58 protein-coding genes (2 of these 58 only partly in view) are annotated in these 55,373 nt (G+C 62.8%); 29 read left to right on the top strand and 29 right to left on the bottom strand.

The window, feature by feature from the left end; translation table 11 throughout:
- A protein-coding gene (locus tag NKH16_RS02630) for a BTAD domain-containing putative transcriptional regulator (protein ID WP_352746767.1) crosses the window boundary here: on the bottom strand, nt 1-758 show its 5' end (the start). 1,246 nt of this gene lie to the left of the window's left edge; 758 of the gene's 2,004 nt are visible here — the first part of the coding sequence; the start codon lies at nt 756-758; its stop codon lies beyond the left edge, outside the window.
- Between the two features lie 176 nt (nt 759-934).
- Here NKH16_RS02630 and NKH16_RS02635 point away from each other — a divergent pair, with 176 nt between their 5' ends.
- Entirely contained in the window at nt 935-1,177 is a 243-nt protein-coding gene (locus NKH16_RS02635; RefSeq protein ID WP_352746766.1) for a YjiS-like domain-containing protein, read from the top strand.
- Between the two features lie 26 nt (nt 1,178-1,203).
- On the opposite strand, the gene NKH16_RS02640 is transcribed toward NKH16_RS02635, so the two are convergent.
- The gene (locus NKH16_RS02640) at nt 1,204-2,097 is read right to left on the bottom strand and encodes a LysR family transcriptional regulator (protein ID WP_352746764.1); all 894 of its coding nucleotides are present in this window, start codon (nt 2,095-2,097) and stop codon (nt 1,204-1,206) included.
- A gap of 127 nt (nt 2,098-2,224) precedes the next feature.
- Here NKH16_RS02640 and NKH16_RS02645 point away from each other — a divergent pair, with 127 nt between their 5' ends.
- Both NKH16_RS02645 and NKH16_RS02650 read left to right on the top strand, forming a co-directional pair.
- The gene (locus NKH16_RS02645) at nt 2,225-3,109 is read left to right on the top strand and encodes an NmrA/HSCARG family protein (RefSeq protein WP_352746762.1); all 885 of its coding nucleotides are present in this window, start codon (nt 2,225-2,227) and stop codon (nt 3,107-3,109) included.
- Between the two features lie 48 nt (nt 3,110-3,157).
- Nucleotides 3,158-3,430, top strand: coding sequence for a DUF2798 domain-containing protein (locus NKH16_RS02650; protein ID WP_023679921.1), 273 nt, complete (start codon nt 3,158-3,160; stop codon nt 3,428-3,430).
- Between the two features lie 88 nt (nt 3,431-3,518).
- On the opposite strand, the gene NKH16_RS02655 is transcribed toward NKH16_RS02650, so the two are convergent.
- The 6 genes from NKH16_RS02655 to NKH16_RS02680 all read right to left on the bottom strand — a co-directional run bounded on the left by NKH16_RS02655 (nt 3,519) and on the right by NKH16_RS02680 (nt 10,979).
- A complete protein-coding gene (locus NKH16_RS02655) occupies nt 3,519-4,166 on the bottom strand; it encodes a YiaD family glycine zipper/OmpA-like lipoprotein (protein ID WP_023679922.1) in 648 nt (215 codons plus the stop codon).
- 174 nt (nt 4,167-4,340) lie between these two features.
- On the bottom strand, nt 4,341-4,709 hold the full coding sequence (locus tag NKH16_RS02660) for a GFA family protein (RefSeq protein ID WP_352451083.1): 369 nt from the start codon (nt 4,707-4,709) through the stop codon (nt 4,341-4,343).
- Between the two features lie 177 nt (nt 4,710-4,886).
- The gene (locus NKH16_RS02665; protein ID WP_031212810.1) at nt 4,887-5,273 is read right to left on the bottom strand and encodes a hypothetical protein; all 387 of its coding nucleotides are present in this window, start codon (nt 5,271-5,273) and stop codon (nt 4,887-4,889) included.
- Nucleotides 5,274-5,746: 473 nt separating this feature from the next.
- Nucleotides 5,747-6,878, bottom strand: a protein-coding gene (gene prfB / locus NKH16_RS02670; protein ID WP_352451084.1) for a peptide chain release factor 2 whose coding sequence is annotated in 2 segments (ribosomal slippage) — nt 5,747-6,811 and nt 6,813-6,878 — 1,131 coding nt in all. Because the reading frame shifts where the segments join, the coding sequence is not laid out codon by codon here.
- 167 nt (nt 6,879-7,045) lie between these two features.
- A complete protein-coding gene (locus NKH16_RS02675; protein WP_352746759.1) occupies nt 7,046-9,502 on the bottom strand; it encodes a penicillin-binding protein 1A in 2,457 nt (818 codons plus the stop codon).
- A 214-nt stretch (nt 9,503-9,716) separates the two neighbouring features.
- Nucleotides 9,717-10,979 (bottom strand): N-acetylmuramoyl-L-alanine amidase, encoded by a 1,263-nt coding sequence (locus tag NKH16_RS02680; protein ID WP_352746813.1) that lies wholly within the window; start codon nt 10,977-10,979, stop codon nt 9,717-9,719.
- Nucleotides 10,980-11,645: 666 nt separating this feature from the next.
- Between NKH16_RS02680 and NKH16_RS02685 the strand changes: the two genes are divergently transcribed.
- Nucleotides 11,646-14,633 carry an Rne/Rng family ribonuclease gene (locus NKH16_RS02685; protein ID WP_352898262.1) on the top strand — a complete coding sequence of 996 codons (2,988 nt, stop codon included), beginning with the start codon at nt 11,646-11,648 and terminating at the stop codon, nt 14,631-14,633.
- A 96-nt stretch (nt 14,634-14,729) separates the two neighbouring features.
- Here NKH16_RS02685 and NKH16_RS02690 read toward each other — a convergent pair whose 3' ends face one another.
- Nucleotides 14,730-15,677: a glutaminase gene (locus NKH16_RS02690; protein WP_352898265.1), complete on the bottom strand. Its 948-nt coding sequence runs from the start codon at nt 15,675-15,677 to the stop codon at nt 14,730-14,732.
- Nucleotides 15,678-15,688: 11 nt separating this feature from the next.
- The gene (locus NKH16_RS02695) at nt 15,689-16,837 is read right to left on the bottom strand and encodes a pyridoxal phosphate-dependent aminotransferase (RefSeq protein WP_352898268.1); all 1,149 of its coding nucleotides are present in this window, start codon (nt 16,835-16,837) and stop codon (nt 15,689-15,691) included.
- Nucleotides 16,838-16,984: 147 nt separating this feature from the next.
- Here NKH16_RS02695 and NKH16_RS02700 point away from each other — a divergent pair, with 147 nt between their 5' ends.
- The 6 genes from NKH16_RS02700 to aat all read left to right on the top strand — a co-directional run bounded on the left by NKH16_RS02700 (nt 16,985) and on the right by aat (nt 22,332).
- Nucleotides 16,985-18,379, top strand: coding sequence for a M48 family metalloprotease (locus NKH16_RS02700; protein WP_352746751.1), 1,395 nt, complete (start codon nt 16,985-16,987; stop codon nt 18,377-18,379).
- A 70-nt stretch (nt 18,380-18,449) separates the two neighbouring features.
- Nucleotides 18,450-19,253, top strand: coding sequence for a DsbA family protein (locus NKH16_RS02705; RefSeq protein WP_352746750.1), 804 nt, complete (start codon nt 18,450-18,452; stop codon nt 19,251-19,253).
- A 163-nt stretch (nt 19,254-19,416) separates the two neighbouring features.
- Nucleotides 19,417-19,851: a type II 3-dehydroquinate dehydratase gene (gene aroQ / locus NKH16_RS02710; protein ID WP_023717478.1), complete on the top strand. Its 435-nt coding sequence runs from the start codon at nt 19,417-19,419 to the stop codon at nt 19,849-19,851.
- Between the two features lie 26 nt (nt 19,852-19,877).
- Complete coding sequence (gene accB, locus NKH16_RS02715; RefSeq protein WP_352451093.1) at nt 19,878-20,336, top strand: acetyl-CoA carboxylase biotin carboxyl carrier protein; 459 nt, start codon at nt 19,878-19,880, stop codon at nt 20,334-20,336.
- A gap of 19 nt (nt 20,337-20,355) precedes the next feature.
- Nucleotides 20,356-21,699, top strand: a complete 1,344-nt coding sequence (accC, locus tag NKH16_RS02720) for an acetyl-CoA carboxylase biotin carboxylase subunit (protein ID WP_352451094.1) — start codon at nt 20,356-20,358, stop codon at nt 21,697-21,699.
- Between the two features lie 15 nt (nt 21,700-21,714).
- Nucleotides 21,715-22,332, top strand: a complete 618-nt coding sequence (aat, locus tag NKH16_RS02725) for a leucyl/phenylalanyl-tRNA--protein transferase (protein WP_352570907.1) — start codon at nt 21,715-21,717, stop codon at nt 22,330-22,332.
- A gap of 81 nt (nt 22,333-22,413) precedes the next feature.
- On the opposite strand, the gene NKH16_RS02730 is transcribed toward aat, so the two are convergent.
- The 3 genes from NKH16_RS02730 to NKH16_RS02740 all read right to left on the bottom strand — a co-directional run bounded on the left by NKH16_RS02730 (nt 22,414) and on the right by NKH16_RS02740 (nt 23,909).
- Nucleotides 22,414-22,782, bottom strand: a complete 369-nt coding sequence (locus NKH16_RS02730) for a hypothetical protein (protein ID WP_352593854.1) — start codon at nt 22,780-22,782, stop codon at nt 22,414-22,416.
- An 88-nt stretch (nt 22,783-22,870) separates the two neighbouring features.
- Nucleotides 22,871-23,353: a DUF2155 domain-containing protein gene (locus NKH16_RS02735; RefSeq protein ID WP_352451095.1), complete on the bottom strand. Its 483-nt coding sequence runs from the start codon at nt 23,351-23,353 to the stop codon at nt 22,871-22,873.
- A gap of 157 nt (nt 23,354-23,510) precedes the next feature.
- On the bottom strand, nt 23,511-23,909 hold the full coding sequence (locus tag NKH16_RS02740) for an NADH:ubiquinone oxidoreductase subunit NDUFA12 (protein WP_023674818.1): 399 nt from the start codon (nt 23,907-23,909) through the stop codon (nt 23,511-23,513).
- Nucleotides 23,910-24,164: 255 nt separating this feature from the next.
- Here NKH16_RS02740 and NKH16_RS02745 point away from each other — a divergent pair, with 255 nt between their 5' ends.
- From NKH16_RS02745 to NKH16_RS02765, 5 genes are all read left to right on the top strand, one after another.
- Nucleotides 24,165-25,325: a helix-turn-helix transcriptional regulator gene (locus NKH16_RS02745; protein ID WP_352746746.1), complete on the top strand. Its 1,161-nt coding sequence runs from the start codon at nt 24,165-24,167 to the stop codon at nt 25,323-25,325.
- Between the two features lie 208 nt (nt 25,326-25,533).
- The gene (locus NKH16_RS02750; RefSeq protein WP_352746743.1) at nt 25,534-26,934 is read left to right on the top strand and encodes an ArnT family glycosyltransferase; all 1,401 of its coding nucleotides are present in this window, start codon (nt 25,534-25,536) and stop codon (nt 26,932-26,934) included.
- 94 nt (nt 26,935-27,028) lie between these two features.
- Nucleotides 27,029-27,328 carry a hypothetical protein gene (locus tag NKH16_RS02755; RefSeq protein ID WP_352746741.1) on the top strand — a complete coding sequence of 100 codons (300 nt, stop codon included), beginning with the start codon at nt 27,029-27,031 and terminating at the stop codon, nt 27,326-27,328.
- Between the two features lie 146 nt (nt 27,329-27,474).
- Nucleotides 27,475-28,686 carry a hypothetical protein gene (locus tag NKH16_RS02760; RefSeq protein ID WP_352746740.1) on the top strand — a complete coding sequence of 404 codons (1,212 nt, stop codon included), beginning with the start codon at nt 27,475-27,477 and terminating at the stop codon, nt 28,684-28,686.
- Between the two features lie 151 nt (nt 28,687-28,837).
- Nucleotides 28,838-29,179 (top strand): hypothetical protein, encoded by a 342-nt coding sequence (locus NKH16_RS02765; protein ID WP_352578246.1) that lies wholly within the window; start codon nt 28,838-28,840, stop codon nt 29,177-29,179.
- Nucleotides 29,180-29,195: 16 nt separating this feature from the next.
- On the opposite strand, the gene NKH16_RS02770 is transcribed toward NKH16_RS02765, so the two are convergent.
- The 4 genes from NKH16_RS02770 to NKH16_RS02785 form a co-directional block, all read right to left on the bottom strand.
- Nucleotides 29,196-29,684, bottom strand: coding sequence for a GNAT family N-acetyltransferase (locus NKH16_RS02770; RefSeq protein ID WP_352646752.1), 489 nt, complete (start codon nt 29,682-29,684; stop codon nt 29,196-29,198).
- A gap of 1 nt (nt 29,685) precedes the next feature.
- Nucleotides 29,686-31,185 carry an Asp-tRNA(Asn)/Glu-tRNA(Gln) amidotransferase subunit GatB gene (gene gatB, locus NKH16_RS02775; RefSeq protein WP_352746739.1) on the bottom strand — a complete coding sequence of 500 codons (1,500 nt, stop codon included), beginning with the start codon at nt 31,183-31,185 and terminating at the stop codon, nt 29,686-29,688.
- Between the two features lie 189 nt (nt 31,186-31,374).
- Complete coding sequence (locus NKH16_RS02780) at nt 31,375-31,806, bottom strand: CBS domain-containing protein (RefSeq protein WP_352451102.1); 432 nt, start codon at nt 31,804-31,806, stop codon at nt 31,375-31,377.
- A gap of 100 nt (nt 31,807-31,906) precedes the next feature.
- Complete coding sequence (locus NKH16_RS02785; RefSeq protein WP_352746737.1) at nt 31,907-32,677, bottom strand: rhomboid family intramembrane serine protease; 771 nt, start codon at nt 32,675-32,677, stop codon at nt 31,907-31,909.
- A 392-nt stretch (nt 32,678-33,069) separates the two neighbouring features.
- Between NKH16_RS02785 and NKH16_RS02790 the strand changes: the two genes are divergently transcribed.
- From NKH16_RS02790 to NKH16_RS02800, 3 genes are all read left to right on the top strand, one after another.
- On the top strand, nt 33,070-33,708 hold the full coding sequence (locus tag NKH16_RS02790; protein ID WP_352451104.1) for a PAS domain-containing protein: 639 nt from the start codon (nt 33,070-33,072) through the stop codon (nt 33,706-33,708).
- A 117-nt stretch (nt 33,709-33,825) separates the two neighbouring features.
- Nucleotides 33,826-34,443, top strand: a complete 618-nt coding sequence (locus NKH16_RS02795; protein ID WP_352746735.1) for a PilZ domain-containing protein — start codon at nt 33,826-33,828, stop codon at nt 34,441-34,443.
- A 263-nt stretch (nt 34,444-34,706) separates the two neighbouring features.
- Entirely contained in the window at nt 34,707-35,306 is a 600-nt protein-coding gene (locus NKH16_RS02800) for a transglutaminase-like cysteine peptidase (RefSeq protein ID WP_198023528.1), read from the top strand.
- Between the two features lie 301 nt (nt 35,307-35,607).
- Here NKH16_RS02800 and NKH16_RS02805 read toward each other — a convergent pair whose 3' ends face one another.
- Complete coding sequence (locus NKH16_RS02805; RefSeq protein WP_352702383.1) at nt 35,608-36,504, bottom strand: LysR family transcriptional regulator; 897 nt, start codon at nt 36,502-36,504, stop codon at nt 35,608-35,610.
- A 96-nt stretch (nt 36,505-36,600) separates the two neighbouring features.
- Here NKH16_RS02805 and NKH16_RS02810 point away from each other — a divergent pair, with 96 nt between their 5' ends.
- Together NKH16_RS02810 and NKH16_RS02815 are read left to right on the top strand one after the other, a co-directional pair.
- On the top strand, nt 36,601-37,788 hold the full coding sequence (locus tag NKH16_RS02810; RefSeq protein WP_352876768.1) for an MFS transporter: 1,188 nt from the start codon (nt 36,601-36,603) through the stop codon (nt 37,786-37,788).
- A 30-nt stretch (nt 37,789-37,818) separates the two neighbouring features.
- Nucleotides 37,819-38,565, top strand: a complete 747-nt coding sequence (locus NKH16_RS02815) for an SDR family oxidoreductase (RefSeq protein ID WP_352746730.1) — start codon at nt 37,819-37,821, stop codon at nt 38,563-38,565.
- Nucleotides 38,566-38,622: 57 nt separating this feature from the next.
- On the opposite strand, the gene NKH16_RS02820 is transcribed toward NKH16_RS02815, so the two are convergent.
- On the bottom strand, nt 38,623-39,150 hold the full coding sequence (locus NKH16_RS02820; RefSeq protein ID WP_352746728.1) for a gamma carbonic anhydrase family protein: 528 nt from the start codon (nt 39,148-39,150) through the stop codon (nt 38,623-38,625).
- Nucleotides 39,151-39,168: 18 nt separating this feature from the next.
- On the bottom strand, nt 39,169-39,513 hold the full coding sequence (locus tag NKH16_RS02825; RefSeq protein ID WP_352746725.1) for a DUF6949 family protein: 345 nt from the start codon (nt 39,511-39,513) through the stop codon (nt 39,169-39,171).
- Nucleotides 39,514-39,632: 119 nt separating this feature from the next.
- Here NKH16_RS02825 and NKH16_RS02830 point away from each other — a divergent pair, with 119 nt between their 5' ends.
- A complete protein-coding gene (locus NKH16_RS02830) occupies nt 39,633-40,364 on the top strand; it encodes a hypothetical protein (RefSeq protein ID WP_352746724.1) in 732 nt (243 codons plus the stop codon).
- Nucleotides 40,365-40,628: 264 nt separating this feature from the next.
- Here the strand turns inward: NKH16_RS02830 and NKH16_RS02835 are convergent, their stop codons facing one another.
- Nucleotides 40,629-40,832 carry a DUF3126 family protein gene (locus NKH16_RS02835; protein WP_023674799.1) on the bottom strand — a complete coding sequence of 68 codons (204 nt, stop codon included), beginning with the start codon at nt 40,830-40,832 and terminating at the stop codon, nt 40,629-40,631.
- A gap of 211 nt (nt 40,833-41,043) precedes the next feature.
- Nucleotides 41,044-41,892 carry a serine O-acetyltransferase gene (gene cysE, locus NKH16_RS02840; protein ID WP_352746722.1) on the bottom strand — a complete coding sequence of 283 codons (849 nt, stop codon included), beginning with the start codon at nt 41,890-41,892 and terminating at the stop codon, nt 41,044-41,046.
- A gap of 159 nt (nt 41,893-42,051) precedes the next feature.
- Here cysE and NKH16_RS02845 point away from each other — a divergent pair, with 159 nt between their 5' ends.
- On the top strand, nt 42,052-42,666 hold the full coding sequence (locus NKH16_RS02845; protein WP_352746720.1) for an HD domain-containing protein: 615 nt from the start codon (nt 42,052-42,054) through the stop codon (nt 42,664-42,666).
- Nucleotides 42,667-42,708: 42 nt separating this feature from the next.
- Here the strand turns inward: NKH16_RS02845 and NKH16_RS02850 are convergent, their stop codons facing one another.
- The 4 genes from NKH16_RS02850 to NKH16_RS02865 all read right to left on the bottom strand — a co-directional run bounded on the left by NKH16_RS02850 (nt 42,709) and on the right by NKH16_RS02865 (nt 45,185).
- Nucleotides 42,709-43,137: a hypothetical protein gene (locus NKH16_RS02850; protein ID WP_352746718.1), complete on the bottom strand. Its 429-nt coding sequence runs from the start codon at nt 43,135-43,137 to the stop codon at nt 42,709-42,711.
- 80 nt (nt 43,138-43,217) lie between these two features.
- Nucleotides 43,218-43,985 (bottom strand): alpha/beta fold hydrolase, encoded by a 768-nt coding sequence (locus NKH16_RS02855; protein WP_352746715.1) that lies wholly within the window; start codon nt 43,983-43,985, stop codon nt 43,218-43,220.
- 20 nt (nt 43,986-44,005) lie between these two features.
- Nucleotides 44,006-44,569 (bottom strand): DUF192 domain-containing protein, encoded by a 564-nt coding sequence (locus NKH16_RS02860; protein WP_352620826.1) that lies wholly within the window; start codon nt 44,567-44,569, stop codon nt 44,006-44,008.
- 19 nt (nt 44,570-44,588) lie between these two features.
- Nucleotides 44,589-45,185, bottom strand: a complete 597-nt coding sequence (locus NKH16_RS02865; RefSeq protein ID WP_502894980.1) for a cold-shock protein — start codon at nt 45,183-45,185, stop codon at nt 44,589-44,591.
- A gap of 215 nt (nt 45,186-45,400) precedes the next feature.
- Between NKH16_RS02865 and gloA the strand changes: the two genes are divergently transcribed.
- Both gloA and NKH16_RS02875 read left to right on the top strand, forming a co-directional pair.
- A complete protein-coding gene (gloA, locus tag NKH16_RS02870; protein WP_023674793.1) occupies nt 45,401-45,841 on the top strand; it encodes a lactoylglutathione lyase in 441 nt (146 codons plus the stop codon).
- A gap of 78 nt (nt 45,842-45,919) precedes the next feature.
- Nucleotides 45,920-46,213 (top strand): DUF2218 domain-containing protein, encoded by a 294-nt coding sequence (locus NKH16_RS02875; RefSeq protein ID WP_254817703.1) that lies wholly within the window; start codon nt 45,920-45,922, stop codon nt 46,211-46,213.
- An 8-nt stretch (nt 46,214-46,221) separates the two neighbouring features.
- On the opposite strand, the gene NKH16_RS02880 is transcribed toward NKH16_RS02875, so the two are convergent.
- Nucleotides 46,222-46,794, bottom strand: a complete 573-nt coding sequence (locus tag NKH16_RS02880) for a DUF1697 domain-containing protein (protein ID WP_352898285.1) — start codon at nt 46,792-46,794, stop codon at nt 46,222-46,224.
- The gene (gene ilvA / locus NKH16_RS02885; RefSeq protein ID WP_352898287.1) at nt 46,791-48,047 is read right to left on the bottom strand and encodes a threonine ammonia-lyase IlvA; all 1,257 of its coding nucleotides are present in this window, start codon (nt 48,045-48,047) and stop codon (nt 46,791-46,793) included. Before ilvA ends, NKH16_RS02880 begins: the two co-directional genes overlap by 4 nt.
- Before the next feature lie 128 nt (nt 48,048-48,175).
- On the opposite strand from ilvA, the gene NKH16_RS02890 reads away from it, so the two are divergent.
- The 4 genes from NKH16_RS02890 to NKH16_RS02905 all read left to right on the top strand — a co-directional run bounded on the left by NKH16_RS02890 (nt 48,176) and on the right by NKH16_RS02905 (nt 52,045).
- A complete protein-coding gene (locus NKH16_RS02890) occupies nt 48,176-48,694 on the top strand; it encodes a hypothetical protein (protein ID WP_352898289.1) in 519 nt (172 codons plus the stop codon).
- The gene (locus NKH16_RS02895; RefSeq protein WP_352898292.1) at nt 48,627-49,571 is read left to right on the top strand and encodes a M24 family metallopeptidase; all 945 of its coding nucleotides are present in this window, start codon (nt 48,627-48,629) and stop codon (nt 49,569-49,571) included. Before NKH16_RS02890 ends, NKH16_RS02895 begins: the two co-directional genes overlap by 68 nt.
- A gap of 104 nt (nt 49,572-49,675) precedes the next feature.
- Entirely contained in the window at nt 49,676-50,749 is a 1,074-nt protein-coding gene (locus NKH16_RS02900) for an alpha/beta hydrolase (protein ID WP_254817699.1), read from the top strand.
- Nucleotides 50,750-50,881: 132 nt separating this feature from the next.
- Nucleotides 50,882-52,045, top strand: a complete 1,164-nt coding sequence (locus NKH16_RS02905) for an alpha/beta hydrolase (protein ID WP_352898295.1) — start codon at nt 50,882-50,884, stop codon at nt 52,043-52,045.
- Between the two features lie 247 nt (nt 52,046-52,292).
- Here the strand turns inward: NKH16_RS02905 and ade are convergent, their stop codons facing one another.
- Nucleotides 52,293-54,104, bottom strand: a complete 1,812-nt coding sequence (gene ade / locus NKH16_RS02910; RefSeq protein ID WP_352898297.1) for an adenine deaminase — start codon at nt 54,102-54,104, stop codon at nt 52,293-52,295.
- Nucleotides 54,105-54,550: 446 nt separating this feature from the next.
- On the opposite strand from ade, the gene NKH16_RS02915 reads away from it, so the two are divergent.
- Nucleotides 54,551-55,373, top strand: the 5' portion of a protein-coding gene (locus NKH16_RS02915) for an IS4 family transposase (RefSeq protein WP_352898437.1). The gene runs 395 nt beyond the window's last position; 823 of the gene's 1,218 nt are visible here — the first part of the coding sequence; the start codon lies at nt 54,551-54,553; its stop codon lies off the right edge, out of view.

Here is a 55,373-nt window from a genome sequence, read left to right on the forward strand (position 1 = left end):
GCGCCAGAGCTTGGCTCCGGCCGCTGACGTTCTCGAGACTGCAGCGAAGCCGCCAGTGAGCTTGTCTGCTCCTCAGGCTCGGCATTCAGATGTTTTTTTAAAGCTGCGCGGCACAGCTCGAACTGGCGCAAGGCGGCGTTTTCGTGACGTCGATGAGCGTGGATGCGGATCAGCGCTCGATGGGCTGCCTCCGCCGTCGGATCCGAGGCGAGCAACCTCTCTGCGAGCCCTTCGCAGGCCGTCTCTTCCGCTGAGCCGGGTGCGGGCAGCGCCAGGCTCAGCCGATCGACCAACTGCAGCGCCTTGCGCTGATACTTACTCAGATAGGGTCCAAACCACTCGTCCAGTTCGTCAGGAATGGCTTGCCCGGCAAGCAACTCACCGCGGTAGAGATCGGCGGCGAAGGCGAGATCAGTGATCCGACCCTCCTCCAGCTTCCGGTCGAAGATCGAGATGTCCGCCTCATCCGGACCGGCAATAAGCGAGATGGTTTCCTGATCCCCATCGATGTAGACGGTGGCATCCAAGCTGGCCGGGAACGAGCGCCTGATGTCGACCAGCGCTTGCCGCAGACTGTTGCGGGCTTGCCCATTGCTTCGCCCCGGCCAAAAGGCTTCGGAAAGCTGCTCGCGACGATGGCCGCGGCGGCCAGCGAGAACCAGAGCAGCAAAAAGAAGCGAAGTCTTGCGTGTGGCGAACTGGACGGGCCGGTGCTCCGGGGAAGTAACCTCCAGGCCACCAAGCAACCGGATGCGCACAAATCGTCTCCATACTTCGACCGCAGCGACAGAATAGCATCTCCGGTGGATCGATTTAACACCGATTTAACGGCGGATCGCCGGACTTCTTCCAGTTGTTCACGCACAGCCGAACAGCCCGAAAACGCCTGCGTGGCACGCTCCCATCCGCAAACTGGAAATGGGAGACCAAAACAATGGCTCACACGGAACCTCGCGCCGCCCGCAGCATGTCCAAACGCTTGCTTGCGTCTAGCCTGAAAGGAGCAGCAATGATGATCGCTGCCTTCACGGGATGGCGGCAGACCGTTGCAAGACGCAGAGCACTGGCAGATCTGACGACCGAACAGCTGAAGGACATCGGTCATTCGGAGGTCCATCAACCCGCACTCGATGCCGCCACGGCTGTTCTAATCACGAACTTAATTTCGATGAGGTAAGATCGGCGTTGAGTTTGGTCTAGGCCCTAAAGGTTCTTGAGCTCCAGGCGGGATGCCAGCAGGTCCAGAAAAGCGCGAACTTTGGCTGAGGACGACCTGCCTTCCGGCCACACGGCGTGTATCGGCACCGGCACCGGCTCGAATTCGGTTAGAACCAGTTCCAGGCGGCCATCGTCCACCAGGTGCTTTACCTGCCAAAGCGGCGAGTAGCCCAGACCCAATCCGTGAACCGCGGCCGCATAGATCGATATCATCAAATTCGACCGGAAGGTACCCGCGACCTTCACCGGCCGGGGCTTGCCTTCAATCTGAAACATCCATTCGCCTGGGCGGCCGTCGACGGTTCGTACGATGCATTGATGCTCACGCAATTCGAGCGGATGGGCCGGTCGGCCGTGTTGCTGGAAGTAGGCAGGTGCGCCGAACACCACGCGCCGCAGCGCGCCCAGGCGCTTCGCACGTAAATTGGAATCCGGCAAATTGCCGATTCGGACAGCCAAATCGAGGCGCTCGGCATCGAGATCGACAAATTCATCGGAAAGCTGGAGGTCAACCTCGACCCGGGGATATGTCCGCATATAATCGGCGATGACCGGCACGAGGAAGTCCGGGCCGAACAGAACCGGGGCACTGACACGCAGGATGCCCCATGGCTCCGACCGTCGATTGGCCGCCTGAAGCCTGGCTTCGTTAATTTCCTCGACGGCGGGTTTGATGCGCTGGAAAAAGGCCGCTCCGGCTTCGCTCGGCGTCGAGCGGCGTGTCGTCCTGTGCAGAAGCTCGACCCCGATTGATTCCTCCAATGTCGCCAGGGACCGGCTGACCGACTGCAGTGAGCGGTTCAGCCGGCGTGCGGCAGCCGTCAGACTGCCATGCTCGACAATGGCAATGAAGGCTTCGAAATCATCTATCCGGCTCATCGCTCATCGCTCCTTTCTACCGAAAATCGGGAGAACCTATCGCAAAATCGATCAATTGTAACGAAGTTCGCTAGATTTTATCTTCCCTGCACAGGCCGAAAGGCAGACTCGAAGGAAGGAGATCGTCATGCGAACACCCAGTCCAACGGTCCTGGTCGTAGGCGCCGCAGGCCGCGTTGCCGGTTTGGTGGTGCCTGAACTCGTCCGCCGCAATGCCAGGGTTCGAGCGCTTGTTCGTGACGCCGCGAGTGCCGAAAAAGCCCGGAAAGGCGGCGCATCCGAGATCGCGATCGGAGATCTGCGCAACCATCGGAGCCTTGAGCAGGCCGTGAAAGGTGTCGACGGTGTCTTTCACATCGGACCGGCCTTTGCTCCCGACGAAGCCGCCATGGGGGTTGCCATGGTTGAGGCGGCGGCGCGAGCAGGCGTTCGAAAGTTCGTCTTTTCGTCGGTGATCCAGCCGACCAATACGAGGCTGGAAAACCATGCAAGCAAGGTACCCGTTGAAGCTGCCCTCTATTCGACGAACATGGAGTACACCATTCTGCACCCGGCCAATTTCATGCAAAATATCGCGCCGGCCTGGCCGTCCGTCGTCGAGCACGGCGTTTTCGCCGAGCCGTTTCCAAGGACGGCGAAGCTCGCCCGCGTCGACTATCGCGATGTGGCTGAAGTGGCGGCAATCGCACTGACCGAAGCGCGTTTGTCCTATGCGACCCTCGAGCTGTGCGCCGACGGTATGCACAGCCGCGAAGAGGTCGTCGCCATGATGAGCGAAGCGCTTGGCCGGCCGGTGTCGGCGGGCGAGCCGACATTTCAGGACTGGGCGGCGAAGGCCCGCCTTCCCTATACCGACCGGCAGTTGCAGATGCTGGCCAAAGTACACAGCCACTACGCCAAATACGGCCTCGGCGGGAACATTCTGACGTTGCGTGCCGTGCTTGGCCGCGAGCCGCGTTCGCTGCGAAGCTTCATTCAGGAATTGGCGCTGCAGACGGCATATGCCGCCTGATCGTCCTCACAATAACGCCTACGCATATTTTTTTATTAGGAGATTTCGATGCAAGCATCACCGGACCGAGCCTTCAAGTTGAGAAAGCTGCCGCCCTCCTATGGCGCGGTGGTGATGCCGTTGGTTCTTTCGATTCTGATGTCCTCGATTGTCTCGGCGGTTTCGACGGCAATCGGCGCAGGCTGGACGAACGGGTTTATAGCGGCCTGGAGCTATGCATGGGGCGCTTCATGGCTTGTCGCGTTTCCCAGTCTGCTGATTGTGCTTCCGATCGTGCGCCGGATCGTTGCCGCGATTGTCGATCAGCCGGCCCGGTCCTGACATCACGAACGAAGGGCGCCGACGGTCGGTGGCCCGGCATAACCATTAGAGCGGCCCTTGGGGGCCGCTCTCGGTTCATGTGCTTGCCTCAGGTGAGCGGCGACAGCTGGATCTCGACGCGGCGGTTCTGAGCCCGGCCGGCAGCCGTCGCATTGGAGGCGATCGGACGCGTCTTGCCGAAGCCGGTGACGGCGAAGCGGCGGGAATCGACGCCCTGCCCGGACAGATAGTTGGCGACCGCCAGGGCGCGGCGCTGCGACAGGTCGAAATTGTGCTCGTCGCCGCCGGTCGAGTCGGTGTGGCCGAACACGTCGACCGTGGTCTGGCGGAACTTTTTCAGCACAAGGGCCACTGAATTCAGCACCGGATAGAAACCGGCCTTCACCGCGTCCTGGTCGACGTTGAAGGTGATGTCGGACGGCATATTGAGGATAATCTGGTCGCCGGTGCGGGTGACGCTGACGCCGGTGCCCTGAAGCTGCCTGCGCAGTTCGGCCTCGTTCTGGTCCATGGTGGCACCGATGGCACCGCCGGCAAGCGCGCCGATGCCCGCGCCGATCAGCGCGTTGCGGCGGTCGTTACCGCCGGCAAGCATGCCGAGCCCGGCACCCGCCAAAGCACCGAGACCGGCGCCGGCAGCGGTATTGGAAACCTTCTGTTCCCCGGTGTAGGGATCGGTGGTGCATGCGCTCACGAGCACAGCCGTCGCCACGACGGCGAGCACAATCTTTTTCATATGGTGGTCCCTCTCCATTCCACGGCCGCACAACGGCGCACCGCATCAGCCCTTCCAGCGACTTGTACCATGAAATGCGGCGAAAAACGGACCAGCAAAAGCCGTTGCCGCGGCTTTCCCCGGCTCAATTCCACACGCCTGCAGCGGCTCGCGCGACCACCGCAATTCGACCGGCTACCAGAGATTCTTGCCGTCGATGATCACCACTTCGACCTTGTCGAGATCGAAATCGTCGAACAGCCGCGAGTTCACGCTGATCTTCGGATTGTCGAAATTCGGCTCGCCTGTCGACCAGTCCGGCGTCTCGGTGAAGGTGCCACAGCCGCAGGTGGCGCAAAAACCGTGTTTTATGGTTTTCGATCCCCACTGGTAGAACGAAACATTCTCCGGCGGGCTGGTGAGTCTGAATTGCGATGGAGTGTAATAGGCCCACAACGAACCGCGTTTCGAACAAAAGGAACAGGTGCATCGCGTCACTGTCTGCGGCGCTTGCGAAACCTCGAACGTCGTCGCCTTGCAGTGGCAGCTTGCCTTGATGGTCATGAATTGGTCCCTCACAATGCCGCCGCCCCGTACGGCAAAGGCAGCATAAAGAAACGCTCCTGACAACTGCCGGTCAGCAGGCTTGTGAGCCTGCGATGCACAGATCGAAGGCCCATTGATCCAAAACCGCTGCACACGCTCGGGTCAGCCCGTGGGCAAGCTTTTGGGCGTCATGCGCTAGTAGGACGATGGGGGCACGAACAGGCAGATGGTCTTTCCGTCATTGGCACCGGCAACGGAGCACCAATGATATTCGCCGTCGGGCGAATTCTTGATCCGCTTGTCGCTATAGGCCACGACTTCCCCGGTTCCTTTGATGACATAGCCCTCGGGACGTTCGCTGATCGATGTCTGAGAGACCTCGCGGCAATCATAGCCCGAGCAGCAGGAGAACGGATAGCTCCAGCCTTGCGGCATTGCCGCGGTCGGCTTGGCATCATGCGCCAGAGCAGGCGCCGCAAATGGAATGGCGGCAGCAATCAAAACCACTGCCGCGACAAGTGAATTCAGGAGTCGGCGCGCCGTGCGGGCGACTGGGGCCGGTCTGGTTGTGAGAGCAGGCATGAGCGCAGTTCCTATCAACGGTTGTCAAGCATTTCGCTTGCCCGTTCCCGGAACGTGTCTTCCCAGTGGCCGGATCGTCAGGTCGCAGATACGCCGCGTCCGGCCATAAATGCTTTTTTCCTCCCCAGCGCATGAATGCTGGGCTGATTCCTTGGTTGGCGCAAGGAATTGCTGTCGCAATCGAACGCCGACCTCTGCAGCCGGAACCAACCTGCCGTCCTGATTGACGAAACCTGGTCAACCCCGGCAGCGGGATCGCCAATAACGGGATTTGGCTCGCGCTGGTTCCAGGCTTGGCACCGGCAGGCCCGAGGCATCCGCGTCAAAAGCCGAAATCGATTTTGAAAAACTCTACGAAAAACAAAGTTGTAGAACGACAGGTAGGTGCAAATTGAGAGCTCGTCACTCTCGCACGATGGCCGTAACTCTCGCGTGATGAACCCACATTCCTGCCGGATTGGTGCCCGGCGGCCTCAGTCGATATCGGCCACCGTTTCGCCGGCGCCACCCTCGATCCGCTGCGACAGCGAGGCTTCCATGAAATCGTCGAGGTCGCCGTCGAGCACGCTCGACGGGCTGGTGCTCTCGACACCGGTGCGCAGATCTTTCACCAACTGATAGGGCTGCAGCACGTAGGACCGTATCTGGTGGCCCCAGCCGATATCGCTCTTCGACGCTTCCGTGGCGTTCGCCACCGCTTCGCGCTTCTTCAGCTCTTCCTCGTAAAGCCGCGAGCGCAGCATTTCCCAGGCCTTGGCCTTGTTCTTGTGCTGGGAGCGCTCGGCCTGACAGGCGACCGCGATGCCGGTGGCGAGATGGGTGATGCGCACGGCCGAATCGGTGGTGTTGACGTGCTGGCCGCCCGATCCCGAGGAACGATACGTGTCGATACGGACGTCGGATTCGGAAACGTCGATGTCGATCGTATCGTCGATGACGGGATAGACCCAGACGCTGGCGAAGGAGGTGTGGCGGCGCGCATTGCTGTCATACGGCGAAATGCGCACGAGACGATGCACGCCGGATTCCGTCTTCAGCCAGCCGTAGGCGTTGTGGCCCTTGATCAGCAGCGTGGCGGACTTGATGCCGGCCTCTTCGCCGTCATGCACCTCCAGCACCTCGACCTTGAAGCGGCGGCGCTCGGCCCAGCGCGTATACATGCGCAGAAGCATCGAGGCCCAGTCCTGGCTTTCGGTGCCGCCGGCGCCGGCATGAACTTCCAGATAGCTATCGTTGGCGTCCGCCTCGCCCGACAACAGCGTTTCGATCTGGCGCGCCTTGGCCTCGCCGCGCATCGAGCGGATCGCCGCTTCGGCCTCCGCGATGACGCCCTCGTCGCCCTCTTCCTCGCCAAGCTCGATCAGGCCGATATTGTCTTCCAGGGCCTGGGTGAGGCCTTTGACCGCGGCAATGCCTTCCTCGAGGCCCTGACGCTCGCGCATCAGCTTTTGCGCTTCCAGCGGCTCGTTCCAGAGGCTCGAATCCTCGGCACGGACGTTCAGGTACTCAAGCCGCTTTATGGCTTGGTCCCAGTCAAAGATGCCTCCTCAGCAGGGTGATTGCCTGCCTGATCTCGTCGACAATGTTTTGCGTTTCCGCGCGCATGGCTGGCTGTTCTGTCCTGTTGCTGGATGGCGGTTTGGTGGCGCGATACATAGGGACGGCACGGTCTCCTGTAAAGCGCCGGCCCCTGTAATGTACCGGCCCCTGTAAAGCGGAATGGACCGGCTCGACCATGATCGTCAAGCCGGCCCGACCCGATGTAGCGATTGTCAGTAGAGCCCGCCGCCGCCGGACTGGATGGCCTGGTTGGCCTGCGGCGACAGCGCCCCGCCGGTGGCGTTGGAGCCGTCCGCACCCATGCCGATCACCCAGTAGCTGTCGGCGGGACCGGTACCCGGTTTGAAGGCTTCGATGATGGTTCCGGCGTCGCCCGCGTTGGCCCGCATGCCGGTCTTGCGATTGATCGCAATCAGCTTCATGCCTTCCGGAACCTTGAAGTCGACATTGGGCGTGCCATCCAGCGCCACGCGCATGAAATCCTTGAAGATCGGCGCGGCAAGGCCGCCGCCGGTCGCGCCCTTGCCAAGACCTTTCGGCTGATCGTAGCCCATATAGAGGCCGACAACGAGGTTCGGCGTATAGCCGATGAACCAGGCATCCTTTTCGTCGTTGGTCGTTCCGGTCTTGCCGGCGATGTGACGGCCGAGTTCGTTGATGGTGGCGCCGGTACCGCGTTGCACGACGCCCTCCATCATCGATGTGATCTGGTAGGCAGTCATCGGATCGAGCACCTGCTCGGAGTTGTCGACCAGTTCCGGCTCTGGCTGGTCCTGCCACTCGGCGGCATTGCAGTTTGAGCAGCCGCGTTCGTCCTGCCTAAAGACGGTCTTGCCGTAGCGATCCTGGATGCGGTCGATCAGCGACGGCTTGATCGACTTGCCGCCATTGGCCATGATCGAATAGGCCGACACCATGCGCATCACCGTCGTCTCGCCGGATCCCAGCGCCATCGGCAGATACGGCGCCAGGTGGTCGTAGACGCCGAAACGCTCGGCATATTCCACGACCAGCTTCATGCCCATGTCGTTGGCAAGCCGCACCGTCATCAGGTTGCGCGATTTCTCGATGCCGGAGCGCAACGTCGCCGGGCCGGCCACCGTTCCGTCGTAGTTCTTGGGCGTCCAGGTCGTGTTGCCGCTCTGGATGGTGATCGGCCCGTCCATGATCACCGAGGCGGGCGTATAGCCATTGTCGAGGGCGGCCGAATAGACGATCGGCTTGAACGACGATCCCGGCTGGCGCATGGCCTGCGTCGCCCGGTTGAACTCCGACTGCGCGTAGGAGAAACCGCCGACCATGGCCAGGACGCGTCCGGTATGCGGGTCCATGGCGATCAGGCCGCCTTCCACTTCGGGAACCTGGCGCAAGCTGTAGCTGTTGTCCGAGCCGTCGTTCTTCTGCACGAAAATCACGTCGCCCGGCTTCAGCACGTCGGCGGGCGACTTCGCCTTGACGGTCCTGCCGTCGACCACGTGGCGCATGGCGAAGCTCATGTCTTCCTTGCTGACGGTGCCTTCGACGCGGTCCTTGACGATTTCGCCGGAGATCTGGCGCGTCGGCTGCAGGCCGATGGACAGGCCGGTGGCCGAGCTGTCGAGCACGACGGCGAGCGACCATTCCGGCACGTCCTCCAATCGCTTGACGTTGCCCAGCGGCACGCCCCAGTCGCCGGAAATGTCGATGCTCGTGACCGGCCCGCGGTAGCCGCGCAGCGTGTCGAACTTCATGAGACCGTTCTGCATGGCCTTGCGGGCAATCAGCTGCATCTTCGGATCGAGCGTGGTACGGACGGAAAGGCCGCCTTCGTAGAGCGCATTCTCGCCATAGCGCGCGATGATCTGGCGACGCACTTCCTCGGTGAAATACTCCCCGGCGAAGAGATAGTTGCCGGTGCGGCGCGGCGTGACGCCGAGCGGCTCGGCCTTGGCCTTCTCGCCTTCCTCATGCGTGACGTAACCGTTCTCGACCATCTGATCGATCACCCAGTTGCGGCGCTCCAAGGCGCGATCGGCATGCTTGAAGGGATGGTAGTTGTTCGGCCCCTTCGGCAGAGAGGCGAGATAGGCGGCTTCGGCCACGGTGAGCTCGTTCACCGATTTATCGAAATAGGTTAGCGCAGCACCGGCGACGCCATAGGCGCCGAAGCCGAAGAAAATCTCGTTGAGATAGAGCTCGAGAATGCGATCCTTCGAGTAGGCCTGCTCGATGCGGAAGGCGAGGATCATCTCCTTGATCTTGCGCTCGTAGGTCTGGTCTGAAGACAACAGGAAGTTCTTCGCCACCTGCTGGGTAATCGTCGAGGCGCCGACCTGGCGCTTTCCCGAGCCAACATTCTGCAGGTTGACGACAATGGCCCGGCCAAGGCCGGTCACGTCGATGCCGGGGTGATTGTAAAAATTCTTGTCCTCGGCCGACAGGAAGGCCGCCTTGACACGGTCCGGGATCGCCTGAATCGGCAGATAAAGCCGCCGCTCACGCGCATATTCGGCCATCAGCGCGCCATCCGACGCGTGGATGCGGGTCGTCACCGGCGGCTCGTATTTGGCCAGCACCTCGTAATCGGGCAGGTCCTTCGACAAATGGCCGATATAGATCGCCATGCCCGCCGCGACCAAAAGGGCCAGCGTCGTGCCGATGCCGAAGAAATAGCCAATGAGACGAATCATACCCGCTCCAGTCCTTGGTTCGGGAATTTCCTAAACGAAGCCGCCCTTCACGCAAGCTTTCGGGACGATCCCAAACCGTAATCGCAAAATCCATGTCGCGACCATGTGGGCAAAATACGGCAGCGTGGAATTTCGGTTTCGAATGCCGGAAATAAAAGCACAGGGTGTTGTCGCCGTGCAACGCTGCTTCAGGTTGTGGGCGCCGGCGGACATTTCAGCCTCCGGCCCCCGTTCCGCTCTTGGCCGAAGCAAACAGGGCAACGGCGTTGGTTATGCTCTGGGTCGCCTTGTTGCGCCAATCGGCGCTGAGCAACTGCGCTTCGTCCTTGGCGTTCGACAGATAGCCGAGTTCGACCAGCACGGATGGAACGTCCGGCGCCTTCAGCACCTTGAAGCCGGCAGAACGCTGCGGGTTGTTGATCAGACCGACGCTGGTGGAAAGCTGGCCGACGAGAGTATGGGCGAAGCTCATCGAAAAATTATGCGTCTCGCGGCGGATCAGGTCGATCAGGATATCGGTCACTTCCTTGCTGTCGTCCTTGATCTCCATGCCGGCGAACTGGTCGGAAAGATTTTCACGGTCGGCAAGCGCCTGCGCCTGCGGGTCGGAAGCCTTGTCGGACACGGTGTAGACGGTTGCGCCGCGAATGCCCTTGAGGCTGATCGTGTCAGCATGGATCGAGATGAGCAGGTCGGCCTCATGCTGGCGGGCAATGCGCACGCGGTCGTCGAGCCGCAGGAACTCGTCCGTTTCGCGCGTCAGGAACACGTCGTATTTGCCGCTGGCGGCGAGCTTGTCGCGCAGTTCCACGGCAAAGGCGAGCGTCACGTTCTTCTCGACCGTACCGTTCAGGCCCTCGGCGCCGCCGTCGATGCCGCCATGGCCGGGATCGATGACGACGGTGAAACGATGGCCCGGATTGGAGACCGGGCCGGTACCGACCCTGCCGGCCTTGTCGGCGGAGACCGTCGAACCGGTGGTCAGCGCCTGATTGGCGAGCGCTGCGTCGAATTCCCGCTGCGATGCCGCCGACATGTCGATGGCGATGCGGTAGCCGTTGCCGTCATCGTTCTTGAGCACATCGAGATTGTCGACGGCGAACGGTCCCTTGCCGGTGAGAATCAGCCGCGATTTCCCCTCGCCGAGCTCGCCGTAACGCACCGTGCGGACAAGGCCGCGCGGCTTCACATCCTTGGCATTGAGGGCAAATCTGGTGGCCGGGAGATCGATGACCAGACGATTGGGGCCGCGCAGCAGGAACCATTTGATGTCGGGTTCGCGGTCGAAATTGATGACGATGCGCATCTTGGTGGCATCGCCGGCCATCTTGTAGCTTGTGGCGCCGAGCGGTACGTCGGCAGCACGCGAAAGCGGCGAAAAGACCAGGCAAGCCAGGATCAGCGGCAGCAGACAGGCGGTGCGGAACAACCAGCCTCCATGATGACGGCCCTTGTCTGCGAAGCCTGCCAGTCCCATCTTTCTACCAATCGCTCCCGTTGGCGTCATGCCCGATCGCTTGTCGAAGTGCCTTATTGCTTGTCAAAGTTCTGGCAGGCCGCGAACTCGATTAACGATTGGTATCCAGAGAAGGTTAACCAAGCCTTTTCATGGAAGGTTTGGGACCGGGGCTTCCGCTGCGGAACGGCTTTTTGCCGGCATCGGGAATCGGGGTTGCCTTCCAACCCGCCAAATCATAAAAGCGATGGTGGATCACTGCAATCCTGGAACCGTCCTCCTCCGCAGCTTCCTGCTACAGGTCAGACGCAAGACGGCTCCTTTCGCTTCAGGCGAAGAAGGCATCGGTGATCGCGACGATTTTCGCAGGCGTGCTCCCGTGGCGGGGGAATCGCCTGCGTGAGCAAAACGGCCGGGATTGTCCCGTGCCGGCTCTGTATGAGCAAACAAGCTGGTCCGGTTTTTTCCGGGCTTTGGTTCAAAAGGTTCTGCTGGTGACGATGGCTTCAAGCGCAATCATGGAAAGGTCCGCAACAAACCGCGCCACTACGGCTGCGGGCGGCACCGCCATGGCGCTCAGGCAGCGGCCGGCGGACGTTCAATTGTCCGGCACCCATGTTCCAGGTCCACGGCAGCGGGCAGTGTCCTGCAAGCTGCGGCCGACGGCTGCCGGGAGGAAACGAAATAATGCCAAACAAAATGCTGATAGACGCCTCCCACCCGGAGGAAACACGCGTTGTCGTCGTTCGCGGTAACCGTATTGAAGAATTCGACTTTGAATCCCAGGACAAGAAGCAGCTCAAAGGAAATATCTATCTCGCCCGCGTAACGCGCGTCGAACCTTCCCTCCAGGCAGCCTTTGTCGAATACGGCGGCAACCGTCACGGTTTCCTCGCCTTCAGTGAAATACACCCCGACTACTACCAGATTCCGGTCGCCGACCGTCAGGCGCTGCTGCGTGCGGAAGCACAGGAAGCCCAGGACGAAGAGGACGAGGAAGCCGCCGAAGGCGAGGACCGCCAGAGCCGCGACCGTGGCAAGCGCGGACGCCGGCGCGGCGGCAAGAGCCGCGACCGCGGCGAGCACAGGCGCGAGGCAGGCGCGGCCGACGGTGAGAATGGCGAGAACGGCGAAGGTGCCGTCGCAGAAAAGCTGGATGCCGTTGCCGACAACACCACGTCCGACACTGCCGGACAGAGCGAGGATGCCGCCGGGCAGAGTGAAGAAGTCGCCGATAGCGGCGAGACCGAGCCTTCCGAAGGCGGATCGAGTTCCATCGCTGCCAGCGTCGATGCCGACGTAATCTCCGAAGCCGTCCCACAAGTCGAGACAAGCGGGGCCGAGACAAGCGGCGAAGCGACGTCCGAAGACAATGATCGCGGCATGCTGGAGGAGGTGCAATCCTCGCATCCGGACGATCACGAGATCGAATCGGTCGGCGCTGAAGACGCGCTCGAAGAAGTACGCAACCGCCGCAAGCCGGTGCGCCGCCAGTACAAGATCCAGGAAGTGATCAAGCGCCGGCAGATCCTGCTGGTGCAGGTCGTCAAGGAAGAGCGCGGCAACAAGGGCGCGGCGCTGACCACCTACCTTTCACTGGCCGGCCGCTATTCGGTGCTGATGCCGAACACGGCACGCGGCGGCGGTATTTCGCGCAAGATCACCAATGCGCAGGACCGCAAGCGGCTGAAGGAAGTGGTCGCCGATCTCGAAGTGCCGCAAGGCATGGGTGTCATCCTGCGTACGGCAGGCGAAAGCCGCACCAAGGCAGAGATCAAGCGCGACTACGAATATTTGATGCGGCTTTGGGAAAACGTCCGCAATCTGACGCTGCAATCGACGGCCCCTGCCCTGGTTTACGAGGAAGGCAGCCTGATCAAGCGCTCGGTGCGCGACCTCTACAACAAGGATATCGACGAGATCCTGGTTTCCGGCGAAGAAGGCTACCGCGAGGCCAAGGACTTCATGCGCATGCTGATGCCGAGCCACGCCAAGGTGGTTCAGCCGTTCCGCGACACGACGCCGATCTTTGTGCGCAACGGCATCGAAGCGCAGCTCGACCGCATGCTGCAGCCGCAGGTGACGCTGAAGAGCGGCGGCTACATCATCATCAACCAGACGGAAGCGCTGGTCGCCATCGACGTCAATTCGGGCCGTTCCACCAAGGAGCACTCGATCGAGGACACCGCACTTCACACCAATCTGGAAGCCGCCGAGGAAGTCGCCCGGCAATTGAGGCTGCGCGATCTCGCCGGCCTCATCGTCATCGACTTCATCGATATGGAGGAGAACCGCAACAACCGCTCCGTCGAGAAGCGGCTGAAGGATCACCTCAAGAACGATCGTGCCCGCATCCAGGTCGGCCGCATCTCGCATTTCGGCCTGATGGAGATGTCGCGCCAGCGCATCCGTGCCAGCGTGCTGGAATCGACCATGAAGCCTTGCCCGCATTGCGGCGGCACAGGCCATGTGCGCTCCGATTCGTCGGTCGCGCTGATGGTGGTGCGGGCAATCGAGGAATTCCTGCTCAAGGATTCGCGCAGCCACATCACGGTGCGGACGCCGGCGGCGACCGCGCTCTATGTGCTCAATCACAAGCGCGGCACGCTGGTGGAATTCGAGCACCGCTTCGGCGTGACCATCACCATCGAAGCCGATGACGCGGTCGGTGCACAACACTACGCCATCTTCCGCGGCGCGCTGGCCGAAAAGCCGGAAGGCTTTGTCGAGGCGCGCACGTTCCCGGCCTATGTCGAGCCGGAAGAACCCGAGGACGAGATCGTCATCGAAGAGGAAGACGAGGCACCGGTGCAGGCCGAGCAGCCACGCCCTGCCCAGCAGCCGCAGCAGCCAAGGTCCGGCGAGGACGGCGAAGGCGGCGATCGCAAGCGCCGCAAGCGCCGCAGACGGCGCGGCGGCAAGGATCGTGAACACGGGGATCGCGAGCACGGGGAACGCGAACATGGCGATCGCGAGCATGGCGCTGCTGTGGAAGGTGCTTCCGTTTCGGCGCCGACGGACGACGCCTTCGTAGCCGCCGGCGACCAAGGCGCCGAAGCGGAACATGAAGCGCCGGCAGGTGTTGTGGCCGAAACGGCGGAAGCGGCGGACGACGGTCACGGCAAGAAGCGCCGGCGCGGCAAGCGCGGCGGCAAGCGCAATCGCCGTGAGGACGGCGAGGACGGCTTGGAAGCTGCCCCCGGCGAGCCAGCCGCCATGACGGAAGGTGCCGTGTCGGAAGCAGAGCCCGTAACCGGCGAGCCGGAAGGTGCGCCGCCGGCCGAAGAGCTTGCGGTGCTCGCTCCGGCGAACGACGACATGCCGAGCGCCGAAAAGCCGAAGAAGCCGCGCCGTACCGCCAAGCCGAAGAAAGTTGCGGCGGAAGCAGTTGCCGAGATTGCGGGCGCCGAGACATCGGCTGCCGAGGCCGCCTCCGTGGCTTCCGGCGAGACCGCTGCGCCGGCTTCGCAGGAGACTGAAGTGGCGGCTGCCGAGGAAACGCCGAAGGTCCGGCCGTCGCGGCGCAAGCCGGTACCGGTGGATGCTCCGGTCGTGCCGGTCGTCTCCTCGATCGTCCCGGACGAGGCAAAGACCGACGAGGCAAAGACCGAGGAAGCAAAGGCCGAGGACAAGCCGAAGCGTGCCGGCTGGTGGCAACGGAAGGGCTTTTTCTAAGCCTTTCCGTGCATTAGCCAGACTTTCTGATTAAAAAAAAATCCCGCGCTGCCGATCGGCTGCGCGGGTTTTTTTGCCCCAATTCGGGCGACAACACTATGGTGCGAAGATCGACCAGTTCATCGTCTTCGCCAATTTTTCCAGCGCGATCGAGCCCAGCCTGGAATTGCCGTTGGCATTGAGGCCAGGGGACCAGACGGCAAGCGAGGCGACGCCCGGCACGATCCCCAATATGCCGCCGCCAACGCCGCTCTTGCCGGGAATGCCGACGCGGAAAGCGAAGTCGCCGGAGCCGTCATAGTGGCCGCAGGTCAGCATCATCGCGCCGATGCGGCGGGCGCGCTCTGCCGAGACGACGGAATGCCCGGTCGCCGGGTTCTTGCCGCCATTGGCAAGGAAGCGGGCGGCCAGGGCCAGTTGCCGGCAACTCATGGCGATAGCGCAATGGTGGAAATAGACGCCCAGCGCCAGTTCCGGCGCGTGATTGAGATTACTGAACGATTTCATGTAATTGGCAAGCGCGAAATTGCGAAAGCCGGTGGCGCGTTCGGACGCCGCGACCTCGCGGTCGATGATGATGGTGTCGTCATCGGCCAGGAACTGGATGAAGCGCAGGATCTCGCCGATCGCCTCGCGCGGCTGATGACCGGCAAGCAGGATGTCCGAGACCACGATGGCGCCGGCATTGATGAATGGATTGCGCGGAATGCCGTTCTCGTGCTCGAGCTGGACGATCGAGTTGAACGGATTGCCCGAAGGTTCGCGCCCAACCCGCTGCCACAGCGCGTCGCCGACATTGCCGAGCGCCAGCGTCAGCGTGAACACCTTTGAGATGCTCTGGATCGAAAACGCCTCGTCGGCGTCGCCCGCGGTCAGCACGCGGCCGTCATTGGTCACCGCGGCAATGCCGAATTTTTTCGGGTCGATCTTGCCGAGCTGGGGAATATAGCTGGCGACGTCGCCGCGATCGGTACGCTCCGCCATTTCGGCAGCGACCTCGCGCAACGCATGTTCGAGTTGGGGCGCCTGATCAAACTCCAGCATCGTCGCTCCCGCTACTTCAGCCAGCGTTCGATACGCGCGATCGCCTCGACCATGTCGTCGTGGCTGCCGGCGTAGGAAAAGCGCATCGTGCGATGGCCTTGCAGCGGGTCGAAATCGCGGCCGGGCGTCGCCGCCACATGCGCCTCGGCCAGCATCCTGCGCGCAAACGCCATGCTGTCATTGGTGTGCCTGGTGACGTCGCAGAAGGCGTAGAAGGCGCCGTCCATGGGCGCGGCCAAAGCAAAGCCGAGCTCCGGCAGGCGTTGCATCAGGAGCTCGCGGTTCCAGGCATAGCGCGCCTTCACCGCTTCCAGCTCTGGCGTCGCCTTGAATGCCTCGATCGCGGCGATCTGGGACAGTTCGGGCGGCGAGATGTAGAGGCTCTGGGCGATGCGCTCGACTGGCCGCACCAGTTCCTGCGGCAACACCATCCAGCCGATGCGCCAGCCGGTCATGCAATAATATTTCGAGAAGGAATTGATCACCGTCACATCCGCGCCGAAAGCAAGCGCCGTCGTGTCGGGCGCCGCATAGGCCAGCCGGTGATAGATTTCGTCCGAGATGACGGCGATGCCGAGCTCTTGCGCCGTTTTGACCAGCGCCTCGAGATCGCCGGCGGGAATGACCGCGCCGGTCGGGTTGGCCGGGCTGGCGAACAGCACGCCCTTCAGCGGTTTTTCGCGATGCGCGGCTTGCAGGTGCTCGGCATGCAGATAGGCGGCGCCGTCCAACTCGATCTCGGCGATGTCGATGCCGAGCGCGGCCATGATGTTGCGATAGGCAGGATAGCCGGGCGCAGCGATGGCGACGCGGTCGCCTGGATCGAACATTGCCAGGAAAGCGAGGTTGAAGGCAGCCGACGATCCGGTGGTGACGGCTATCCGCTCGGGCGAAACGTCAAGCCCGTAATGCTCGCCATAATGCGCCGCGATCGCCTTGCGCAGGCCGGCGAGGCCCAGCGCGTCGGTATAGCCGATGCGGCCTGTTTTCAAGGCATTGGCCGCCGCTTCGCGAACCCCGGCCGGCGCCGGATCGGAAGGCTGGCCGACGGCCATGGAAACGACCGGCAGGCCCTTGGCTTTCAGCCGATTCGCCTCGGCCAGGATGTCCATGGCATGGAACGGTTCGACCGCGCCGCGGCGCGAAAGCGAAACAACCATTTTTCAATCCACCACACTTGTCCGCACGTGCCGGCCATATGCTGGCCGCGCCGCACAAATGCCCGATTGGTGTGGGGATCACAAGTTCGGTAAGTTTAGGCTGCCGACTTTTCATCCTTCGCCCACTCGTCTACCAGTGGACCTGCCATGTTGAGCCGACCCAAATCGACGATCGCCAGGACAGCGCGCGCCCTCGCGACGCTTTCGCTTGCCGCGATGGTCGCCATGGCCGGCTCGGTCAATGCCTTTGCGCAGAATGTGCCGGTTGTGCGCGATGCCGAGATCGAGGCGCTGGTGCGCGATTACGCGCGGCCGATCTTCAAGGCGGCGGGCTTGTCGGGCGACGCCATCAACATCGTGCTGGTCAACGACCAGAGCTTCAACGCCTTTGTTGCCGGCCGCCGCCTGTTCATCAACACCGGCGCGCTGATGACGGCCGAAACGCCCAACGAGATCATTGGCGTCATTGCCCACGAGGCCGGCCATATCGCCGGCGGACACCAGCAGAAATTGCGAGAACAGCTCGAGCGCGCCAAGACGATGGCGATCCTGGCGACGCTGCTTGGCGCCGGCGCCATGGTGGCCGGCGCCACCAGCAACAGCCGCGGTCTCGCCGGCGCCGGCATGGGCGTGGTGGCCGGCGGCGGCGAGATGGCGCAACGCAGTATCCTCGCTTATCAGCGCACCGAAGAGATGACCGCCGACCGTTCGGCGATCACCTATCTCAATGCAACCGGCCAGTCCGGCATGGGCATGCTGAAGACGTTTGGCCGCTTCCAGAACGCATTGTCGCTCTCGGGCGCGCAAGTCGATCCCTACAGGATCAGCCATCCGATGCCGCAGGAGCGTATCGCCAATCTCGAAGTGCTGGTGAAGCAGAGCCCTTACGTCGACAAGGTCGACCCGCCGGCACTGCAGCAGCGCCATGACATGATGCGCATCAAGATCGCCGCCTACATGCAGGGCCAGGCGGCGGCGTCGCGATTGATGCGAAAGAACCCCGGCAGCCTCGCCTCACGCTATGGCGACGCGCAGATGACCTATCTGTTCGGCAATCTGGCGTCGGCGCTCGCCAAGACCAACGCGTTGATCAAGGAACAGCCGAAAAATCCCTATTTCCAGGAATTGCGCGGCGACATCCTGATGAAGGCGAACCGGCCGAAGGATGCGGCGGACGCCTATGCCAAGTCGGTCAGCCTCGATCCAGCGCGATCGGGGCTGCTGCCGGTCTCGTACGGCCAGGCGCTGATGGCGATCGGCACGCAGGATTCGCTGAAGAAGGCGGTGGCGCAGATCAACACCGGCCTCGGACGGGATCGCGAAAACGCCGCCGGATACCGCTATCTGGCACAGGCTTACGGGGAACTCGGCAACATCCCGGCCGCCGAGCTTGCAACCGCCGAAGGGCATTTCTATTCCGGCGACTACAAGAATGCGAAAATCTTCGCCATGCGGGCGCAGCAGAGCATGAAGCGGGGCGAGCCGGGCTGGCTTCGCGCGCAGGACATTATAAACTACGCACCATCAGGTAAGAAGAAGTGAACCTTTCGGACGCAGGCTGCGACACAGCCAAACCGGGCGGACCCGAACACAGGCAAGAGGATCGAGGATCATGACCAAGGCAATTCTGCTGGGCAGTACCGGAGTGGCAGCGGCTCTCGCCATGCTGGCGTTCGGCTTCGTCGCCGGCAATCCGCAGACGGCGAAGGCCGGCACGGCACAGCTTGCCCAGACGACGTCCTCAGGTACCAAGCTCGACCGTGCCGAAGTCGAAGGCATCGTCCGCGACTATCTGCTGAAGAACCCGGAAGTGCTTCTGGAGGCCCAGCAGGCACTCGAGGCCAAGCAGAAGGAAGAACAGCGCGTCGCCAGTCTCGGCGTCATCAAAGACGCCAAGGACCAGATCTTCAATTCCTCATTCGACGGTGTTGTCGGCAATCCGAACGGCAAGGTCACCATCGTCGAATTCTATGATTATAATTGCGGCTACTGCAAACGCGCCATCGACGACATGCGCGCGCTGACCAAGGCCGATCCGGACCTGCGCTTCGTACTCAAGGAGTTCCCGATCCTCGGCCCGGATTCGCAGAAGGCGAGCGTCGTCTCGATGGCCTTCCATCTGATGAAGCCGGAGAAATACGGCGAATTCCACAATGCGCTGCTCGGCGGCCAGGGGCGCGCCACCGAGGCGGCGGCGATCAAGGTGGCGCTGTCGCTCGGCGCCGACGAGGCGGCGCTGCGCGAAAAGATGAAGGACCCGAGCATCACCGAGGCCTTCTCCAAGACCTATGACCTCGCCACCAAGCTCGCCATTACCGGAACGCCGTCCTATGTCGTCGGCAACGAGGTGGTGTTCGGCGCGCTTGGCCAGGAAGTGCTGGCCGAAAAGATCGAGGCGGCGAAGGCCGCGCTCTGATCGGCATTCGGGTTTCGATTAGGCTGCGGGTTTCCGGCACGGGCCGTTTTCCGGCTGTTGTGGACGGCGAAAGAACGCACTTGCGCTCTTTTCGCCAGCGTCTATGCCCATTATAGAGGGTCCGGCGCGCCGGCTTAGCCGCGCCGGGAAAGGTCGGCATTTTTTGAAAACGGTTTTCGTCCTGAACGGCCCCAATCTCAACGCGCTCGGCAAGCGCGAGCCGGGCATCTATGGCGGCAAGACGCTTGCCGCGATCGCCGACGACTGCAAGCAGGCAGGTGCCGCACTTGGGCTGGAGATCGATTTCCGCCAGTCGAACCATGAGGGCGACCTCGTCGACTGGATCCACGAGGCCGCCGACAAGGCCGCCGCGATCGTCATCAATCCGGGCGCCTACGGCCATACCTCGATCGCCATTCACGATGCCATCCGCGCCGTCGCGCCGCTGCCGGTCGCTGAGGTGCATCTCTCCAACATCCACGCGCGGGAACCATTCCGCCACGTCTCCATGGTCGCGCCGGTCGCCGTCGGCATGATCTGCGGGTTCGGGCCGCTCGGCTACACGCTGGCGCTGCAGGCGCTGGCTGCACGCCTATGACCGGCCAACAAACAGAAGGCTCGAAAATGTCGATAAAGAAGAACGGTGTTGACCAGCAGCTGATCCGCGATCTGGCGGGCATACTGAACGACACCAACCTGACCGAGATCGAGGTCGAGCTGGGCGATCTGAAGGTGCGCGTCTCGCGGCAGGCGCCGGCCGTCCATGCCGTCGCCGCAGCTCAGCCGGCCTATGCCCCGGCAGCCGCGCAGCCCGCGGCAGCGGCCGCCCCGGCGACGCCCGACTTGTCAAAGAACGCCGTCGCCTCGCCAATGGTCGGCACCGCCTATCTGGCACCGTCGCCCGACGCCAGGCCGTTCATCGAAATCGGCCAGAAGGTCAAGGAAGGCCAGACGCTGCTGATCATCGAAGCAATGAAGACGATGAACCAGATCCCCTCGCCGCGCGCCGGCACGGTGACGGCGATCCTGTTTGAAGATGCGCAGCCGGTCGAATATGGCATGCCGCTCGTCGTGATCGAGTAGAGCCGGGAACAGGCGAAAGATGTTCCAGAAAATCCTCATCGCCAATCGCGGCGAAATCGCCCTCAGGGTGCTGCGCGCCTGCAAGGAGCTCGGCATCCAGACGGTGGTGGTGCATTCGACCGCCGACGCCGACGCCATGCACGTGCGTCTCGCCGACGAGAGCGTCTGCATCGGCCCGCCGCCGTCGCGCGACAGCTATCTCAACATCCACCAGATCGTCGCCGCCTGCGAGATCACCGGCGCCGACGCGGTGCATCCCGGCTACGGTTTCCTGTCGGAGAACGCCAAGTTCGCCGACATCCTCGCCGCGCACAACATCACCTTCATCGGCCCGACCGGCGACCATATCCGCATCATGGGTGACAAGATCGAGGCCAAGCGTACCGCAAAACGCCTCGGCATTCCCGTGGTGCCCGGCTCCGACGGCGCGGTCACCGAGGACAAGGAAGCCAAGCGCATTGCCGCCGTGATCGGCTACCCCGTAATCATCAAGGCGTCGGCCGGCGGCGGCGGGCGCGGCATGAAAGTGGCGCGTAGCGAGGCCGATCTCGAGGTGGCGCTGCAGACGGCACGCTCGGAGGCGGGTGCGGCCTTCGGCGACGACGCAGTCTATATCGAGAAATATCTGCAGAAGCCGCGCCATATCGAAGTGCAGGTGTTCGGCGACGGCGCCGGGCGCGGCGTGCATTTCGGCGAGCGCGACTGCTCGCTGCAGCGTCGCCACCAGAAGGTCTGGGAAGAAGCGCCCTCGCCGGCGCTCAATGCCGAGGAGCGCGCGCATATTGGCGGCGTCTGCGCCAGGGCGATCGCCGATCTCGGCTATTCCGGCGCCGGCACCATCGAATTCCTCTATGAGGACGGCGAGTTCTATTTCATCGAGATGAACACGCGCCTGCAGGTCGAACATCCGGTGACCGAGGCGATTACCGGCATCGACCTCGTGCACGAGCAGATCCGCGTCGCCTCGGGCGGCGGACTTTCGGTGCGCCAGGAGGACATCCGCTTCCACGGCCATGCCATCGAATGCCGCATCAATGCCGAGGATCCGCGCACCTTCACCCCCTCGCCGGGCACCATCACCCATTTCCACACGCCGGGCGGCCTCGGCATCCGTGTCGATTCCGGCGTCTATTCCGGCTATAAGATCCCGCCCTACTACGACAGCCTGATCGGCAAGCTGATCGTGCATGGCCGCAACCGCGTCGAATGCATGATGCGGCTGCGGCGCGCGCTCGACGAATTCGTCGTCGACGGCATCAAGACGACGCTGCCACTGTTTCGCGACCTCGTTGGCAACGCCGACATCGCTAATGGCGACTACGATATCCACTGGCTGGAAAAATACCTGGCCGAAGGCGAGTGACACAGGGGCGAAGCGATGACCCGTCCCTACGCACCCGGTTATCGCATCCCGACCGACCTTTTGCTCAAAGCCTATGCCTCCGGCGTCTTCCCGATGGCCGAAAATGCCAATGACCCCGAAGTGTTCTGGGTGCGGCCGGAGACGCGCGGCATCATTCCGCTCGACGGGTTCCACATACCGAAAAGCCTGAGAAAGACCATCCGCAAGGATCTGTTCGAGTTCCGCATCGATTTCGATTTCGAGGCGACGATCGATGCCTGCGCAGAAAGGCGCGAGGAACGGCGGTCGACCTGGATCAACGCACCGATCCGCGAAGCCTATATCGAGCTGCATCGGATGGGCCATTGCCATTCGGTCGAGGCCTGGCACAACGACCGATTGGTCGGGGGGCTCTACGGCGTATCGCTCGGCCGCGTGTTCTTCGGCGAGAGCATGTTCGCCAGGGAGACCGACGCGTCAAAGGCCTGCCTGGTTCACCTCGTCGAACGCCTGAAGGCGCGTGGCTTTGCACTGCTCGATACGCAGTTCACCACCGAGCATCTCAAACGCTTCGGTGCAATCGACGTGCCGCGCGGCAAGTACGAGAAGATGCTGGCCGAGGCGCTGAAGGGCGAGGCCGTGTTTTTTCCATAACCTGGAATGGTTCATCGTTTCACAGAAACGCAATTCCGGACGGAAAGCCGTTCACATTTCCTGGAATGCTCTTGCGGCCGGTCAGCCTTTTGCTGCCGTCACCAGCGGCGTCTGTGCGTGGAACATCATCTTCCAGCCATTGACGCGGTGGACATAGCCGGTGCTGACCAGCGCCGCATAGGCTTCGCCATCTTGCCGCGTCGCACGCGCCTCGTAGGTCAGCATGACGATGTCGCTGCCCGGCTCGATGATGCCCTTGAGGTCGATGTCGAGATCGCGCCAGCGGTTCGGGTCCGTGGCAGTTGCGGCCAGATCGGTATTGCTCATCACCCGCGCCATCTGCGGGAAGGCCACCAGGCAGTCGGTATCGGCATTGGCCTTGAAATAGTCGGCACCGCCGCTCCAGAATCCCCTTTCGATGTCGAGAAGTTCGTTCTTGTTGGCCATCATCATGGCAACCTCCTCCGTAGAGAGGCACCAACGCTCGGGCAACGCGGCGGTTCCGCAGGGCGCGGTATCCGCCGCGCACTGACAGATTCTAGTTGGTTTTGGGGGCGGCGGGTGCCGGCACGTCGGACTTCTGCTTGCAGCCCTTCAGCCAGATATCATAGACGGCATGCTCGACGGCGTTGATCCCGGGGCTTTCGGCAAACATCCAGCCGGTGAAGATACGGCGTATCTTCCGGTCGAGCGTAATCTCGTCGACCTCGACGAACGAATCCGTCTTCGGCTCTTCGTTTTCGGGCCGCGAATAGCAGATGCGCGGCGTCACCTGCAAAGCGCCGAACTGCACCGTCTCGTCGATATAAACATCGAAGGTGATGATACGGCCGGTGATCTTGTCGATGCCGGCGAATTCAGCGACGGGATTGGTGATGCGCTCGGACACTGCCGGTGCTGCAGGCGCCACCGACGCGTCCGGCGCAGGCGGCGCCAATTCCTGCGCAGCAGCGAGCGCCACCATAGAAGCGAGAACGACCGCGGTTAATCCGCCCGTCAAAATTCGGCTGAACATGCTCATGCAAGGTCCGGTGGTTTGCGCCCGGGGTGATTCTCTTAACGCCAAGGCTAGTTGCTGCTGTCGGATCAGCAAACAGCTAAACAGCAATTGTGGCGACAAAGGACCGCCCTCGTGGGGACCGCCCCCGTGGGGACCGCGCGCGTGTCGCGGCGATCGATCAAGAACCAGGCGTCCAGGCGTCGTAGTCGCCCGTCACCTGCGGACGATGCTGGTTGGTCAGCACCGAGCCTTTCGGGCGATAGGCCGCGGGGCTGCCGGTGAGGTTCGGCACATGCGGCTTTTGCCAGTCGCGTGGCTTGTAGTCTTCGCTTGGCGGCGCAACGTCGACACGATGATGGATCCAGCCATGCCAGCCGGGCGGAATCGCCGAGGCTTCCGAATAGTCGCGGTAGATGACCCAGCGACGGGTGCGGCCTTCCGAATCGACGCCGCCCTCATAATAGACGTTGCCGACCTCGTCCTGCCCGACCTTCTTGCCATGCCGCCAGGTGTGGAAGCGCGTTCCCAATGTCTGGCTGTTCCACCAGGTGAAAAACTGCAGAAGGAAAGTTTTCATGCAAATCCTCGTGGCAAGTCCTTGTGGCAAGTCCTCGCGGCGGCTGCGGCGCCTGTTCCTGCTTATGGCGTCACGGCATTGCGAAGGCAAGGGTCTTGCCGCAACCGGCGAGCAAATGGCTGACGGGAAAGCGAAACGATGATGTTATTTTCGCGGCCGTCCGAAGCAGATGAAATAGGTTGTTGGCAACCTTACGCAGCGTTATTCTAGCAGTTGATGCTTCGTTGCCTCAAGGACGGCAAATGAGAGGGGCTCATGTCATCGCTGGCGGGCACGGCCGGTCGCGCGTTGCCGCAGGTCGTTGAGGCGATCTACGATTCGATTGCCGACGTCGACCGCTGGCAGGCGACACTCGAGGCCATCTGCAATCTGGCGGAAGGCCAGCTTGCCATGCTCGCCGTCATCGACACGATCAGCAGCTCCGCGCGGTTTTCGGTGTCCTGCGGCGATCCCGCAGTTCTTGAGCCATTGAAGCATGACTACGGCTCGCAAGTGCCGTTCTATGCGGCGGTTCCCAAGATGGAGATCGACGTGCCGTTCACCGTCGATTCGATCTACGCCCTGCAAGGCCCGGATACCCGGCAGAGATGGCTCGAAAGCCGCATCGTGCGCGAATGGGTGCAACCCAACCGCCTGGACGATTTCTTCTGGGTGGCGTTGATGAGGCGGCCGACCCGGATCGGCACGTTGATGGTGGTGACCGACAAGGACAGGCGCCAGATTTCCCGCGAGGATATCGAGCTTGTCTGCCTGTTGGCACCGCATGTGCGGCGCGCGGTGACCATCGGCGACCTGTTCGAGGCCGAGCGGCGCAAGGCCGAAATCTTCCGCTCCATCATCGAAAGCCTCGACCATCCGGTGCTGATCGTCGCCGAAGACATGACCATCATCTTCGCCAACCCGTCAGCCGAAGCGCTGCTCGCCGAAAATATCTCGGTCGCTTGCGTGCGCGGACAGCTTTCCTTCACCTATGCCAAAGCCAACGCCGCGATCGGCCGTGCCGTCCAGCTCGGCACGCGCGACGAATTCGCGCTCGGACCTTGCGGCATCAACATTCCCCTGGCCAGGACGGTCGTTCCGGCAGTGGCCCATGTCATGCCGCTGGCGCGCCGTGAAATCTCGGCGCGCATCTCGCAACGCGCCGCCGCAGCGATCTTCATCGCCGCCGCCGGTTCGACACCGACCCCGGCGCTGGACGCCATTGCGGCGCTGTTCGGACTGACCGCGGCAGAAAGGCGAGTCGCCGGTCACGTTGCCGCCGGCCTGACGCGAAAGGAAATTGCCGCGGCCGGCGGCGTCTCGGACGGCACCGTCAAGTCGCAGCTGGCGACGATCTTCGACAAGACCGGTACCGGCGATCAGCGCGAGCTCGAACTGTTGATGCGCGAATTGTCACCGCCGTTGCGCTCCAGTTGATTTTGCTCAGGTTCCCCGGACCGGCAGCGGTCCAAAAGACTCGGCCGGTAAGTTTTTCAAACCTTTGACACCATCGTCCGCAAAATCTGGGAAACGAAACCGGCATCGTTGCAATTCGGCCAAAATCATGGTGCGGTCGTTCGCGGTCCAGAAACGCGGCACTATGCTCGGCTGGAATGAAAATGGTTTCTGGCGCGGATCTCGATCTTTGACACCGACATCTACCGAGCGGCTGCTCCCCTACCTCTTTCTGCTTGGGCTGATCGCAATCGCGGTCGCTTTCCGGCCACTGCTGCCCGTCGACGAAACGCGATATCTCAGCGTCACCTGGGAAATGTATCTGAGCGGACAGATCTTCGTCCCGACGATGAATTTCGCGCCCTATCTGCAGAAGCCGCCACTGCTGTTTTGGCTTATCGACCTTGTCTGGAATATTTTCGGCGCCAGCCGGCCGGCGGCGATGCTGGTCATCTTCGCCGCCTCCTCGCTCGTCATCTGGCTGACGACGGCGTTGGCAAAGACCCTGTTTCCGGGCCGCGACGACATCGCGCGGCGCATCCCCTGGCTGGTTGCCGGAAGCAGCGTGTTCGTCATCTATTCGACGCTGATCCTGTTCGACCTGTTGCTGACGGTCTTTGTGCTCGCCGCGCTGTTGTCGTTGATTGCCTTTGCCCGCAGCGGCAACCGCTGGCAGGCCGTTCTGGCCGGGCTGTTCATCGGCATGGGCGTGCTGACGAAAGGCCCGGTGGTGCTGATCCATATCGGCGCGCCCATCCTGTTCTACCCGTTCTGGCGCGACCGGCGGGCGGGACTGACGACACCGAACTTCCTCGCTGGAGTGGGCCTGGCCCTGCTCGCCGCACTAATTCCGGTGGCGATCTGGTTGGTGCCGGCGACCATCCTGACAAAAGGCAATTTCGTTTATGATCTCGTCTGGAACCAGTCGGCGGGGCGCGTCACCGGCAATTTGCGCAATTCGCACGGCCGGCCGTTCTATTTCTATCTGCTGCTGCTGCCGGTCATGTTCATACCGTGGATCTTCATACCCGAGGTGTGGCGGTTGAAGCTGCGCACGCGGATACGCAACCTGATCGACGCGAAGTCGCCGGATCTGCGCGCCTTGCGCCTGCTGTCATTCTCGTTCGTTGCCGTGTTTCTGGTGTTCAGCGCGATATCCGGCAAGCAGCCTCATTATGTCGTGCCGATGTTGCCGTTCGTGGTCATCCTGTTCGGCTATTTCATGGCGGAGATCCCGCTCGCCAGGCTGAAGAGCTCGGCCATCGTCATGCTTGTCATTTTCGGCATCGGCCACGCGGTGGCATCGGCAACCGCGTTCAAACGCTATGATCTGACGCCGCTCGCCAACTTCATCGACGAGCGAAAGGATGCGGACTGGGCCGTGGCTTTCGACTATCAAGGCGAAGTCGGCTTCCTGGCCCGGTTGCAAAAGCCATTCGAAACCACCGACAAACCGGAAGAATGGCTTGGCTCGCATCCCAGCGGCTATGTCATCGACAAGGTTTCCAAGGATCCCGGCACTGCAGGGCAAATCGCGTTCCGGCTTCGCGTCGAACGCGGCTATCTCGTCGTGCTGAAGGGACAGCATTGACGATCGTCACCGGTATGCGAGTTCGTCCCCCGCGCGGGAGATGAAGGCGTTGCTGCTTCGTGGTTCCATCGCTCGATAGAACCGGGAGGTATTCATGCGCAAGCTCATCTCGACGACGCTTTTTGCCATATCGCTCGCTGTGGCCGGCCTTGCCGCCGATCCGGCATGGAGCTTCAAATGTCAGTCCGGAACGATTGGGCAAGGCAGTTGCTCCTGCTCCGGGACCGCCGACTGCACCGATATGCGGCATTCCAAAATGTGCAAGGGCGACCTGAACTGCGGTTCGGGCAAATGCTCCTGCACGGCCGCATTGGTAGTCGACCCCGGCCCGAAAACCCCCAAGCCCAAGGTCGTCGCGCCGATGGCGACAACCAAAGGCGTCGTGAAGCAGTAGATATCCAATCCGAACGGACGGCGGCTCGACGTCGCTGGGCCGGCCCGATGTTTCGCGGTTCATCCCCCGTGCGGGCGATGAACCGCCATCGAACAAATGCTGCTGTCTAGCCGGAGGGTGGTTTCCAACGAAAGAGCGAGGATACCATGTTGAAAACCTGCACGATGCTGTTCTTCTGCCTGATGGCGGCCACCGCGGCCGCCCAGCCGCCGCCTTCGGGGCCGCCGGTTCCCAGTGCGGCACTTGCCCCATGCAACGCCACACAATCGAACAGGCCCTGCAAAGCCGAACTCGGCGTGTTCCTGATCACCAACACCGTCCGCAACCTGGCGCAAGCCAAGGTCGACGCCACCAACGCACAGCTGGCCGCCCAGGGACGATCGTCACGCGCATCGATCGAATCGCTGAAGCAATGGCGGCCGTCGCGTTTTGCGACGCAGATGCTGAATCAGCCGAACAGCTGGTTTGTCAAAGTTCCTTACATCCTGACCATCAAAGTCTCGATCCCGGTGACCTCCGACCGCCACATCGGCATTCCCATAGACGTCAACGTCTTCTGCAGCGGCTGGCAGACCGATTCCAGCCAGGTCATCATCCGCTCGCAACCCGGCCCGGCGAGCTTCGAGGGCGGCAACATCCTCGAAGACGTTTTCAACGTCGGCAACTACATCGACGCTCAGGTACGCAGCTCGTTTTCGGCACCCCTGCCGGTGACGACGCCGGTTCCAAATTCGAAATGCTCGGCAATAGACGGCTCCGATGCCGGCACGCAGGCCACCGGCGATGATCTCATCTTCTGGACGGTGCCGCGGCGCAACCTGGTGGTGACGGACGCCATAGCCAAGCCGACGGTTGAAGTGACCTTCGACAGCCTCACACGCCTGCCAGCCCGCGACTTCCACAACAATGTCGTCTATGCGGAATCCGAGGCCATAAACCTCAACGTCTATGCCAATGAGGACGGCGTTCAGAAAGCCCTGACGATGCGCGAAGGCGACGTGGCTGCGCTGAACCTTCCCGTACTCAGGCTCGACGCGCGAAAATACGATTCGCTGGTCGTCATCGGCAATGTCGACCAGCCGCCGAACGATCCCAGAGACAGCGCCTTCGCGGTAGCGGCCAAGACTGCGGGATTCGGTGCCGGTTCCAAGATCATGCAGATCCCGAAGTGGTATTCGAGGCCTCCGGACCAGTTCAATCACAAACCTACATGGGTCAGAGTTCCGGGCTATGAGCTGCACTATACGGTACGCTATCTCAACAGCGGCGGGCTGGCCGTCGACGGTGAAGCCAGTACGGTCCGGCCCCCAAAAGTCGCCGTTCCGATAAAGACGCCCATCAAGCCGAAAACGCCCTGACGCGGCCGCTCGCGGATGACGGCGGCGGTTCAGACCGCTGCCGCCATCTCCCGCGCGGCAGATGCGGCAGCGCCGGCTTCATGGCCTGATCTTGCCGGAACAAACGCGCCGCTGCGCCACGAGCGAGCGGCGCCATCGATGGAGACAAACGATGCTGCACCTCCCTCACACCATGCCCGCCGTCAGGATCATTGCGGCAATCTCGCTGCTTGCCTTCCCGAACTTCCTGCCGCCGGTCACGAGCCCGGCGAACGCGCTGCCGGTCAGCCAATCCTGCCGGATCACCACGTATTACAAGACTGCGGCAAAGGCGACGGAGGTTGGCGTGCGCTCGACGTGCCAGGGCGTCAAAAAATGGGGCGTCACCTCGAAATATTACGAGGTGGAAAAAATCGAAGCCGCCACGCCCCCGCACACGTCGGGCGGCGGCGGCAGCCTGCCGTGCGAGTTTCTCGCTGCCGGCTGCTCCAACCTGCCTGAGAAACGCAACTGAGCGTCAGGCGAACGAGCTATCCGAGTTGCTTCTCCAAAACCAGCGCCGGCAAGCCCGAGGCGCCACCGCAATCGGCCGTGTTGCCGGCGGGCAAGAACCCCCTCGCGCGGTAGAAGGCGACAGCCGGAGCATTTGCTTCCTCGACCTCGACACGCAGCGTCCTGGCCTCCGGAAAGCTGGCCTCGATTTCGTCCAGCAGCGCCTGGCCGATGCCTTGCCTCTGCCAGGCCGGATGCACGTAAAGCTGGTTCAGCATGACGATCCTGGCATCCGTGGTGGCGGCCGCGAAAGCCATGCCGCCGATGGTTTTGCCGTCGTCGGCGACCAGGAACTCCGAGTTCGGCCGCGTCAGCCGTGCCTTGAGCGCGGCGATCGAATGCCATTCATCGGTGATTTCGGTAACCCGCGCCGCGCCGTAGATGGCGTCATAGGTGGCATGCCACGTCTCGACCAGCAATGCGCGCACCGCCGCCAGATCGCGCTCGCCGGCGGTGCGGACAAACATCCTACTCGATCCCGAGCTTGGCCTTGACCAGCTCATTGACCGCCTGCGGATTGGCCTTGCCGCCGGTCGCCTTCATCACCTGGCCGACGAACCAGCCGGACATGGTCGGCTTGGCGCGCGCCTGCTCGACCTTGTCCGGGTTGGCCGCGATCACCTCGTCGACCGCCTTTTCGATGGCGCCGGTATCGGTGACCTGCTTCATGCCGCGGCTTTCGACCAGCTGACGCGGATCGCCGCCCTCGTTCCAGACGATCTCGAATAGATCCTTGGCGATCTTGCCGGAGATGGTGCCTTCCTTGATCAGGTCGATGACCGCGCCAAGCTGGTCGGGTGAAACAGGAGCGTTTTCAATGTCCTTGCCGGCTCTGTTCAACGCACCCAGCAAATCGTTGATGACCCAGTTGGCGGCAAGCTTGCCATCGCGACCAGCGGCCACCTTCTCGAAATAGTCGGCGACCGCCTTTTCCGATACCAGGATCGAGGCGTCGTAGGTCGACAGGCCGAGCGAGGTGATCAGCCGCGCCTTTTTGGCGTCGGGAAGTTCCGGCAGGTCCTTTGCCAACTCGTCGACATAGGCCTGGTCGAATTCCAGCGGCAGAAGGTCGGGATCGGGGAAATAGCGGTAGTCGTGCGCTTCTTCCTTGGAACGCATCGAGCGCGTTTCGCCCTTGTTGGGGTCGAACAGCCGCGTTTCCTGGTCGATCTTGCCGCCGTCCTCGAGGATGGCGATCTGGCGGCGCGCCTCGTAGTCGATGGCCTGGCCGATGAAACGGATGGAGTTGACGTTCTTGATCTCGCAGCGCGTGCCGAATTCACCGCCGGGCCGGCGTACCGAGACGTTGACGTCGGCGCGCAGCGAGCCTTCGTCCATATTGCCGTCGCACGTGCCGAGGTAGCGCACGATGGTGCGCAGCTTGGTGACATAGGCCTTGGCTTCATCGGCGGAGCGCATATCCGGCTTCGAAACGATCTCCATCAGCGCCACACCGGAGCGGTTGAGATCGACATAGGACATCGTCGCATGCTGGTCGTGCATCGACTTGCCGGCGTCCTGCTCCAGGTGCAGGCGCTCGATGCCGACCTCGATGTCCTCGAATTCGCCCTGCCGGTCCGGGCCGACCGAGACGATCACCTTCCCCTCGCCGACGATCGGCTGCTTGAACTGCGAGATCTGGTAGCCCTGCGGCAGGTCGGGATAGAAATAGTTTTTCCTGTCGAAGACCGATTTGTGGTTGATCTCGGCCTTTAGGCCCAGCCCGGTGCGGATCGCCTGCTTGACGCATTCCTCGTTGATGACCGGCAGCATGCCGGGCATCGCCGCGTCGACCAGGCTGACATTGGCGTTGGGCGCGGCGCCGAAAATGGTCGAGGCGCCGGAAAACAGCTTTGCCTGAGAGGTCACCTGCGCGTGGACCTCGAGGCCGATGATGATCTCCCAGTCGCCGGTGGCGCCGGGAACCAGGCGCTTGGCGTCGGGCGTGCGGGTGTCGATAATGCTCATAAGGGCCTGCATATTGAAATTGCGGATATGCGAGAACGCATATTTTGATGTGCAACTTCGCTAGTGCAAACCGCCAAAAGAGACAAGCGCAAAGCCGCAGGCGCCGACGCGGCACAGGCCCGCACCTGCCGCGACGAACTGCGATAGCAGCTTGAAAAATCGACCTGTCGGCAACCCGGCCGCCGTCACCTATGCCGTGGCGATGTAGGCCCTGATCTCCTCGGCCTCGCGCTCGACATCCTCGATGCGGCGCTTGACCACGTCGCCGATCGACACGATGCCGTCGAGCAGCCCGTTCTTTTCCACCGGCAGATGGCGGAAGCGGCCCTTGGTCATGATCTCCATGACCTCGTTGACGGTGTGGTTCTCATTGCAGATCTTCACCTTGGGCGTCATCGCCGAGCGGATGGCAAGGTCGAGCGCCGCCGCCCCCTCCTTGGCGAGAACCCGCACCACATCGCGCTCGGAAAGAATGCCGACGATCTTGTGATCGCCGTTGGTGATGACCAGCGCGCCGATCCTGTGTTCGGAAAGCATGCGGATGGCTTCGCTGAGCTTTTCGTTCGGCCCGAGCGTCACCACGCCGTGGCCTTTTGCCTCGAGAATTGCCTTAACAGTCATGGCGTCCTCCTCTGCATTTCCTGCCGGCTCCTGCCCTGGCCGGCTTTCCCTGGGATGAACATGGTGCGCCGCGATCGGTTGCTTTTCAAGTGCGGCGGTCTCAGGTCTCCGGCTCGTCCGCCTGCCGGGGCACCTGCTCTCGTCGATCAAAAAACCGCAGGCCGAAGAAGCCGGCAAGAAAGCCGCCAATATGGGCTTCCCAGGCGATCTGGCCGTCAATGCCAGGCGCCAGGCCGAAGAGGCCGGTCGCGAGGTTGATCACCATCCACATGGCGAGAAAGGTGACGACGCCGCGCGAGCGCAGCACCGCCGCCATCGGCAAAGGCCGGCCGGCGAAGGCGGCCTTGCCCGACGAGCGGTCGATGCGGAAGCCGTAGCGTGCCGCCGCGCCCATCATGCCGGAAATCGCGCCGGAGGCGCCGACCAGCGGCGCCTCGCCAAGCGGGTGCATGGCCCAGAACAGCGCCACCGCCGCCAGTCCGGTCGCGGCGAAGAACAGGCTGAAGCGCAGGGCGCCGAAGCGGTTGGCCAACGGTGAGCCGAAGGCCGCGAGCCACACCATGTTGATGGCAAGATGGGCAAAGCCGCCATGCAGGAAGGCATATGTAAAGGGCCGAGAAAACAGGAACCAGTCGAAGCCGTATTGGCCAGTGTAGAGAACAGGAATGAAGGCCCCGTCGTACAATAGTGTCAGCTGCTGGTCTTGGCTAAGCACATACTGCTGCATCAGAAAGACGACGACGCAGATGGCGATCACCGCCAGCACCACGGGCGGCAGGTTGAACACCGGCTCGCGGCGCTGCTCCGGTTCGCGGGCGACAGGCCCACCCTGGCCCTGCTCGATCTCCGATGGGCTTTCTGGGTCGCTCATATGGCTTGCACTCAGTCGCTGGATTGGACTTGGCGAGCATGTAGATCACGGCCAACCGAATCACAAACGGCGAATCAGCAGCCCCGAATCAAAAAAGAAGCCGTCCAAGGTTTCCCTTGAACGGCTGGTCGAGCCCCCTTGCTCCCCCTGAACTCTTGACTGAAGTGCTGCCGATCGTCGCAAAACGACCGCTTCTGGAGTGGTTTTGGTGTGCCACAGGGCTGGCAGGCGCGCAACGTAAACCAGTTGTTAACCTTAACCGCCCCGACCCGTGAACAAGTATTAACGATGCTGGCACGCATCCTGCTCCGCAACGCATGTAGGTCTTCGGAGGGCGCCCTTCTGTTCACCGATGGGACATCAGAAGACAGAATGCGCGGAGCAGCATTAGCATGAACCAGACCGGATCGATCACGCTGTTCCATTATTGGAACCGGTTGCGTGACGGACGCCCTGCCCCGAAGCGCTCGGAAGTCGAACCGGCCGATATCAAGTCGCTGCTGGCCGACACGTTCATCCTGGAAAAGGACACGCGCGGCGAAGCGGTGTTCCGGCTCGCCGGCACCAGGCTCTGCGCGGTCTATGGCCGCGAACTCAAGGGGTTTTCATTCCCTTCGCTGTGGCGTGAAAAGGACCAGCGGCTGATTTCGAAGCTGACCGATGGTGTCTTCGACCTGAAATCGGTGATGCTCATCACCTATGAGGGTTTCAGCCGCAACGGCCGGTCCAACAGGTTCGAGCTGCTCGCGCTGCCGCTCGACGGCGGTGTCGAGAGCCCGCGCTGCCTCGGCGTGATAAGCGCCGTCGAAAAGCCCTTCTGGCTGGGCGCCGACCCGGTTCTCGACGCGTTGATCGATTCGATCCGTGTCGTCGATCCCGACAAGGAGCCGATGTTCCCGGGGAACCGGCCGGCGATAGAGGTTCCCTCGCTCGCCCCATCGGAATTCGACCCACCCGAGACGATTTCGGCGCTCGGCCAGGCCCGCCGCATCCGTCACCTGGTCGTCTTCGACGGCGGACGCGAGGAATGATGCCCAAAGCTTAAAGCAACAGCGCCGGGCTTTCCCCTTTGTTAACCTGCTTTGTTGTAGTTTTCCGCTGAAATTCCCCGCATCCATGCGCGGAATGCCGAACGGGGTATGGCAGTGATGAGGTCAGCGGCGGTCGACCATGCGCTGTCCCAAGCTGAAAGGCGTAACTTTCAGCGCGTCCGCGTGAAAATTTACGGACGCTTCATGCTGGAAGACCGCACCGAACATCCCTGCCAGGTGGTCGACATGTCGCCCGGCAACGTTGCGCTGCGCACCGAGCGCGCCGGCCTGGCGGGCGAAAAGGTCATTGCCTATATCGATCACATCGGCCGCATCGAAGGCGTCATCACCCGCACGCTGCAGGATGGCTTTGCGATGACCGTCATTGCGTCGGAGCGCAAGAGGGACAAGCTCGCCGCGCAACTGACCTGGCTTGCCAACAAGCACGAGCTCGACCTGCCGGAAGACCGCCGCCATGAACGCGTCGCGCCGCGCAACCCGACGAGCGTGCTGCAGCTTGCCGACGGACGGCAGTACCAGTGCCGCATCATCGACCTGTCGCTGTCGGGCGCGGCGATCGAGATCGACGTCAAGCCGGCCATCGGCGTCCAGGTGACGCTGGGCACCATGCGCGGCCAGATAGTGCGGCATTTCGAAGATGGCGTCGCCATCGAGTTTGCCGTCATCCAGCGGCCGGAAACGCTCGATACCGAATTCAGCTCATCGCGCGGCTGACGCGGAAGCGTTAGCACTATCGGGAAGAGAGGCTGGCGATCCTTCGCGCCCCCCCTCTGTCCCGCCATCCTGGCTGTTCGAACGGTGCGACGAAGCATGGGAACATGCCCGGCTGGAATCCTTAAACAATTCTATATTCAATTGCGTCAAATTTTATGTTTATTCTATTGGCGTTTTACTTAATGTCTACTTCGCACTTTTGCGTCAAATAAATCCAGTCGTGTCATTGTCTCCTCAAACGGGGAGACTGAATAATGAACAGGATGAGGGGCAAGCTGTTGCTGGCGGCAATAGCGATGCAGCTTTTCGGTTGGGGGACTGTAAACGCGGCGGAGCCGGCCTTCATGCACACCGGCGGCCGCACCACGCAGCCGGTCGGACACTACGAATTGTGCCAGCAGCTTCCGCAGGAATGCAATCAGAGGACGCCTGGCCGGGCACCCGTCGAGCTGACCCGCAAGCTGTGGGCAACGATCGTCAAGGTCAACAATTCGGTCAACAGCAGGGTCGCGCCGCGCACCGACATGGAAATGTGGGGCAAGGAGGAAGTCTGGTCCTTTCCCAATAGCGGCTTCGGCGACTGCGAGGACTATGCGCTGGAAAAGCGCCGCGAGCTGATGAGCATCGGCGTGCCGGCCGGCGATCTGCTGATGACGGTGGTGCGCCAGCGCAATGGCGACGGCCATGCGGTGCTGACCGTGCGCACCAGCCTTGGCGAGTTCATCCTCGACAATCTCCAGCCCAAGGTGCTGTCCTGGACCAATACCGGCTACACCTACCTGAAGCGCCAGTCCGAGCGGAATTCCGGCGCCTGGGTGACGATCAACGACGGCCGCTCCGACGCGGTCGCCAGCGTCCGCTGAGGGCGCCAAGGCATGTCGCCCAAAAGTGCGTAGCGGTTTTGGGATAACGACATGCATAAAACAGAGGTTAAGTGCGTCGCATGACTTCGCGCTTTAGGAGAAACCCGGTCGAGTCCCCACCCTCCCCGTCCCCAACGACCGGGTTTAAGGAGCCGGCCCCGTCCCCGGGCCGGCTCCACCATTTCTGGCGGAACACATCTCGATACAGTTATCTCGGCTTTGCCTCCAACTGCGCTTCGTCATCCAAGCTGTCTCACGATCGTTTGTAGGATACGAGCTGCCGTTTGCCGTCGAAACGCTGTTACCTGCCCCTGATACGGAACGCGTCGACAAAGGCGGAAAACGCCGGAGAGGGATGGCGTCGGCTTGGATAGTACAGGTGGTAACCTTGGAACGTCGGGCACCATTTGGTGAGGACTTCCTGGAGAAGGCCACTCTCAATGTGTGGAAGGACGAGTTCACGCGGTAGATAGGCCAAGCCCACTCCGTCAAGCGCAGCCTGGATCGCCGGCCCCATGTTGTTAAGCGTCAGTTGCCCCTCGACCCGAGCACTGAACTCGCGCGCTCCTTCCCGCAATTCCCAGGCATAGACCGATCCTGACGTCGGCAGCCGGTAGTTGATGCAGTTATGGTCGGTCAGCTCCTGCGGCGTCTCCGGCGGTGTCCGGTGGGCGAAGTAATGGGGTGAGCCGACCACAGTGTAGGTCACGTCGGCTCCGATGCGCACGGCTACCATATCCCGGGCAATGGACTCGCCCAGACGCACGCCGGCATCGAACTGGCGCTCGACGATGTTGGTGAAGGCGTTGTCGACCACCAACTCGACATTGATATCGGGGAAGTCGCTCAGGAACTTTGGCAGCCGGGCGCGGAAGACAATGTCGACCGAATCGTCGGTGCACACTAGGCGAATGTTGCCGGACGGCCTGTCGCGAAGGACGCCGAGAGCGCTGACCTCAGCCGCGATGCCTTCGAAATGCGGTTCGATGCCTTCCTTGAGGCGTTGACCGGCCGCCGTCGGGGCCACGTCGCGCGTGGTGCGAGACAGAAGACGGACGCCAAGCCGCGACTCCAGCGACTTGATGGTGTGGCTAAGGGCCGAAGGAGTGACCCCGAGCTTGGCGGCTGCTCGGGTGAAGCTCCGCGTCCGGGTGATCTCCAGGAACGCGCGCATTTCGGCGAACTCGTCGCGTGGCATTGATGAGCCTCATTCACAACCACATCAAAATTATACCCGCTAGTCGCATTTGGCCAGCCCGACTACTTAGTTCGGGAACGGACAGGAGACTGCCTTATGACCATCGATTTCGTGCTGGACGAGGCCACTGCTGCTGACAGCGGGACGACCCCATGGTCTGCGGTGGTCTGCCTGTCGCTGCTGACCTTCCTTCTGGTCGGACTGGAGTTCCTCCCGGTGAGCCTGCTCACCCCGATCGCTCAGGATCTGGCCGTCTCCGAGGGTCAGGCAGGCCAGGCAATCGCGGTATCCGGATTCTTCGCCGTGGTTACCAGCCTCTTCGGCAACTCGCTGTTGCGAAACGTCGATCGACGGACGGTGGTTCTGGTCTATACGGCAGTGCTGGCCGCATCGAGCCTGGCGGTGGCGCTTGCTCCCAACTTCCTGGTCTTCCTGGCCGGGCGGGCGCTGGTGGGCATCGCGATCGGCGGTTTCTGGTCACTGTCGACGGCCATTCTGGCCCGCCTGGCCGCGGGACCCGACCTGCCCAAGGCCATTGCCTTGCTCCAGGGTGGCACTGCCTTCGCATTGGTGATCGCCGCGCCCGTCGGCAGCTTCCTCGGATCGCTGATCGGATGGCGGGGAACCTTTTTCGTCACTGTCCCCATCGGCCTTGCGGCGCTCGTGTGGCAGTTGGCCGTTCTCCCGAAGATGCCGCCGATAGAGATCGCCTCGGTGTCGAGCATGTTCGGCCTGCTGCGGAATCGCAGATTCGCCATCGGCATGGGCGCGACCGGGCTCGCTTTCATCGGGCAGAACGCGCTCTCGATCTATCTGCGGCCGTTTCTGGAAAACGTGACGGGCCTTGAGGTCAACACCCTCTCACTGGCTCTATTGGGCGTCGGCCTCGGTGGCGTGGCGGGACTGTCGATCATCGGCCTCATACTCCGGCGGCACCTCACAGCCGTGCTGATCGGGCTGCCGAGTGCACTCGCGGTCTTCGCTCTACTGCTGATTGCCTTTGGACCGTTTGCACGCGCCACGGACGGCCTGCTGGTTCTTTGGGGACTGTTCGCTACCCCGATCCCGGTGGCGTGGAACACCTGGATGAGCACGCTCATCCCTGAAGACCTGGAGGCCGGGGGCGGACTCCAGGTCGCCCTGATCCAGTTCGCGATCGCAGGCGGCGCTATTGCAGGAGGCCTGCTGTTCGACGTGGCCGGTTGGTGGAGCGCCTTCCTTCTCGCCGCGGTCCTGCTCACGGGCTCGGCCTTGCTCGCCGCCTCGGCCGGCCCCCGCACCTGAACTCTTCCAATTCTTGTCTAGGAGAATCTCATGTCCGAAGGAATCGAGAACAAGGTCGTCGTCATCACCGGTGCCAGCAGTGGCCTCGGTGAAGCGACGGCACGCCATCTTGCCGCACGAGGCGCTTCCGTGGTCCTGGGTGCACGGCGGTCACACCGCATCGACGCCCTTATCCAGGAACTGACCGCCGCTGGGCACAAAGCCAAGGCCGTTACTACGGACGTCACCGACGCCGGCCAGGTCCAGAATCTGGTGAACACGGCGGTCCGGGAATTCGGCCGCATCGACGTGATGCTCAACAATGCGGGCCTCATGCCGTTGGCCCCGCTCGAACGGCTCAAAGTCGACGAATGGGACCGGATGATCGACGTCAACATCAAGGGCGTCCTTTACGGCATCGCGGCCGCGCTTCCGTACATGAAGGAGCAGCGATCGGGGCACATTATCAATGTCTCGTCCGTATACGGCCATGTGGTCGACCCGGGTGCGGCGGTCTATTGCGCCACCAAGTTCGCGGTGCGTGCGCTATCCGAGGGTCTGCGGAAAGAGGTGAAACCCTACAATATCCGCACCACGGTGATCTCGCCGGGCGCTGTCAGCACAGAGTTGCTCGAGCATATCAGCGAGAAGGATATCCAGCAGGGGACCAGCGACTTCGTGAGCAAGATCGCCGTGGGGCCAGATACGTTTGCCCGAACGGTCGCCTTCGCGATCAACGAGCCCGACGACGTCGATATCAACGAGATCTTGTTCCGGCCGACCGCCCAGCCGGTGTGACTTGGAAGGGGTTATGCTTCGGTATCTCAAGGCGCGGCTCCGCCATTTCCGGGTCGGCTAGACCTTCTTCAGCCCCGCCCTGAACCGCCTGCCGTTTGCCACATAATGCGCGGCCGAGGCGCGCAGCCTGGCGACTGCGTCCTCGTCGAGCATCCTGACGACGCGCGCGGGCGAGCCGACGATCAGCGAATTGTCGGGAAATTGCTTGCCTTCGGTGACCAGCGCGCCGGCGCCGACCAGCGAGTTGTTGCCGATCTTCGCCCCATTCAGCACGATGGCGCCCATGCCGATCAGGCTGTTGTCGCCGATCGTGCATCCGTGCAGCAAGGCGCGATGGCCGATCGTGCAGCCTTGGCCGACGGTCAGCGGAAAGCCGGCGTCGGTGTGCATGATTGTGTGCTCCTGCACGTTTGTGTCGGCGCCGACGACGATCGGCTCGTCGTCGCCGCGGACGACGACGCCGAACCAGAAGCCGGCATTGCGGCCAATGCTGATATTGCCGATCAGGGTGGCATCGGGCGCGATCCAGTTGCTGTCGGCGTCCTCGAAGGCGGGCGCTTTTCCGTCAATCGCGTAGATCGGCATTGCTGTCTCCAGATCGTCTCACACCGACAAGCTGCCAGACCCTAGAAGCGAAGCCGCCCAGGACGCAATGGCGATCACCACCATGCCCAGCGCCAGCGCCCAGATGGTCGCCGTACAGCCGCAGGAGATCAGCCCCAGCACCGAGATGCGACGCTCGCGCCAGGCGTCCAGCGCCTCGTTGGCGAACATCAGCGGCCCGGCGCAAGCCGTCGCGGCGAGCGAGCGCAGCATGTGCTTCGACGATACATAGGGCTGGACGAAGGCAAGGCTCCGGCCGGCGATCAGCTCCATCGCCGATCCGGCCAGGCCGCAAGCCGTCAGCCCAGCCATAAAACTGAATATGATTTGTTCGACCGGGCCCATCTTTACCCTCCGTTTACCATGAAATCGCAAAGTCGCTTGCAAAAGCTGCGAAGCAAGAGCCGTGCCGGGCCGAGATGTGCCGCTCGGGCACACCCGATGGACGGTAAACGAGGGTCGCGATGAAGCAGGCAGCCGCCACAGAGGGCCCGCAACTCAGCGTCGTCGATTCGACGCTGATGAAGCGAGTGTTTTATGCGTTCGCGACGCTGGCGCTGCTTTCGGTGGCGATCAGCCTTGGCGGCAAATGGTTCGGCCGCTCGATCGCCATGGCCGGGTACACCGACGAAACCACGGTCCACAAGGTCGTCATCGGCAACAACGTCATCGCCGTGCCGGCCAATGTCATCCGCTTTGCCCAGGCCCGGCGCGACGGCATCGCCTCGCGACTCGACCTCTATCTGCGCTATCCCGAGATGGACGGCTACAGCGAGGCTGCCCGCAACGACTTCAACCACACCGGACCCAGCAAGGACATCGTCTTCCTGTCGTTCGAGCCGCAGATGATGTCGCGCGACATGAGCGGCCGCTTCGCGCCGATCTACAGCGCGCTGATCGCCAAGCCGGGTACGCCCGGCCCTGGCGGCACGACGCTTTACGCCTTCAGCGAAAAATCAGGCTATCTCGACGAAGTGCTGGCGGTGGCAAACCGCCCCGGCAAGGATCCGTTCGTCGCACGCTGCCTGAGCGGCCCGAGCGCCGACGAATCGCTGGCGCCCTGCGAACGCGACATCCTGGTCGGCGACAATCTCAGCCTTACCTACCGCTTCCCCCGGGAATTCCTGGGCGACTGGCAGGGGCTCGACGCGGCGATTTCTGCCGAAGCAGCGCGTGTGCTGAAGACCGGGCGGTAAGCAACGAAACGAGCCGTTCCGTAGCGATCCTTCGCGCCCCTCTCTGTCCTACCGGACATCTCCCCCACGAGGGGGGAGATCGGCCGTCATCTTGGCTTTCGCCAATCTCCAATGTTGCAGGAAGAGTGCAGCGCCGAGGCTGCCAATCTCCCCCTTCGTGGGGAGATGGCCGGCAGGCCAGAGGAGGGCGCTGTCCCGCCGCCGTCCTGTAAGGTTCCGTACCGCCGCAGCGCTTGAGGCGTAGCGGCCAGCTAAACTCCCGACTCAGGCCAGGTCGATGTCGAGGATCGCCATCGAGAAATTATAGTCCCCGTCGTCCTCGTCCTTGAAGACGATGCCAAGGAACTCGTCGCCGACATAGACCTCGGCCGAATCTTCCTTGCGCGGCCGCGCCTTCACTTCGAGTTTAGGGTTCTGGAAGGTGCGCTTGAAATAGGCGTCCAGCTTTCTGATTTCGTCCGGCTTCAACAGTCTTCTCCGATCGTCGCTTGCTAAAGTGCGTCGCGTCTGAAGAGACGATGCGACGCGCTTTAAATCTTGCTTCATGCATGTCGCTATCCCAAAAACCGCTGGGCACTTTGGGCGACATGCATTGGTGAGCGCGCTTCTGGCACGTCGACAATGGCCATGTAAAGGCAAGCCGGCATGGGGGGCAGGAATTCAGTCCCTGCCCGAGCACTCAGATGTCGAAGCTGACGACGTGGTCCATCGTCTGCGATGGCAACAGCTGGTCCATCTGCCGCGAAGGCTGGTCGCAGCCGGTCTCGCCGACGACGCGGGCCGGCACGCCGGCAACCGTCTTGTTGTGCGGTACCGGCGACAGCACCACCGAGCCGGCCGCGATCTTCGAGCAATGGCCGATCTCGATGTTGCCGAGGATCTTGGCGCCGGCGCCGATCAGCACGCCGTAGCGGATCTTGGGATGGCGGTCGCCGCCGGCCTTGCCGGTGCCGCCCAGCGTCACGCCGTGCAGGATCGACACGTCGTCCTCGATCACCGCCGTCTGGCCGACGACGAGGCCGGTGGCGTGGTCGAGGAAGATGCCCTTGCCGATGCGGGCAGCCGGATTGATGTCGGTCTGGAACACCGAGGACGACCGGCTCTGCAAATACAGCGCGAAGTCCTGGCGGCCCTGGTTCCACAACCAATGCGCCAGCCGGTGCGTCTGGATGGCGTGAAAACCCTTGAAGTAGAGCACCGGCATGATGAAGCGGTCGCATGCCGGATCACGGTCGTAATAGGCCTGGATATCGACGCGCACCGTCGTCGACCAGTCGTTGTCGTCGGCCGCCATCGCCTTGAACGTCTGGCGGATGAGGTCGGAGCCGATGTCCTGATGGGCGAGGCGCTCGGCCAGCCGGTGAATGACCGCTTCTTCCAGGTTTTCCTGATTGAGGATGGTCGAATAGAGGAACGCCGCCAGCAGCGGATCGCGGTTGACCGCTTCCATCGCTTCGTCGCGGATCGAACGCCAGATCGGATCTACCGGCTGCACCCTGGTGGGACGGGAAATCGTAACGCTGTTCATCTGATGTCTCCGGCCATCCAATGTCTCGGCCATCCAATGTCTCGGTTGGCGGCTTGCCTATTCTCCGGCCGCACCTATAAGCCAGATCATAGCACGGGTGAACTCAATTTTCCTTAGTGCTTCGTGAAATGGATTTGGTTGGCGGAATTTCAAGCAGCCATGGAAAACGCAACCTTGATGGACGAGACCCTGAAGCGCGAGCTTTCCGCGCTCTATGAGGCCGAAGATCGCCACTACCACGACCTTGGCCACATCGAGGCGATGCTGGCGCTGGCCAATGATTACAAGGCGTTGTTGCATGATCCTGAAGCAGTCGAGGCAGCGATCTGGTTTCACGACGCGATCTACGACAGCCGCGCCAAGGACAATGAGGCGAGGAGTGCCGCACTTGCCGAGGAAAAGCTCGCCGGTCGCGCCGATGCACAACGCCTCGGCCACATCGCGGCGATGATCACTGCCACCGCCGGCCACGAATTGCCGCCCCTTGGCGACCAGCATTCGGTTCGCGACGCGGCGCTGTTCCTCGACATAGACCTGGCGATCCTGGGTGCTGCGCCCGACGTGTTCGACGCCTACGAGCAGGCGGTTCGCCGCGAATATAAGTGGGTCGATGAGCCGATGTGGCGGGCCGGCCGTGCCGCAGTGCTAGAGGGCTTCCTCGCGCGTCCGCATATCTTCCACAGCGAGGAATTCCGCCGGCGCTTCGAAACCCAGGCCCGGCATAACATGGCGCGCTCGCTCAGGGCGCTGGGGCACAGCCCGCGCCGATCGTAGCCCGACGCGTCGGCCACTTGCGTCCGGAAGATTTGCCCGAAATCACGTAAACGCGCCTATGGTCGATGCCATGGCCCACAGCATAAACACCCCGGCGGCAAGCGACGCGCCGTTGACCACGATGCCAGCCAGGCCGAGCAAACGATTGTCGTTTGGACGACCCAGCGCCATCAGCCCGAAGACCGCGCCGGTAAGATGCGCCAATGGCCCGATCAGGAAAAATACCGCCATGAAGAAGCCTGTCACACTGTGCTGGATAAGCACGGACGCGTCGCTCGGCATTGCCATCAACGCGGTGATCGCTATCGCGCCTGCCACCAATGCAGCCAGCCCTAGAACAACGGACCATTCGCCGAACCTGCTTTTCGCAACGACGCCCAGCAAAGCGGCGTCGCTTCTTCCCCATTGTGCCATCGTACCCTCTGCCCCCTCGTTCAGCGCGTGGCGGGTTTGAACCGATCCACGCGTCACGCTTAGTTATCCCCGTATCGTTGCAAAACCGCTAAGAACCCCAGCTTCAGGCCCAATGGCCGCTTTTGGGGAGCCATCCGTCAAAACCGATGCTCGGCATAAAACTCCAGCACGCGCTGCTTGAAGGTCTTGTCGCCGACCGCCAGCATATGGTCGCGGCCTTCGATGTGAAAAGCCCTGGCGTTGGGCATCAAAGCGGCGAGTTCATCCGGCGAGCCGCCGATGTCGTCCTTGGTTCCCACCGCAATCAAGGTCGGCTGGGCAATGCGGGCAATGTCGGCCTCGCTCAGCAATTCGCGTGAGGTGGCGATGCAGGCGGCGAGCGCGCGGCGATCGCTGCGGGTCTGATCGGCGAAGGCGCGGAACGAGCGGCCGCGCGGATCGCTGGTGCCTGCCGGATCGTCGGCCAGAAGGGCGTCGGCTATCGGATCCCAGTCGCCGACGCCGTCGATCATGCCGATGCCGAGACCGCCGAAGACCAGCGTCGCCACCTTCTCCGGGTCGGAGAGCGCCAGGAAGGCCGATATGCGCGCGCCCATCGAATAACCCATGACATGAGCGCGTTCGATGCCGAGATGGTTCAAAAGCGCTGCCGCGTCCGACGCCATTTTTGCCGGCGTGTAGTCGGCTTCGTCATAGCTCTTCGACGACGAGCCATGGCCGCGATTGTCGAAGGCGATCGCACGATAGCCGGCGTCGTTCAGCGTCTTGAACCAGCCGGGCGACACCCAGTTGACGTAATGGCTCGAGGCAAAGCCGTGGATCATCAGCACCGGATCGCCCTGCCCCGATGCCGGCTGGCGGTCAAGGAAAGCAAGGTCGAAACCGTCATGTGAGAAGAACTGCATCGGCCGAAGATCCTGCCCGCTCAGTCGGAATCGACACTCGGCGCATCGCCCTTGTCGGGCGGCGGCATGGCCGGCCCCGGCGCCGTGCCGATGGCCGGATGGCGCAGCAGGTCGCCGTCCTTAATGCCCTTTTTGGCGGCCGTGCCCGCCTTGAGCTCGAGCACGAAGCGCACCGGTTCGTCCGGCGAGATGATCGCCTCCGACTGCGGCTCGCCTTGCTCGATTGCCCGGATCCGGCCGTCCTGTCCGACGAAGATCAGGTCGAGCGGCATCGGCGTGTTCTTCATCCAGAAACTCACATCCTGCGGCGCGCCGAACACGAACAGCATGCCGTGATTGTCGGCCATGTGCCGGCGGAACATTAGCCCGGCTTCGCGCTCGGCGGGCGTGTCGGCGATTTCCACGGAAAAAGAACGCTCGCCGGCCTTCGTCACCGCGACCAGCGGCGCCGGGTCGACGGGAAGGATCATCGCCTTGCCGTCGGCGGAACTCGGTTGCTGAAAATAGAAGAACGCACTTGCGGCGACGATGAGGAAAATCCCGGCGCAGAGCGCGCCCGCGGTCACCCGGTTCCTGTGAGCCATATGAAATCCTCGGCCGGAACTAATGCGAGACCGGCAAGGTACCCATATCGGGGTGAATTTCGGCAGCCATAAGGCCTTTGTCGCCGCGTCCGAAGCGGACCAGCACCACCTGGCCCGGCCGGAGTTCGGTGATGCCGTAGCGGCGCAGCGTCTCCATGTGGACGAAAATGTCCTCGGTGCCCTCGCCCCGGGTCAGAAAGCCGAACCCCTTGGTGCGGTTGAACCATTTGACCAGCGCCCGTTCGAGGCCGCTTTCCGGCGTCACCGCAACATGGGTGCGCTGCTCCTGCATCTCCGCCGGATGCACCGCCGTGGTGACATCCATCGAGAGCACGCGGAAGGCCTGCAGCCCGCGCTCGCCCTGCTTGACTAGGCAGACGACACGGGCGCCTTCCAGGGCGGTCTGAAAACCGTCCTTTCGAAGGCATGTCACATGGAGGAGGATGTCGCCCGAAGTACCATCATCGGGAAGGATGAAACCGTAGCCCTTGGCCACGTCGAACCATTTGATGGCGCCGGCGATTTCGACGAGATCGGCCGTATCGGCGCTCTCATCCCGCTTCAACGCATCTTTACCGGCCCCGTCCCGCCCCATGAAAGAGGCCTTTTCCCCCATAAGAACGCCCCCTTTTTTCAACAAACACCGCAACTGATTCTTGGTATCAGATTAACACCGCGGCTTCCGGTGTGTGCAAGACCTGACGTGCCTTTTTTCACGGTTCCATACAGGAATAGCGGATTTGCCGTTTTGCGGCGCCGGCAAACGTGGCCAATTGCCCTTTGGCCGGGCCGCCCCTATGTTGCGCCGCAACGCAACATAAGGAGGAAATCATGCGCTATCTGCACACCATGGTCCGTGTCGCCGACATCGATGCTTCGCTCGATTTCTACTGCAACAAGCTTGGCCTCAAGGAAGTGCGCCGCCATGAAAACGAGCAAGGCCGCTACACGCTGATCTTCCTCGCCGCCCCCGAAGACGAGCAAAGCGGCATCAGCGAGAAAGCGCCGCTGGTCGAGCTGACCTACAATTGGGACCCGGAAGACTACAAGGGCGGCCGCAATTTCGGCCATCTCGCCTATGAGGTCGACGACATCTACGCCACCTGTCAGCGGCTGATGGACAATGGCGTTACCATCAACCGGCCGCCGCGCGACGGCAACATGGCGTTCGTCAAATCGCCGGACGGCATCTCGATCGAGCTGTTGCAGAAAGGTCCGGCCAAGCCGAAGGCCGAGCCGTGGGCGTCGATGCCGAACACCGGCAGCTGGTAACCGATCACGCCATCTTGAACGGACGCAGGCGGGCCCTGGTTCGGTTTTCGCGTCCGCATTCCCAAGGAGAATTCATTCATGCCGGCCAGCCATGTCGACGTCGCCACCGAACATGCCAGCCGCTATCTGCAGCAGCTGTGCAAACATTGGGCGCACAAGTTTCCCGTCGAATTCGACCCGAACCACGGCACCATCGATCTGACGCTCGGCCGCACGGTTCTCGATGCCGACCCGGCTGCGCTGCACATTGCGGTGACGACCGATGAAGCCGGCTCGCTCGAGCGCCTGGAAACGGTCGTCGCCGAGCACATCAAACGCTTCGCCTTCCGTGAAGAGCTGGCATTCGACTGGAAACGCGCTCCGGCCGCGTAGACGACCTGTCAACCGCCGGCCTTGGCCATGTCCAGCAGCATCAGCACGGTGCGCCAATTGCGCGCCGTGCCCGGCACCTTCAGAACGCGCGGAATGAGATTGGCAAATACCGATTTGCCGAGCCCGTCAGGCGCATGCAGGTAGAGCACGTCGCCCTTGATCTCGAAGCGTTCTGGCCCGGTGCATTTTTCCGCCAGCCGGGCGACCTCCTCGGCGGTCGGCCGGCGCTCCAGCGCATAGGCATGCAGCTTGGTCGGCTCGCCGGCCACTTCCGGATAGGGATTGTCCGCCGCCAGCCGCTCGAGCCAGCCGATATCGCGCACCATGATGCGTGAATGGAACCCCCATTTCTTCTCGAATTCCGCTTCCAACCGCTTGGTCAGCGTCGCCGCATCGCCATCTGGCGACCGGAACACGGCGTTGCCGCTCTGCACATAGGTGGCGACATCGGAGAAGCCGAGCTGCTCCAAAAATGACCTGAGTTCCGCCATCTTGACGATGCGGTTGCCGCCGACATTGATGCCGGAAAACAGCGCGATAAAAACGTTCGCCGGAGCGTTCGGAAGATCGTTGCTGCTCATATGATGAACCCGGCGAGCGTCTCGTTGTCTGTGATGTCCTGGTAATGGACGCTCTCGGCGTCGAAATTCGCCTTGAGCAGGTCGAAATTGCGGCGGTCCTTGGTTTCGATACCGATCAGCACCGAACCGAAATTGCGCGCCGATTTCTTCAGATATTCGAAGCGGGCGATGTCGTCGTCGGGACCCAGCAATTCGAGGAAATCGCGCAGCGCGCCGGGCCGTTGCGGAAAGCGGATGATGAAGTATTTCTTCAAGCCCTCGAAGCGCAGCGCCCGTTCCTTCACATCCGGCAGCCGCTCGAAATCGAAATTGCCGCCCGACACCACGGCGACGATGGTCTTGCCCCTGATTTCCTTCCTGGAAAAATCCTTGAGCGCATCGATCGCCAGCGCGCCGGCCGGCTCGAGCACGACGCCCTCGACATTGAGCATTTCGATCATGGTTGCGCAGAGCCGGTTTTCCGGGATCAGCCGCACGGTGTCGGCGGCAAACTCCCTGAGGTGGCGCAGCGGCTCGCGGCCGATCTCGGCCACCGCCGCGCCGTCGACGAAATTGTCGACCTTGGCGAGCTTGACCCGCTTTCCGGCGGCGAGGCTCTCGCTCAGGCTCGGGGCGCCGGCCGGCTCGCAAAAGACGAAACGTGTTTCTCGCTGCTGGTCGGCGAAATAATGGGTGACGCCGGCGGCCAGGCCGCCGCCGCCGACCGGCAGCATGACGATATCAGCCATGCGCGCACCGGGCATCTGGCCTGATATCTCGTAGGCGACGGTCGCCTGCCCTTCGATGATGTCCTTATGGTCGAACGGCGGCACCATGTGTGCGCCGGCAGTTTCGGTGAATTCGAGTGCGGCGCGGTAGCAGTCGTCGAAGAAATCGCCGACCAGCCTGATCTCGACGAATTCGCCGCCGAACAGCCGCGTCTTGTCGATCTTCTGCTGCGGCGTGGTCACCGGCATGAAGACGACGCCCCTCTTGCCGAAATGGCGGCAGACGAAGGCAAAGCCCTGCGCATGATTGCCGGCCGAGGCGCAGACGAACAGCTCGGCCTGATTGCCGGCGGCGAGCGTCTTGCGGAAGAAGTTGAAGGCGCCGCGGATCTTGTAGGAGCGCACCGGCGTCAGGTCCTCGCGCTTCAGCAGCACCCGCGCGCCGGTTTTCTTCGACAGATAGTCGTTTTCCTGCAGCGGCGTTTCCGGTAAGATCTCGCGGATCGCCGCAGCGGCAGCAGCGACGCGAGAGGAGAAACTGGTCATGGCACGAGCACCCCACAGGCTACGCGAGTTCGGTCCCGCTATTGCATATCTGGCCTCGTGAAGCCATTGTCCGGCCGCCCCGAAGGGGCATTTCCGGAATCAACGTAAGCATTTGGGGGCGTTTGCTCATGCCTGTCGCATCGGTTGCCCAGAAAACCGTGTCGCTGCCGGAGTTCGGCGAGCCGACGGTGATGCCGCTGGTTACGCGCGCCACCTATGAGGCCCGTATCGCGGCGCTGGTCGCACTTGGCCGGTTCGATGTCTTCGTCGTCTATGGCGACCGCGAACATGCGGCCAATGTCGCCTACCTCTGCGGCTACGATCCGCGCTTCGAGGAGACGCTGCTGGTCATCGTTCCCGGTAAGCCGCCGAAACTGCTGGTCGGCAATGAGGGCTGGGGCTATGCCGAGATCTGCGACGGGCCGTACGAGCGCGTGCTCTACCAGACGTTTTCGCTGCCGGCGCAGCCGCGCGACCGCTTGCAAGCGCTGGCCGACATCCTCGTCGATTGCGGCCTGAAAGCCCGCCAGCGCATCGGCGCCATCGGCTGGAAGCCGTTCGGCCCCGGCGATGCGGGTTTTGGCGAAAACGACGCTCGACCTGCCGTCCTTCATCGCCGACACGTTGCGCAGCCTTGCCGGCGATAGGGGCGTGATCGTCAACGCGGCGAACCTTTTGATGAACCCTGCCGACGGCCTGCGCGCGATCAACGAGGCCGACCAGCTGGCCGCGTTCGAATTCGCCGCGACCTATTCCTCGCAAGGCCTGCGCAATGTCCTGCAAGGCATCGAACCCGGCATGACCGAATTGCAGGCGGCGCGGCTGATGGGTATCAACGGCCTGCCGCAATGCTGCCACCCGATGCTGTCGGCCGGCAGGCGGGCGGCCTATGGCCTGCCGAGCCCGCGGCTCGAAATCATCAAGCGCGGCGACCCGATCACCATGGCCTATGGCATCCAGGGCTCGCTCAATGCCCGCGCCGGTTTTCTGGTCGAGGACGCGGCCGAGCTTCCGAGGGGCATCCAGGACTATGTCGAGAAGCTGGTCGCGCCCTATTTCTGCGCCGTCGTCGACTGGTACGAGACGGTCGGCATCGGCGTTCCCGGCGGCGCGTTGTGGCAAGCTGTGCACGAGCGCATCGGCGATCGGTTCTTCGGCGTAGCGCTCAACCCCGGCCATCTCATCCATATCGACGAATGGATGCATTCGCCGGTATTTTCCGGCTCCGACATCAGATTGAAATCGGGCATGGCCTTGCAGGTCGACATCATCCCGGCGACCGGCACCGATTATTTCACCACAAACATCGAGGACGGCATCGCGCTGGCCGACGAGGCGCTGCGCGAAGAGATCGCGGCGCGCTTTCCCGAGGCCTGGCGCCGCATCGAGGCGCGCCGCGCCTTCATGACCGGCGTGCTCGGCATAAGGCTGAAGCCGGAAGTGCTGCCGTTTTCCAACATTCCGGCGTTCCTGCCGCCGTTCTGGCTTTCGCGCAACAGTGCGATGGCAGTCGCGGGGCGCTGAGCGCATTTCGGGCGCCTGCGACTTACTTCTGCCGCACTTCGCCTGTCCGGGAGGTGCGGCGGAGGTGGATGGGCCTTTGGTCAGGCCGGAGTGGAATTGCTTAAGTGCCCTTGAAGACGATTTGCATCATTGTCCTTGCCGCGTTGCTCGCCGGCTGCGGCGGCCGCCAAACCGAGGAACTGCTCGGCAGCGCCATGATGGCAGTGCCGGTGACGGAAATCGCCGGCAATCACTCGATCTTCATCGCCACGACGCGCAAGCGCTCCGACGATCCCAACAAGGTCTTCGACGGCGAGCGTTCGGCGACGCTGAACTATGCCCGCGTCAACGTCACCGTCCCCGGCATCCACAAGACAGGCCAGATCGAGCGGCGCTCACGCGGCAAGTCGGACGATCCGGCCAAATACTTCATGGCTTCCGAGGTCGTCGGCTACGACACCCAGCCGAAATTCTCCAGCGCCCTCAGCGCCGACATCGCGGCGCGCGGCGGCCGTGTCATGGTCTTCGTCCACGGCTACAACACCGGCTTCGACGACGCGGTCTACCGCGTCACCCAGATCACCCATGATTCCGGCTATCCGGGCACGCCGGTGCTGTTTTCCTGGGCGTCGGGCGCCAAGACCACCGACTATGTCTACGACAAGGAAAGCGCCAGCGTTGCCCGCGACCAGCTGGAAGTGACGCTGAGAATGCTGGCGCAGACCGGCGCACGGCGCATTGACATCGTCGCCCATTCGCTGGGGACCTGGGTTACCATGGAGGCGTTGCGCCAGCTCGCCATCACCGGCGACCGCGATCTGGGCGGCAAGCTAGGCGACGTCGTGCTGGCCTCGCCCGATATCGACGTCGACGTGTTCAAGAGCCAGATGCGCCGCTACGGCAAGCCGGACAAGCCGTTCATCCTGCTGCTCTCCGACGACGACCGGGCGCTGCGGCTCTCCGGCCTGATCGCCGGCGCGCGGCCGCGCGTCGGCGACTACAAGGACGCCGCCGACCTCGCCAGCTATGGCGTGTCGGTCGTCGATCTCTCCAGCGTCAAGGGAGCCGACCGCTTCAACCACACCAAATTCGCCGATAATCCGGAATTGGTGCAGTTGATCGGCCAGAAGCTGCGCGAGGATGACGGGTTTGCCAGCGACCGCGAGGTGACAGACCGCATCGCCTCGGTCGGACAATAGCTGCATTGCGCGGCAGTGATTGTTGACCATTGCCGCACCATCGGAACAGTTTGAACTGGACCGTGCCGGCCTCTGCCTCTATCGAATAGGCCAAGACGTCTCCGGCTCGACGTCGCCTTTGCGGGAGCCCGCGTGACCGTGCCTTCGAAGATCTTTCTCGTCGTTGCGTTCGCGCTCGCGGTTACCGGCTGCGCCGGCCAGAACACGCACGATCTGCTCAACAAGACGACGATCACCGTGCCTGCTGCCGATATCGCGGCGACGCATCAAATCTTCGTCGCAACGACCCGGCAAAAGGCAATGAAAGCGCCCCGGCAGGTGTTCGACGGCGACCGTTCGCCGACCACCAGCTTTGCCAGCGTCGAGGTGACGGTGCCCAAAATCCACCAGCTCGGCGCCATCGAGCGGGTCAAGGGCTCGGCCAACAGCAATCCGGCGAAGGATTTCACGGCGACCGGCGTCACCTTCTACGAAGGCGCGCCGCAATTCGCCAAGGCGGTCGGCGCCGACATCGCCATGCGCGGCGACCGCGCGCTGGTTTTCGTGCACGGCTTCAACAACGGCTTCGATGACGGTATCTACCGGCTGACGCAGATCGCGCACGATACGAAATACCCAGGCACGCCGGTGCTGTTTTCGTGGGCGTCGAGCGGCAAGACGACCGGCTACATCTACGACAAGGAAAGCGCCAGTGCGGCGCGCGACGATCTCGAAGCGACGCTGCGCATGCTCGCCAAGAGCCGCGCCAAGAGCATCGACATCATTGCCCATTCGATGGGGACCTGGGTGACCATGGAAGCATTGCGCCAGCTTGCCATCACCGGCGACCGCGACCTCGGCGGCAAGCTCGGCTACGTCATCCTGGCCTCACCCGACATCGACGTCGACGTGTTCAAGAAGCAGATGATCCGCTACGGCAAACCCGACAAGCCGTTCGCCGTGCTGCTTTCGGGCGACGACCGGGCGCTCAGGCTGTCGACCCTGATCTCTGGCGACAAGCCGCGCGTCGGCGACTATGGCGACGCGGCCGACCTCGCCAGCTATGGCGTCTCGGTGGTCGACCTGACCAAGACCAAGGGCGGCGACCGGCTGAACCACGCCAAATTCGCCGACAACCCGTTCCTGGTGCAGCTGCTCGGCGACCGCCTGCGCGCCCCGGCGGGCCTCGCCTCCGAAGAGACCGCGCCGGCCCAGCTCGACAATCTCGGCCAGGGCCTCGGCAAGGCCGTCGGTTCGGTCGCCGAAATCGTCATCACCACGCCGTTCAAAGTGCTGACCATCGCCACCGGCGGGTGAGCGATCGATGAGCGGTCACTGTTGACGTCAGTTCGGAACAAAGCGCACGGCAGCGATCCTTCGCGCCCCTCTGTCCTGCCGGACATCTCCCCCTCTAGTGGGGAGATTGGCCACCACTTTCGGCTTTCGCCAATCTCTAACTCTGACGAACAAGGCGCTATCAACGAAACTGCCAATTTCCCCCCTTGAGGGGGAGATGTCCGGCAGGACAGAGGGGGGCGCTGTCCCTCCAGGGTTCAATGATTCTTCAAACGAACAGATCGACCTTCTGAAAAGTCGTCACGTCGATAAGGCCGACGTCGGAAATCCTGAGCTCGGGGATGACGACCAGCGCCAGCAACGAGTGCTGCATGTAGGCGTTGTTGAGCGAGCAGCCCATCTGGCGCATGGCGTCGCTGAGTTGGTCCGCCTTGGCGGCGACGATTTCCGCCCGCTCGTTGGACATCAGCCCGGCGATCGGCATTTCGACCAGCGCCAGCTCCTTGCCGTTGGAGAACAGCACGACGCCGCCGCCGACCTCGCCCAGCCGGTTCACCGCCAATGCCATGTCCTGCTTGTTGGTGCCGACGACGATAATGTGGTGGGCATCATGCGCCACGCTCGAGGCCATGGCGCAGTCGCCGATATAGCCGAAGCCGGAGACGAAGGCGTTGGTGACGCCGCCGGTGCCCTTGTGGCGCTCGACCAGCGCGATCTGGCAGACATCGTTGCGGCGGTCCATGGCGACCAGCCCGTCCTCGACCCCAAGATCGGCCTCCAGCGCCCGCGTCGGCGCCTGGTTTTCGATGACGCCGATGACACGCACCCGCACTTCGTTGGCGCCCAGGGGTGCGGCGATATCGAAATCGCCGGGCTTGAGCTTCCTGCCGAGCTTGACGGTGTTCTTCGCCGTCCGCGGATAGTTGTAGGCCGGAATGTCGATTTCGAGCTTGCCGCCCTTGGCCAGCCTGACGCCGCGGCCATAGACCTCGTCGATGGTCATTTCGGCGAGGTCGGAGACGATCAGCAGATCGGCGAGCCGCCCCGGCGCGATCGAGCCGATCTCGCGCTCCAGCCGGAAATGCTGGGCGGTGTTGAGCGTCGCCATCTGGATCGCCGTCACCGGCTTCAAGCCCTGGCTGATGGCGTGGCGCACGACCCGGTCCATATGGCCTTCGTGCACCAGCGTGCCGGAATGGCTGTCGTCGGTGCATAGGATGAAGTTGCGCGGGTCGAGCCCGCTCTCCGTCACCGCCTTGATCTGCGAGGCCACGTCGTACCAGGCCGAGCCCAGCCGCAGCATTGCCTTCATGCCCTGGCGGACGCGCGCGATGGCGTCCTCGGCGCGCGTGCCTTCGTGGTCATCCTCGGGGCCGCCGGCGACATAGCCATGGAACGGCAGGCCGAGATCGCGCGAGGCATAATGCCCGCCGACGGTCTTGCCGGCCCTCACCGTCGCCGCGATCTCGCCCGACATCACCGGATCGTTGGCGGCGACGCCGGGAAAATTCATCACCTCGCCGAGCCCGATGATGTTTTCCCAGCTCATCGCCTCGGCAACGTCGGCGACGGTCAGCTCGGCGCCGGCATGCTCCAGCCCCGGTGCCGAAGGCACGCAGGACGGCATCTGCACAAGCACGTTGACCGGCATGGCAACGGCCTCGTCATGCATCAGCCGCACGCCCGGCAGGCCGAGCACATTGGCGATCTCATGCGGATCGATGAACATTGAGGTGGTGCCGTGCGGGATCACCGCGCGGCAGAATTCCGTCACCGTCACCATGCCGCTCTCGACATGCATATGCGCGTCGCAAAGCCCCGGCACCAGATAGCGGCCGCCGGCATCGACCACCTTGGTGCCCTGGCCGATGGCATGGCCGGCGTTCGGGCCGCAATAGGCAAAGCGGCCGCCGGCAATGGCGATGTCGGTGCCGGCGATGATCTCGCCCGAATGGACGTTGACCCAGCGCCCGTTGCGGATGACGAGATCGGCGGGCTTGCGGCCCATGGCGACATCGACCAGATGCGTCGCCATCTCGGCCCAGGGTTTTGGTTTCGTCGCATTGGCGGTCTTCGGCATCAACAGGCTCCTCTTTGCCCGACTGTGCCAAGCCGCGAGGATTTTGACCAGCGAGGAAGCGAGGGTCGACAGCGAAACTGCCGATCTCCCCCCAAGCGGGACCCAAAGTGGGGGGAGATGTCGGCCGAAGGCGACAGACGGGTCGCGCGCCGCCCTCTCAAGCCCTGGGTTCCTCGCCCACCGCGAGGCGGGGGAGAGGGGGCGGCGAAGCGGCCGGAGAGGGGGCCTTTCGTAGAGCGCGGTCCCCCTCTCCGTCTCGGCTTCGCCGAGCCACCTCTCCCCCACTTTCGTGCTAGGGGATGCACACATCTTTTCGTTGCGTCGATGACTCATCTGTGAGTTGCGGCGTCGGGTTGGTGTGTGATTCTGTAGGCGACGTACTGAGGGAGGTGTCGCGCGAGAGCGTGTGCCTGCGCCGCTTGGCTGGAGGAGCCCGTAGCGGGATCGTGGGCTTTTGTCGGTTCCTGGCGAACGCTCGGGTGACGACGGACAGGCTGATTGAAGGTTGGGGCGCTGCGACGGCTGAGGCTAGCGCCGGTCGTCATGTGCTGGCGATCCAGGACACCAGTGAGATCAATTTCGCGACGACGCCGGAGTATCGGCGTGGCCTTGGCGAGATTGGCAAGGGCGGCGGCCGTGGCGTGTTGCTGCACGCGATGCTGGGCATCGATGCCGAGACGGGCGGCGTTCTGGGGCTGGTGGCGGGCCGGGTGTGGACGCGCGAGGGGCGTGTGGAGGTTGCTCATGCCAAGCGGCCTCTGTGCGACAAGGAGTCCGAGCGCTGGTTGAGCACGGCCGCGGCGGCCAAGCCGGTGTTGAAGTCGGCTGCACTGGTGACCGAGGTGAGCGACCGCGAGAGCGACATCTACAGCAAGTGGGCGCTTGTACCCGAACCCGGCTTCCACATTCTGACCCGCGCCATGCACGACCGCCGGATCCAGGGCGGCGGCAAGCTGTCGACCGCACCGCTGCAGGCCGCCGGAGAGGCCATGGTCGAGCTGCGCGCGCGGCCTGGTCGGGCGGCGCGCACGGCCCGGCTGGTGGCGAGCTTTGCCCAGGTCGAGGTCGTGCGCCCCGACAACACGATTGAAGAGGGCCTGCCCAAGACGGTGAGCGTGAGCTTGGTGCAGGTAACCGAGATCGACCCGCCGCAGGGCGCCGAGCCGATCCTGTGGCGACTGCTTACCACCCATCTCGTCGAGGACGCGGCCATGGCCTGGCGGATGGTCGATTGGTATCGCATGCGCTGGACCATCGAGCAGTTCTTCC

The sequence above is a fragment of the Mesorhizobium sp. M1307 genome (assembly GCF_040318155.1).
Classification (GTDB): Bacteria; Pseudomonadota; Alphaproteobacteria; order Rhizobiales; family Rhizobiaceae; genus Mesorhizobium.

Bases quoted from the DNA above. Each gene is read 5' to 3' on its own strand.
- NKH16_RS02810 (WP_352876768.1), top strand. From the start codon at position 36,601: ATGACCATCGATTTCGTGCTGGACGAGGCCACTGCTGCTGACAGCGGG.
- accC (WP_352451094.1), top strand. From the start codon at position 20,356: ATGTTCCAGAAAATCCTCATCGCCAATCGCGGCGAAATCGCCCTCAGG.
- NKH16_RS02680 (WP_352746813.1), bottom strand. From the start codon at position 10,979: ATGGGACTGGCAGGCTTCGCAGACAAGGGCCGTCATCATGGAGGCTGG.
- NKH16_RS02860 (WP_352620826.1), bottom strand. From the start codon at position 44,569: ATGGCTCACAGGAACCGGGTGACCGCGGGCGCGCTCTGCGCCGGGATT.
- NKH16_RS02730 (WP_352593854.1), bottom strand. From the start codon at position 22,782: ATGATGGCCAACAAGAACGAACTTCTCGACATCGAAAGGGGATTCTGG.
- gloA (WP_023674793.1), top strand. From the start codon at position 45,401: ATGCGCTATCTGCACACCATGGTCCGTGTCGCCGACATCGATGCTTCG.
- NKH16_RS02745 (WP_352746746.1), top strand. From the start codon at position 24,165: ATGTCATCGCTGGCGGGCACGGCCGGTCGCGCGTTGCCGCAGGTCGTT.
- NKH16_RS02855 (WP_352746715.1), bottom strand. From the start codon at position 43,985: ATGCAGTTCTTCTCACATGACGGTTTCGACCTTGCTTTCCTTGACCGC.
- NKH16_RS02650 (WP_023679921.1), top strand. From the start codon at position 3,158: ATGCAAGCATCACCGGACCGAGCCTTCAAGTTGAGAAAGCTGCCGCCC.
- NKH16_RS02690 (WP_352898265.1), bottom strand. From the start codon at position 15,677: ATGCTGGAGTTTGATCAGGCGCCCCAACTCGAACATGCGTTGCGCGAG.
- cysE (WP_352746722.1), bottom strand. From the start codon at position 41,892: ATGAACAGCGTTACGATTTCCCGTCCCACCAGGGTGCAGCCGGTAGAT.
- NKH16_RS02785 (WP_352746737.1), bottom strand. From the start codon at position 32,677: ATGAGCGACCCAGAAAGCCCATCGGAGATCGAGCAGGGCCAGGGTGGG.
- NKH16_RS02875 (WP_254817703.1), top strand. From the start codon at position 45,920: ATGCCGGCCAGCCATGTCGACGTCGCCACCGAACATGCCAGCCGCTAT.
- NKH16_RS02695 (WP_352898268.1), bottom strand. From the start codon at position 16,837: ATGGTTGTTTCGCTTTCGCGCCGCGGCGCGGTCGAACCGTTCCATGCC.
- NKH16_RS02880 (WP_352898285.1), bottom strand. From the start codon at position 46,794: ATGAGCAGCAACGATCTTCCGAACGCTCCGGCGAACGTTTTTATCGCG.
- NKH16_RS02675 (WP_352746759.1), bottom strand. From the start codon at position 9,502: ATGATTCGTCTCATTGGCTATTTCTTCGGCATCGGCACGACGCTGGCC.
- NKH16_RS02760 (WP_352746740.1), top strand. From the start codon at position 27,475: ATGTTGAAAACCTGCACGATGCTGTTCTTCTGCCTGATGGCGGCCACC.
- NKH16_RS02815 (WP_352746730.1), top strand. From the start codon at position 37,819: ATGTCCGAAGGAATCGAGAACAAGGTCGTCGTCATCACCGGTGCCAGC.
- ilvA (WP_352898287.1), bottom strand. From the start codon at position 48,047: ATGACCAGTTTCTCCTCTCGCGTCGCTGCTGCCGCTGCGGCGATCCGC.
- NKH16_RS02640 (WP_352746764.1), bottom strand. From the start codon at position 2,097: ATGAGCCGGATAGATGATTTCGAAGCCTTCATTGCCATTGTCGAGCAT.
- NKH16_RS02780 (WP_352451102.1), bottom strand. From the start codon at position 31,806: ATGACTGTTAAGGCAATTCTCGAGGCAAAAGGCCACGGCGTGGTGACG.
- NKH16_RS02795 (WP_352746735.1), top strand. From the start codon at position 33,826: ATGAGGTCAGCGGCGGTCGACCATGCGCTGTCCCAAGCTGAAAGGCGT.
- NKH16_RS02645 (WP_352746762.1), top strand. From the start codon at position 2,225: ATGCGAACACCCAGTCCAACGGTCCTGGTCGTAGGCGCCGCAGGCCGC.
- NKH16_RS02705 (WP_352746750.1), top strand. From the start codon at position 18,450: ATGACCAAGGCAATTCTGCTGGGCAGTACCGGAGTGGCAGCGGCTCTC.
- gatB (WP_352746739.1), bottom strand. From the start codon at position 31,185: ATGAGCATTATCGACACCCGCACGCCCGACGCCAAGCGCCTGGTTCCC.
- NKH16_RS02825 (WP_352746725.1), bottom strand. From the start codon at position 39,513: ATGGGCCCGGTCGAACAAATCATATTCAGTTTTATGGCTGGGCTGACG.
- NKH16_RS02790 (WP_352451104.1), top strand. From the start codon at position 33,070: ATGAACCAGACCGGATCGATCACGCTGTTCCATTATTGGAACCGGTTG.
- NKH16_RS02890 (WP_352898289.1), top strand. From the start codon at position 48,176: ATGCCTGTCGCATCGGTTGCCCAGAAAACCGTGTCGCTGCCGGAGTTC.
- NKH16_RS02800 (WP_198023528.1), top strand. From the start codon at position 34,707: ATGAGGGGCAAGCTGTTGCTGGCGGCAATAGCGATGCAGCTTTTCGGT.
- NKH16_RS02765 (WP_352578246.1), top strand. From the start codon at position 28,838: ATGCTGCACCTCCCTCACACCATGCCCGCCGTCAGGATCATTGCGGCA.
- NKH16_RS02805 (WP_352702383.1), bottom strand. From the start codon at position 36,504: ATGCCACGCGACGAGTTCGCCGAAATGCGCGCGTTCCTGGAGATCACC.
- NKH16_RS02820 (WP_352746728.1), bottom strand. From the start codon at position 39,150: ATGCCGATCTACGCGATTGACGGAAAAGCGCCCGCCTTCGAGGACGCC.
- NKH16_RS02700 (WP_352746751.1), top strand. From the start codon at position 16,985: ATGTTGAGCCGACCCAAATCGACGATCGCCAGGACAGCGCGCGCCCTC.
- NKH16_RS02660 (WP_352451083.1), bottom strand. From the start codon at position 4,709: ATGACCATCAAGGCAAGCTGCCACTGCAAGGCGACGACGTTCGAGGTT.
- NKH16_RS02865 (WP_502894980.1), bottom strand. From the start codon at position 45,185: ATGGGGGAAAAGGCCTCTTTCATGGGGCGGGACGGGGCCGGTAAAGAT.
- accB (WP_352451093.1), top strand. From the start codon at position 19,878: ATGTCGATAAAGAAGAACGGTGTTGACCAGCAGCTGATCCGCGATCTG.
- NKH16_RS02830 (WP_352746724.1), top strand. From the start codon at position 39,633: ATGAAGCAGGCAGCCGCCACAGAGGGCCCGCAACTCAGCGTCGTCGAT.
- NKH16_RS02735 (WP_352451095.1), bottom strand. From the start codon at position 23,353: ATGAGCATGTTCAGCCGAATTTTGACGGGCGGATTAACCGCGGTCGTT.
- NKH16_RS02740 (WP_023674818.1), bottom strand. From the start codon at position 23,909: ATGAAAACTTTCCTTCTGCAGTTTTTCACCTGGTGGAACAGCCAGACA.
- NKH16_RS02770 (WP_352646752.1), bottom strand. From the start codon at position 29,684: ATGTTTGTCCGCACCGCCGGCGAGCGCGATCTGGCGGCGGTGCGCGCA.
- NKH16_RS02635 (WP_352746766.1), top strand. From the start codon at position 935: ATGGCTCACACGGAACCTCGCGCCGCCCGCAGCATGTCCAAACGCTTG.
- NKH16_RS02755 (WP_352746741.1), top strand. From the start codon at position 27,029: ATGCGCAAGCTCATCTCGACGACGCTTTTTGCCATATCGCTCGCTGTG.
- NKH16_RS02665 (WP_031212810.1), bottom strand. From the start codon at position 5,273: ATGCCTGCTCTCACAACCAGACCGGCCCCAGTCGCCCGCACGGCGCGC.
- aat (WP_352570907.1), top strand. From the start codon at position 21,715: ATGACCCGTCCCTACGCACCCGGTTATCGCATCCCGACCGACCTTTTG.
- ade (WP_352898297.1), bottom strand. From the start codon at position 54,104: ATGCCGAAGACCGCCAATGCGACGAAACCAAAACCCTGGGCCGAGATG.
- NKH16_RS02845 (WP_352746720.1), top strand. From the start codon at position 42,052: ATGGAAAACGCAACCTTGATGGACGAGACCCTGAAGCGCGAGCTTTCC.
- NKH16_RS02655 (WP_023679922.1), bottom strand. From the start codon at position 4,166: ATGAAAAAGATTGTGCTCGCCGTCGTGGCGACGGCTGTGCTCGTGAGC.
- NKH16_RS02685 (WP_352898262.1), top strand. From the start codon at position 11,646: ATGCCAAACAAAATGCTGATAGACGCCTCCCACCCGGAGGAAACACGC.